We start from the raw sequence: 42,653 nt of genomic DNA, 5'->3' as shown, positions 1-42,653 counted from the left end.
TGATGTTGAAGCAAGGCACCATCGTCGATGCCACCCTGATCCACGCGCCCAGCTCCACCAAGAACGCCCAGGGCGAGCGCGATCCGGACATGCATCAAACCAGGAAGGGCAATCAGTGGTACTTCGGAATGAAGGTCCATATCGGCGTCGATGCCCAGTCCGGCCTGGTGCATCACGTGGCTGGCACCGCCGCCAATGTGGCGGATGTCACGATGGTCGATCAGTTGCTGCACGGCGAGGAAGTCGATGTGTTTGGCGACGCCGGCTTGACTAGCGTGCACAAGCAAGCCGAACACCAATCGCGGGCGGTGCGCTGGAGGATTGCCATGAGGCCCGGCCAGCACAAAGCGCTGACCGACTCAGCCGATGACCGGCAGATCCAGCTGGTCGAAACGGTCAAAGCCAAGATTCGGGCCAAAGTGGAGCATTCGTTTCGGGTCATCAAGCAGCAGTTTGGCTACTTGAAAACACGCTACCGTTGCTTGAAGAAGAACACCGCACAACTGATGACGCTGTTTGGGCTGACTAATATCTGGCTGGTGCGAAAGGTCTTGCTGGCGGGGGGGTGAAGGGATGGATGACCGGAAGCATCCAGTCATCCTGATGGCGGGCGATCTGAAATTGGTGGGTCTAATGCAACCGAAGCCCCCGCGAGAAATGGCATTTCTGTTTGTGCTGCAGGTTGTTCAGACCTTCCCTAGGACTTACCACTCTTCGAATTCTTCCAGGTTACCGTCTGACATGCAGATGTTCTGCATCCATTTTGTCATTTCCGTTTGCAGATTGCTGGTGCCTATCAATGTGGCCTGCAGGGGTTTGCTCAATGGGTCGTCTGTTTCCAGTTGCGCCATGGCGCGTTGCAAGATGTCGCTCTGCTGTTCTAGGGTAATGAATGCCGGCTCGTCCGTCTCCGGGTTTACAAATTCACGCATGAGTTGACTGACCGCGTTCGCGTAGGCGCGCAGATCGTCGGTTGGTGGCAGCGTGCGTAGGGCGTCAAGGAACGCACGGGCAAGAGGATCGCTATCGAAGTCCTGCCCGGGCTGGTTTGAAGTAGCCGGGAGAGGTTGGGCAGATGCTAGGCGCTGTGCCAGCGGTACGACATCGCCGTTGCCCGTTGATGCAAGGGAAAAGGGAGGGAGGGATGCAATGGTCGGGATCATTCCGAACTCCTGTCTATAGTATCGTTAGCCTGCGCTTCCCATTGCGAGATCAGTTCGCGCAACGCTTGCGCCGAGATCTGGCGGCAATCCTGCGGCATTGCATCCAGGCATTGTTGCAACTGGCGGCTGGCTGGTTCCACATACAGCTCAGGCGCGAATTCAGCCAACTGATCGCCGCAGCGCATGATGCAGCGAGGGTCGGCATGGTAGTCCAGCTGGATGGGGCCGCTCCAATGCTCGGCCAAGAGCTCCATCAGTCGATGCTGATGAGCTCGGCTAGCTTGCGGTAGCGTCAGGTGCAAGGTTGCATCCCCCTGTTCCAGATCGTGCAGCCATTCGTCTAACAGCAATAGGAGCGTGTCTGGGTGGTCGACGGCGCAGGACAACATCGCGCGTGCGTGTTGGTTCAGCCGTTCGCGCCAGCTCCAGGCCATCGTCTGATAGGCGGACAGATAAGTGGCGATTTGCTGCAGGGCTGATAGCAAACCTTGCTCATATCCTTCTTGATAAGCGTGCTGGCGCAGGATATCGGCGTGCCGCTCGGCGTCGCGCAGAATGCGCTGGGCATGTCTGCGTGCCTCTTGTTGCAGCCTTTGGTCTCGGGCTGAGCTTTGCAGCGCGCGTCGGCTAAACAGCACACCGTCAATGGGCGTCTGCTGGGATGGGATGGGTATGTCTCTGGGCATGTTGTAAGGCTAGAGTCAGGATCAAGGGATCGGCGCCCTGCTGTGACGCTACACTGTCCACGTGCGGGGGAAAAAGCAGCGGCAGCCGTTGCGCCAGCGGAACCGGCAGGCGCGCGCGCCAGGGCTGTAGCCGGCCATAGCCAGCGCGCAGAATGGCGTCGTGGCCGGGTATATTTTGACGTGACGCCGCCTCGGTCGGCAGGGCGATGGTCGTGAAAGTAAGTGCCCACTCCGGTAGGATCAACTGTCCCGCGCGCCATGCCAGGTCGGCGCGAAGGGCATGGCAACCGATCAGGTAGGCCGTTTGCGGTAGCCGGTGCCAGTGGCGAAGCCATTGCCGAGCCAGCGGATCCAGCTGCGCGTCGTCGCAGTCATGTCTCATCTGGAAGACGGAGATGAGCAGACTATTGACGGCGGAGCGCGCCGCCGCCTGTTCTGTCAGGTCGACAGGGAGCAATAGGCGGCGAGGGTGCAGATAGGCCAGTGGGTCGAACAGCACTCGTTGCAGGGCGGACGAGTGAATAGACTTAGCCATCCTCGCTCCTTGCCGGCTCGGCAGGCGCGGTTACTTCGCTAGTGCGACGTTGCCACAACCAGCCTGCGACGCCCAATATGCCTAGCAGGAGCACGCCAACGATCAGCCAGACCATTCCGTTGCCGCGCTCCGAGGCGGGGGCGCTGGGCGCCTGCTGCTGCGCCTCGCCACGGCGCGACAGCACAACGGAAATATTGTCGTACTCTACCTCTGCGAAGCTGTTCTTCAGGAAGCGCTTGATGTCGTTGACCTTCTGCTCTGGCTCTGTATCGCGGTCGTAAACGGCCAGCGCGGACAGGTGAACGGGGCGGGCGGCTCGGCCACCCTCCTCGGCGTCCAAGTCGTAGCTGATATGCACGCGCGCAGACAATATGCCATTCATGGTCTGCAGCGATTGCTCCAGTCGCTGTTCTATGGCGGAATACAATCGCGCTTTCTCCGCGCGCGGCGATGAAACCAGCGAGTCGGCTGGGAACATCTGCGCCACTTCCATGCGTGGGCGCGACGGCAGGTCGTAGGTCTTCAACCAGTCGACGGCGGCCGCAAAGTCCGCTGGCGCCACGTTGACGCTGTAACCTGTCTTGCCGCGATCGTTTTTTTCCGCCTCTATATTGTGGCGTTGCAGCACGGCGATGACTTCGTTGGCTTGTTGTTGGTCCAGCCCTTTGAGCAGATCCTGTTTCTGGCAGGCTGCCAGAAACAGCAATAGCGGCACGGCGTAAAGGCGACGGCGCATCATGACCGCAATAGGCTTTCTACGGCACCCACGGCTTTGCGGGTCAGCGTGCTGATCATGGACACTTCCAGGTTGTAGTTGGAAGTGCGCAGCTGCAGTTCGAACAACTCAGCCGGGTTGGTGACGGCCTCAGGCTGTTCCAGACGTTGCAGGATCGAATCTTTCTCGATGCCGCTGCTGACGGCGGAGCGGGAGAAGGCCTGGATCAGCCTGTCGTCCAGCGACACGATATCGTTTTCCTGGGCGGGGAGGTCGCGGATGCGGCTGACCAGCGCCTCCACCGGCTGGGCGGCGAATGTTGCCATGTCAAACTCCTATGCCGGCCACGACAAGGCGCGGCGCGGCGATGGTTAGCGGAAGTTCTGGATGATGGCCGCGTCGATGTCCTTGAACACCTTGACGGTGTTGGACTGCGCGTTGCGGTACAGATTGTATTCCGACAGCTTGCTTTGATAAGCCGCCAGCAGTTGCGGATCGGAGGGTTTTGCTGCCAATGCCGCCAATGCATCGTCGACCTGCTGTTGCAGGTTTTCGACACCGGTATCGAAGTCGCTGGAAATTTTGTCTAGGTAGCCGTTCCAAGCCATGGTGGATCCTTTTTCGTCTTACAGGGGTTTGGGGAAATACCAGTGACCGGGCGCCATCTTGACGTAGCCCTGGTCGCCGTAGCGGAAGGAGCGGCCCTTGAGCCAGTCGTCCTTCAATTCGATGGCGAACTGCACATAGCGTCCGCCCCATTGTCGGTAGTAGTCGTCGACGAAGCGGCGCGCGCGCAATAGCTCGCCGTCGTCCAGCGCGCCCTGGATCACGAAGGTAACGCTGTCGGCGCGATTGTCTCGCGTGTAGGGCAGCGCCTGGCGCAATAGTCCGGCTTCGGCCTGTTGCGCGGCGGTGACGTCATCCAGCGCCACCACGTCTACCTTATCCGCATAAGGCATGATGGTTGCTAGGCTTTGTCCCAGTTGTTGGCGCGCAGCGTCACTCAAGGGCGCGCGCTGGCGGCTGATCCACAGCTGTGGGCGGCGTGGGTTCTCCATCTGCAGCCGGTAGTAGGCGAGACTGGGGTAGTGGTCACTTAGCCAACGTCCGATGCGTTCGTTTTCTTGCGCTGGATAGACGACTTGTGTCGGGCGGGTATAGTCGCCGCGCATGATGACCTGACGCGCCCAAGCGCCGTCGCGCTCGTTGGCGGCAGCCACATAAAACACGCCATTGTGTCCGGGCAATACTTGGAAGCGCTGGCTATCCCGGCCGAGCAGGGTATTCAGCTCGGCAGCCTGCCGTTGCGGGCTATTCCATAACCAGTAGCCGCTGCCGACAAGCAGCACCAGAGCCAGCGTGGCCAGGGCGACCGCCGCGACAGGGTGTCGCCGCGCGGGTTTGCTGACCGCGGGCTGAGATACTTCGGGATAAGTCAGTACCTCTGTTGACCAGGACAGGTGTTCTGGGCGGAGGGCCAGCGTCAGCGCGCCAATGTGTACCGGCTGATTGAATGGGACGGGTCGTTCGCTGGGGCCTGCATCGGCGAGCTCGCGCAGGACAATGTGTTCCAGGTCGGCGGCATCGATCAGCAGCTCGAAGTTGATGCCGCCTTGTTCAAGGGGCACGTGCAGGGTGTCCTCAGGGAGTTCCGGCAATTGTCCCGGGTCGGCCAGAGTAGTACCAGGGCCGACCAAAAAAAGTGTACGGCCCGTTGGCAACAGGAATTCACAGCCGCGCAAGGGGCTGTTGAGCAGCCGGACGATAATCCGGCTGTCTAGGGAGTGGGTGGTGTCTTCGGCGACCATATTCTGTGTATCTAAGTACGCGTAGCGGTGACCGGTGTACTGTACGGTCTTGCTGCGGAAGCTTCCTGATGGAAAAACGATGAATTCTCGGTGGAGGTTAGGGGATGGTCATGGACCATGAATTTCAATGTGACGGAAAAGTGCATTGCAGCCGCTAATCCATTTTCAGGCTGTATCCGGGCTGAGTATCTACCACTTGGGGGAGGGCGATCTTTGGCGGATCAGCATGGCAGTGGCGTGGCAGGTCATCCCCTTCAAGCTGAAGATCACGGTCAGGAGCGGGTGACGCGGCCGGGTATGCCGCGCCAGGAGTTGTCGTTGTTGATGGTTATTCCAGACGTGGAGGCAAACGCTTTTGCAGTTCCTGTAGCAAGTCGGCGTGTAATGGCTGCGGAGTTTTGGGGGAGTTGCGTTTGGGAGTCTGCTGGGCGCGTTGGGCCTCGATTTCTTCCGCGCTGGCCGGGACAACTGTGGCGCGCGGCCTGACCACCAGGATAGGCGCCTGCGGCGCGAGCAGCGTGGGCGGAGGAGGTGGAGGTGGCGGCGGTACCATGCCTGGAACCGAAGGCGCTGACGGCATGGCCGTCAGCGCCGGTGATGTCGATGGCAGAGGAGAGGGAGGAGGCGTCTGGGGCTGGAGGGGTGCAGCCGCCGTACGTGGTTTGGCGGCGGGCGGACCGCTGGCAAGGCAGTTAGCGATATGCTGGAACGCCTCGAGCTTGAGCTTTTTTACATCTGGCCGCGCGGCGGCCGTGGCAAAACCGTCGACTTGGTTGACGCGCTGTAGTTTGCCTGGAGTGTTGTCGCCTGCTTGCCGGACGGCGGGTTGGGTAAAGGCGTTGATTGCAGCGATTTTAGCTGCAATGCCACTGCCGAGCCTCGTTGAGACAGGGGGAGGGCTTAGTTGCATCTGCCGAGGTGCGGCAAGCTGCAGTCGTTCTGCGAGAGGGGTGTGGCGTGGGGATGGGGAGTCCGGTGGTGTGCGAGATACGCTGCGTGTTGCGGCAATCTGCAGCGGTGCATAGATTCTCATCGTAGGCTTCCTGCGTCAGTTAGGTCCGAAGTCGATTTCGCTCGGATCGTACGAAGGCGAGTCTAGGCCGGAGTGAGGGTGCGGGACTTGCAAAATTGGTTCAGCCAGAGGCAGGCATGGCCTAGAAGGTCAACTATCGGCGGCACCGATCAACCTTTGGTAGCGTTTCCAGACAAGGCGAGCGTAGCGCATGCGCAGTTCGTAGCGGTTGGGAGCGGTGCCGGCGTTGTAGGCCCCTACCGCTTCCCAAGTATAGCCATAGCGCTTCATCATGTCGGAGAGGATGGAGGCACCAACTATGACGGACAGGCAGGTGTCCTGTAACAATTTGGGCTGACTGATGCCCAGCTTTTGCAGCCGCGGTAGATGGCGGCTATTGATCTGCATCAGTCCTAGGTCGTGAGAGCCATCGCGGTTACGACCGATGGCTGCAGGGTTCAGCGAGGATTCCTGTTCCGCGATGGCATATAGCAGTGCGGGATCGATATTGAACATGCTACCGGCACGATCCCAGCAGTCTGCACGTACCGTTCCCGTGTATAGAAGCAAGATTAGGGGGATGTACTTCATGCGGCCTCTGCTTGTAGGCGCATGAGCTTGGGGGCGAGCTGACTCAGCCGCGGGTCATGTCGCCAAGCGCGACTCCATACATACCCTTCCTCTTCCAGTTGGCGCCAGTACTCCAGCGTGGATTCCATTCCGTGCACGGCTAGCATCAGCGGTAGCAATCCGGCTCTGATCTGGCGACTATCCATATTGGTCAGGAAGGCTCGTACCGTGGGCAGAGCAGATTCACCGCGCCGGCAGTAGTCGACGTAGCAATTATTGATGGCGATCAGTCCGGCCTCTTCGCCGCTTGCTCGCACCGCCTGCACTAAGGCGTCAGCCTGGTTATGTTGTCCCTTCAGAGCCAGTAGCAGAGCCAGTACGCTTTGCAGGATGGGATGGTCTTGGCCGTACTGGCACAATTGGCGTTTGCCTAGATCAATGGCATCGTCCATGCGCCCTTCGAAATAGGTTAGCCATAGTTTGAGGATGCTAGCTGCGATGCGGGAGGGGTCGCGTTCCAGGCAGATGTCCAGAGCCTGCTGGGCCTGAGTTAATCTATCGGATAGGAACAGATGCCAAGCATGATAATAATGGAGGTCTACGGAGTCCGGCGTTAGCAGCCAGGCCTGCTTGAATAGTGCCTCCGCTACGGCATACTGGGCCCGCATGCTGCTGAGCAGAGCCAGAAGCCCCATGGCCTGTGGGTGGCCGGGATCAAGCTCTATAGCCTTGTCGACAGCGTGCTGCGCCTGTGTTAGTGCACGTTTTTGATCGAATAAGCCAAGATGGGCCAGAGTGAGGTAGCACTCTGCCAGGCTGCAGTAGGGAAGAGCGTGACAGGGACTGGCGCCGACGCACTGGCGCAGAAGTACCAGTGCTTGACGCAAGCTGGATGGCGTGTGCCGCTGAAGTTCGTGGCGGCCGTTCAGGTAGATGATGGCCGAATCAAGCGAGCCCAGCTCGCTCAGTTGGTCCTGATGCCAGCGCAGTCCGGGAATTCGCTGTGACAGCAGGCTGGCGAGCCGGTTTTGCAGCAGTGGGACAGGTTGTTCAGGGCTTAGTTCTATGCTTTCGTGATGCACCAGATGATGGCCATCAGCACGCACAAGTTCAACACGCAGCTTCCAGCCATCGCCGTGTGGAAGCGTCTGGCCGGCGAGATAGTAGTCAGGCCGAAGCTGGTCAATCATCGCTACGATATCGGCAACATCGCGGCAGTTCTGCGTGATGGTGGCAGGTAGCACGATCAGCCCGAATGGCGAGTACGAGGAGAGACACTGCACCAAGGCATGGTGCAGGTTGACCGCGTCCAGCTGTGAGTGCGTGCGAAAAGGCAAGATAGCAATTGAGCATTGTGCCGCTTGGGGGGTGGGACGCGAGACCGTCGCGACGGGACGGCAGAAGCGGTAGCCTTTGCCATAAACCGTGTCGATGTAGCGGTAGTTTTTGCTTTCCATTAGTAAGCGGCGCAGAGCGTATATACAGCGTGTTAGCGACTCTTCGTTGACGTCGCCATCGGGCCATGCCTTGTCAAGCAGAGTGTCCTTGCTGACGACCTCGCCTGCGGCCTCAAGCAGCAGCGTGAGTACTGCCAGTTCCTTTGGCGGGATGTGTACCTGTTGTTTGCGGTGTACCAGCGTTCCATCCTGATGAAGGACGAAGTCGCCGAAAACAAACTGCCGATTCGTTAAGCCAATTTGACTTGACGCCATTTTTTCTATTCCTTCGTATGAGCGTTGTGCAATTACAAATAGCCTGCTGCTTGGGTTTTTGGTTTTTTGTGCCAATTTTTTTAAGAATTTAAAGTTAAATTCTGTAAAAAAATAAAATCTAGCCATTTTTCATGCTTGGCATTGATGTGGCCATTCCCTTTGGTATGGCTCGATTGCTCCCTGTGCTTATCGTTAGTAATCAAACGCTAAACAATTAGAGTGAACGCACGGTAGTTTTGCTTGAAGTAAACGACTTGCAAAAAACGCCCATGCTTCGACTCTTATGCAGTTGAGATCGAGCTGGATATTTTTTTATTAATTTGTTTTAAGATTTGCACACCATTTTAGATCAATTGCTTTAATATTACTACTTGATTTTATTGGTTAAATTCATTTCGTGTGCAACTTGATAGCTTCGAGGTAGGCATTGTTGCGGAGGAGGGGCCAAGTTGGTTGTTGTGAGCGAAAGTAAATGCTTTGCACGGGGGGGTGAACAATTTATGCAAGTTTTGGTGGGTTGTCGGGGCTACGCTGATCCTGCTCACCACTGTTTATGACTGAGTTGCGTGGCTTACAATCGTTGCCTAGGAGTTTTTTGAGATGCCCATCAAGGTTTTGCCAAACCCGCTAAGTGCTATGGCCGCTCGGACCGAGCAGCTAGACAGGCAATCTGTCGTCGTGTCGAACCGAACGGCAGTTCCGTTGGGTGAGGTTCTCAAAAGCTGCAGTAACACGACATCGATGCTTAGCGCTGCCGCGCCGCGAGGAAGTGCGGCCGGAGAGTTGGCTAATTTTCTCGAACAGGGGTGGCTGCAATTTCTGAGTCATCTGGAGACGCTGGGTGAAGAGTGCTTGTCGGAGCAGGAGGCGGCGGCCCTGAAAGATATACGTCAAAGTGCGGTTATGAAGAGTCGCATGTCAGGGCCTAGTGGACTGGATGTCGCCGGGAATCTGATTGTCGCGAGACAGTCCGGTCGCATGCTTTCGTAAAAGACACTTCCGTGGTGGCAGCAAGGAGGAGCCTATGTTGCAGTCGTTGACAAGCAGAGACAACGAGGCAGTGCGCCTCCTTGGCTGTCGGCGCTTGGATGCGCCCCCGTACGAAGTGCGCGCTTCGTGGGTTGGAGCGGTGGAGGCTGTACATGGTCAAGCGGTTGTGTCGTCGCCGCCAAGTACCGAGGTTACGCTTGTTGACGCCAAGACCCAATTGCTGCGCGATGGCGTCAATCAGACTTTGCTGCGTATGCGCGACGAGGCATACCGCCAGGCCGAGCCGGAGCGTCCCAAGCTGCCGCGTTGGGTTCGCGCGCTGCGCTTGCTGCCGCAGCGCGCCGAGATAACGCCCAAGAGCGTGTCGGTGATCGAGCGCTTGCGTCTGATTTTGGCTGAAGGTGCGCCGCGGCCGGCACTGGATATTAAGGAGTGCGCCCGACTGTCATTGGAGATGGAGGCGCTGGCGCGGATGCTGCCGCAGGGCCCGTTTGCCGAGTTGAGCCAGCGTCTGGCCCTGCTGGGTCAGGCGGCGTGGGCGCAACTGGCCAGGGCCGAGGCTGAAGCTCAGCTATTACCGCAATTCAGGCGCTTCGACCAGCCGGGGAGCAGCCAGGAGCGCCGCGCCGGCGTGTCGTTGGGGGTGGGCCTAGGGTTGGGGGAGGCCGGCGCAGGTACCAAGGCCACGTTCGGGGTGAGTCTGGGCGTGACCTGGGGTATGGACAATGATGATGAAGGCTTCGTGTTCGTCAATCGCAGCAAAGCCGTATCGGCACAGGCCACAGGCAAAGGAGGCGTAGGCGTGGCTGCGCTGTCCGGCCTGGTGCAGGGACGCTGGCAGCATACCGAATCGGAAGAGTTCGCCAGCGCGACGGCATATGTGCAAATCAATGCGGATCAATTGGCGCGAGGCTCCCGCCGCGAAACGCTGGGCACGGCCGCTCGCGCGGCGGTGGGGGCATTGATCCGCTTATTCCGTCCCGGCTACGGAAACGAGCTGAGTAACTTTCAGCGACTGCAACAGCAAGCTGCCGATCAACAGCAGCGCTTGGGCGTGCTATTGGGTTGGTTGGGGCAGCGCAACCGCTCGGAGGCGCTGCCCGGTCCTGCCCGGCACTATGCGCCACCTTGCATAGTTGACAGTGTCCGTGGCGATGCCTGCGTGCGGGCTGAAGCAGCCGGTGTCGGTGTGGGGCTGGGCGTGGCGGTGGAGCGTATCGACATCAAGGCCCCGGTATTGACTCCTTTCTGGCAGGCGCTACGGCAGGAACATGGCGTTGCCCGGAAAAAGAAGATTGCAGAGCAACGCCTGGCCGGCCTGGGGCAGATGGCCGGCGTGTTGTTCGGGCCTGATGCCAAGACGAGGCCGCTGTCCCGGCTTAGCGGCGCTGCTGATGCGGAAGCCCTGAGGAGCGTCGACCTGAAGACGCTGGCGCGAGCAGTCGATTGTTTGGCGGCCGAGTTTGAACACCTGTGCGCGGTGGCGCAGCAGGTGGATGCCGGCATTGGCCGGAGAGCGTGCGGCGCGGCCGTGGAGCGCTCGCTGTTGGCCAGCTGGCGTGCACGCAGCCGCGAGGAGGCTCTCGCCCAGATGGCGTTGGCGCATGCGGTGCTGGTGCGTGAAGTCGCCGCGCGGGAACCCGCCGAAGCAGCTGTTGATATGCTGTTCGAGAAGCGGGTGCTGGATCAACGCTTGGATGAGCTGGCGCCAAGGTTGTACGCGCCACCGATCCGCTACGATGCGGGGAAGCTGGCGCAGGCGACCAGTTTTCGCGACCTTCTCAAGTTGCAGATCCGAGACCGCAGCCTCGCCTTGAGTCTTGGCGGAGCGCTGGGGGAGGTCGGTCTGCAGGTCAGTGCTTCTTTGACTGAGCGTGAACGTTTGCATCATAACCCTTTACGTGCCGGCGATTACAAGGATGTGCGCGTGAGCCTGACCGGTAGTGTAGGCGGAAGCTGGCCGCTGGACCGTGTACGCGATGCCCTCGCGGCTCAGTTGGCAGCACACGGGCTTGCCGCCGAAGTGCCGGCGGCGTTGGCGGGCTTGCAGGCCTCGTTGGGCGCGCAGGGGAGCGGCAGCCTGATGTTGTTGCTGCGTTTCTACCGGCCGCAATACCAGCGGCAGGCGGATTTTCCCGCCGATGCTGCCGGCTATCGGCTGCAGCTGATTCGCGTCAGCGCAGGCGGCGATGTGGGATTGAGCTTGGCGGGTGGGGTGCCGGTGCAGCCAGGGGTGTCTGTGGAGTTGGGCTTGGATATTGGCACATCGGCCACGTCGGTGCTGTATGAACGCTGGGGCGACAATAGTCTGAGCGCGCCGTTGATGCATTACTTGCATCTGAAGGCGGTCGGCGAAGAGGCGCGATGGCTGGATAAGCGTCAAGAGCAGCGTCAGGCACTGGAAGCCTTGTGCCGTCAGTTGGCCCGTCCAGACAGCGCGGTGCGGGGCGAGGCCAATTACTTTCTCAAGAGGCAGCAGTGGGACGGCACGAGGTTCTTCGCCGTTGTGGAGGCTTTCGCCGCGGGACACGGCAGTTTCGAGGCCGCCATTGAAGAGCTGGAAGCGCTCATGGAGCGTCAGTACCCACAATGGCAGATCGATAAGCAGGACTTCGCTGGCTGGGAGGAGCTGTCATTGACTCATGAAAGTGGGAGGGCTGTGAGCGAATGAACATTTCTCAGGCAGGGGGCGCGGAACGAAGCGTCGCGCCATATAAAAGCATCGCTGATGCGCAGGCGGTGAAGGCTGAGACCGGGAACGGCTTGTCGCATGGCGTCAAGCAGGTTGGCAATGCCCCGGCACGTTCAATATAGCGTTTTCGCGATGCGGCGCCATTCGTTGCCTCACTGATGCCGAGAGAGGGGAGAGCGGTGTAGGGGAGGATGATTGGTTGGAGGTTCGTGATCCAACTGGCCGCTAAGCAAGGCTTGTACTTCGAACGCCTTCAGGTTTACTGAAGGCGTTTTGTTTTGCCCCGGTTGCTCCTGTTGGTAACCCATCAGATTTGCATCAGGATTCTCCTCGCCGGCTGATAGACACTCTGCGAACCCGAGTATGGGTTAAGTAGGGCGTTGACTGATGATAGACCACGAAGTTTTGCATTTTCAGGAAATCCTGGGCGAGGGCGGCAAGCGTGTTGTAACTGCCCAAGAGGTATGGCTGGCGCGTGAAATCATCGGCAGGCCAGCTGTACTGACGCTGGTGTCTGATGGGATCCCAGCGTCGTGGGAGATGCCGGCCGGCTGGCAAGGCTTGCTGATGCTGGACCGTGTCGAAGTGCAGGTCTTGGCGGGGCAACTGACGCTACGCGCGCTCAAGCTGGAAGTGCTGAGCAAACTGCTCGCTTTTCTTGATGAGGCGCGGAGTCTGGAGGAGGTTGATACCGGAGGGGGGGCTTGGGCGGCACTGCCGCTGGGCGATCCATCGGTATGCGAAGATCGCAAACGTTGCGAATACTGGTTCTTGTCACAGGCATTGATGCCAACCCCTGCGTTCAGTGAGTTCCTTGCCGGACTGCGCCGCAGTGAAAGCTACTGGTTGGTGCGCTTTCTCCTGGCGCAATCGGCTGGCTGCGGCACTTTGCAGGATCTGGGAGAGCGCTATGGCGTCTCGTACTCGCATTTCCGTCGGCTATGCCGCCAGGCGTTAGGGAGCGCGGCCAAGACCGAGCTACGCGACTGGCGCATGGCGCGCTCGCTGTTGGACGTGGTTGAGGGGCGCGAGAGCTTGACCCAGGTAGCGCTCAAGCATGGTTACGCCTCGTCTTCTCATTTTTCCAACGAGATCCGGGAGCTGCTCGGCGTATCGCCGCGCGGCTTATCCAACATCATTCAATTGGCTATCAAATGAAGAGAAAAGTTCTGTGTGCATGGCTTCTTTCGTGTACTGCATTGCTAACGCCCCCAACCGGCTACACCGCGGAGCCAGTGCGGCCAGCCGGCTCTGGCTACATTGCTAAAAATGAGAGCCTGCGTGGTTTTTTCGACGCGTTGGCAGCGCAGCTCAAAAAACCAGTCATTGTCAGCAAGTTGGCGGCGCGCAAGCAAATCAGTGGAGAGTTCGATCTGGGTAATTCCCAGGTGTTGCTGGACAAACTGGCGCAACAGCTTGGACTGATTTGGTACCACGACGGGCAAGCCATCTATGTTTACGATGCGAGTGAAATGCGCAATGCGGTAGTGTCTTTGCGCAATGTTTCATTGAATACCTTCAATGATTTTCTGCGGCGCTCGGGATTGTACGACCGTCGCTACCTTTTGCGCGGGGATGGCCGCAGCGGTACTTTCTATGTGTCCGGTCCGCCGGTGTTCGTCGACTTGGTAGTCAATGCGGCCAGCTTCATGGATAAGCAGAGCGACGGCGTGGACTTGGGACGGCAGAAGATCGGCGTGATCCGACTGAATAACACTTTCGTCAGTGATCGCAATTACGAGCTGCGGGACCAGAAAATCATCATACCTGGCATGGCAACGGTGATCGAGCGTCTATTGCAAGGTGAAGACAAGCCTTTGCAAAGCGCGGCTAGCGGTGCACCCGCTCCCGCCCCGGCGCGGCGCGGCGATATTCCCCCGATGCCGGACTTTCCCGGCAGCGGCGCGGCGAAGCCGCCAGCGTATGCCGGAGGCCTGAGTCTGCCCGAGGCCTTGAGGCAGGAAGTCGCCGCGGGCGACATCAAGGTTATCGCTTATCCTGATACCAACAGTCTGCTGGTCAAAGGCACGACAGAGCAGGTGCGCTTCATCGAGAAGTTGGCTGCAGCGCTGGATGTGCCCAAGCGCCATGTTGAGCTGTCCTTGTGGATCATTGACCTGGACAAAGGGGATCTGGACCAGTTGGGCGTCAACTGGAGCGGCGCCATCACTGTCGGCGACAAGCTGGGCGTGTCGCTGAACAACAGCGGCTCCATCAGTACGCTGGACGGCAGCCGCTTCATCGCCTCGGTGATGGCGCTGGAGCAGAAAGATAGAGCGAATGTGGTATCGCGCCCAGTGGTATTGACGCAGGAGAATGTGCCGGCGCTGTTCGATAACAACCGTACTTTCTACGCCAAGCTGGTGGGTGAGCGCAACGCCAGCCTGCAGTCCGTCACCTATGGCACCTTGGTCAGCGTGTTGCCGCGCTTCTCCGCAGACGGGCAGATCGAGATGTCGCTCAATATCGAGGATGGCCGCGAGACAAAGACGCCGAACTATGAAAACGATCCCCCGGACTCGCTGCCGGAAGTCGGGCGTACCCGGATCAGCACCGTGGCGCGTGTGCCGCAGGGCAAGAGCCTGCTGATCGGCGGTTACACGCGCGACGCCAATGTCGAGCAGAACAACAAGATACCGCTATTGGGCAGCCTTCCCGTGGTGGGTGGACTGTTCCGCTACCGCAGCCAGAGTCTGAGCAATTACGTGCGAGTGTTCCTGATCCAGCCTCGCGAGATTGACGATCCGCTGACGCCGGATGCCAGCGACTTGGCCGCCAATTTGGCTAAGGAGGCGGGTATTGGCAATGATCCTCTGCAGCAATGGGTGCGCGACTACCTGAACCGAGAGGTAAAGCGTGGAAATTAGCAGCCGCCCACTGCCGACTATTGGTCTGCGCTCGGCCAAGCATCATGCCCGGGCCGACGCTCAGCGTGATGTGGTCAAGCAAAGCGACGCGTTCCAGGCTGAGGCGCAGCGCGCCGATGATGCCTCGCCTGCGGCCGAGATGCAGCGCTTCCTCCAGTCCACGGACGAGATGGCGGCTGCGCTGACGCAGTTCCGCAATCGGCGCGACTATGACAAGAAGCTCGGGCATTTGGCCGATAGTTTCGAGCGGGTGTTGGATGAAGAGGCAAACCCGAAGGCGCAGCAGATTGTACAGGTGGCCAAGGCATTGGGGATCCGCGTCGAGGAATTGCTGCGCCAGGCGCGCGCCTTGTTCCCGGACGATAGCGATCTGGCGCTAGTGTTGCGCGAACTCCTGCGTCGGCGCCAGCTGGACGAGGTGGTGCGCAAGCGCCTGCAGGCACTGCTGCAGCAGGTGGAGGAGCAGGCCGATCCCAAGTCTTTGAAGGCCGGCATCAACTGCGCGCTCAAGGCGAGACTGTTCGGCAAATCCTTGCAACTGAGTCCGGGCCTGCTGCGCGCTAGCTACCGGCAGTTCTTGCAGAGCGAGGCGGCGGAGGTTGAGGTCTACGCTGACTGGATTAGCAGCTTCGGTTACCAACGCCGGGTCTTGGTGCTTGACTTCATTGAGGGCGCGCTGCTGGCCGACATCGATTCGCAGGACGCCAGTTGCTCTAGGCTGGAGTTTGGCTACTTGTTGGGGCGCCTAGGGCAGCTCAAGTTGCTGCGTTCCGCGGATACATTGTTTGTCGGACGCTTGATGGGCAATGAGCATGTCTGCGCCTTCAACGGCAATGAGTCCGACTGGTTGCTGTTTCTGCTGTCTTTGCTGCTGCAGCCGCAGGATTTGGACGCGCTGCTGGCCGATACCGTGGGGCGCAGCGCGCTGCTCTCCCGCCATAGTGAACACTCGACGTTGTTGCAGGCGCTCTACCAGGCATGCAAGGCTCTGCCCCCGGCGCTCTTTGTTGATCCGCGCTGGCAGGAGGCTTTGCTTGAAGCCTTGCGCCATATGGCGGGCATAGCCTATCGCCACGAACAGGCTGAGCGACGTCGTGAGACGGGATGATCCATCCATCAAGGCAATCATGAACTAACCGCTTCGAGCGGGCCTGCCTGGTAGGGCGAAGTTCATCGGACTTATTGTATTTCCGAGCGGATATCGGGCTCCTGGTTTTGCCTATCGCTGCGCCATTGCCGGCTTTGTCGTGACGGCGCGAGACCATCGCCTCTTTTGGGCAGTCTGCCGTCATCTTGTTTCCCATGTTTTCCTGTGCTTGCGCGCGAGGCTCTCCTGCCTGGGCTGATGGGGCCGGGATAATCAGATTTACATCAGGATTCCAGCATTCGGCTGTTAGACACTCGCCTCTGGCGTTTGAGAGAAGTGATCGCTTGCCCCGAGCCGTGATGACTCTCGATGATGGATTGACCGAATAATTTGGGATGCCCCAGTGTTTAATTCCTTGCTCAACGGCGCTCGTACGCGTCCAGAACTGCTGATCCTGTTGTTGATGGTGATGATCATTGCGATGCTGATCATTCCGTTGCCCACCTATCTGGTGGACTTCCTGATCGGTCTCAACATCGTGCTGGCGGTACTGGTGTTCATGGGGTCCTTTTACATCGACCGCATTCTCAGCTTTTCCACCTTTCCCTCGGTACTGCTGATTACCACGCTATTTCGTCTGGCGCTGTCCATCAGTACCAGTCGGTTGATTCTGATAGAGGCTGATGCTGGCGAGATCATAGCCACCTTCGGTCAGTTCGTTATCGGCGACAGCTTGGCTGTAGGCTTCGTAGTGTTCTCCATCGTTACCGTGGTCCAGTTCATTGTCATTACCAAGGGCTCTGAGCGGGTCGCCGAGGTAGCGGCGCGCTTTTCGCTGGATGGTATGCCTGGCAAACAGATGAGTATCGACGCCGACCTCAAAGCCGGCATCATTGATGCCGATGGCGCGCGCGAACGCCGCAGTGTACTTGAGCGCGAGAGCCAGCTTTACGGCTCTTTCGATGGCGCGATGAAGTTTATCAAGGGCGATGCCATTGCCGGCATCATTATCATCTTCGTCAACTTCATCGGCGGTATCTCCGTGGGCATGACGCAGCATGGCATGGATCTGTCCACTGCCTTGTCCACTTACACCATGCTTACTATTGGTGATGGTTTAGTGGCGCAGATTCCGGCGTTGCTGATCGCTATTAGTGCTGGCTTCATCGTCACCCGAGTCAACGGCGATAGCGACAATATGGGCCGTAACATCATGGGCCAGTTGTTCGGCAATCCTTTTGTGCTGATTGTGACTGCGGTGTTGGCGCTGGCTGTGGGCATGTTGCCTGGGTTTCCGCTGTTCGTGTTCGCCATCCTGGCGGCGGCGCTGGCCGGCTTGTTCTATTACAAGCGCCGCGTGGCGAAGCAGGGGGCGAGTAGCGGCGGGAAGACCGGCGAGACGGGCGTGGCCAGCATGAGTGGGAGCGTCTCGCCGGCGAGTGGCAAGGAGAGCTCGCTGGGTTTGATCGGCAACCTGGACAAGGTGGCTGCCGAAACCGTGCCCTTGATCCTGCTGGTGCCCAAGGCGCGGCGTGCTGTGCTGGAGCAAGCGCAATTAGCCGAGCGGCTGCGTAGCCAGTTCTTCATCGACTACGGTGTGCGCTTACCAGACATGCTGCTGCGCGATGCTGACGGTACGGCCGATAACCGCGTGGTGTTGCTGATCAACGAGATCCGCGCCGACGAGTTCGAGCTGCATTTCGATTTTGTGCGCGTGATCAACTACACAGATGAGGCCACTGCTCTGGGTGTGCAGCCAGTGTTCAGCACCCAGGGAGGCAGTCAGTGCGCCTGGGTGCGCCCAGCCGACGGCGACAAGCTGGTCAAGCTAGGCTATCAGTTGCGCCCGGCGCTGGACGAGCTCTACCACTGTCTCGCCGCATTGTTGGCGCGGCACGTAAACGAATATTTTGGTGTCCAGGAAACCAAGCACATGTTGGATCAACTGGAGGCTAAGTACCCGGACTTGCTCAAGGAAGTGTTGCGCCACGCTACGGTACAACGCATCGCCGAGGTGCTGCAACGCCTGCTGGCCGAGCGCATCTCGGTACGCAATATGAAGCTGATCATGGAGGCGTTAGCGCTGTGGGCTCCGCGCGAGAAGGACGTAATCAACCTAGTGGAGCATGTACGCGGCGCGCTGGCGCGCTACATCTGCCACAAGTTCGCCCACGGCGGCGAGCTGCGTGCGGTGATGACCTCTGCTGAAGTGGAGGACATGGTGCGCAAGGGCATACGCCAGACATCGGGCGGCGCCTTCCTCAACCTGGAGCCTGCCGCCTCTGACGAACTGATGGACCTGTTCGCGGTAGGGCTGGATGGTTTGAGCATCGCCCACAAAGACATGGTGCTGCTCACATCGGTCGACGTACGCCGCTTCATCAAGAAACTGGTCGAAACCCGCTTCCGCGAGCTGGAGGTCGTGTCTTTCGGCGAGATCGCCGACAGCGTGTCGGTGAACGTGCTCAAAACCATTTAAGCCCTAGAGGATTCCGCACATGTATACCCCGGATATTGCCCAACTGGTTCGCGCAGCACTGGAGGAGAGTGGCTGCGACCCCTCTCTGGTCGGCGAGTTGGACAGCCATTCCACCATCGCACTCGACCTGCACGAGCTGCCGAGCATCTATATCAGCGTCCAGGACGACGAGCTGTGGCTATGGTCACTCATCGGAGACTACAGCGATGCCGTGATTAGCCAGCGTGGCAGTGAGTTGCTGGCGGCGCTGATGCAGGGCTGCGGCTTTGCACGGGGCGGCCAGCTGCAGCTGACAGTGCAGGACGGCTCGCTTGCACTCAAGGCCTTGGTGCATCCAGACTATTTGGTAGATGGCAGCCGCTTTTCCGAGGCGCTGAATGGCTTCTTTGATGGTCTGGAGCGCTTCAGCGGGTCTTTGCTGCGATGAAAGCGCCACGCCTGTTGCGCCGCCTGGCATACCCGCAGCGGCTCTCCGGCCCCATCTTGGAAGCCGCGTTACCTGGGGTGGCCATCGGCGAACTATGCGAGATCCGTCGCAATTGGCAGGAGAGCGAAGTCGTGGCGCGGGCCCAGGTGGTGGGGCTGACGCATGAACGCGCAGTACTCTGCTTGATCGGCAACCCGCGAGGTCTCACCCGCGAAGCAGTGCTGCAGCCAACCGGGCGTACGCTGTCGGCCTGGATCGGCCAGGCTGCGCTTGGCGCAGTTCTAGATCCAACCGGGCAGATCATCGAACGTTTCGGTCCCGAGTCCGGCGTTGGGGGCGAGGAACGCGGCGTGGACGCCGATCCACCACCGTATTCGAGCCGCGCGGGGGTGCGCGAGCCACTGATTACCGGTGTGCGAGCCATAGACGGACTACTCACCTGCGGTGTCGGCCAGCGGGTGGGCATTTTCGCTTCGGCGGGCTGCGGCAAGACCATGCTGATGCACATGCTGATAGACCAGACCGAGGCCGACGTCTTTGTCGTCGGTTTGATTGGAGAGCGTGGTCGAGAAGTGACTGAGTTCGTCGAAGCGCTGCGAGCCTCGCCCAAGCGCGAACGCTGTGTGCTGGTATTCGCCACCTCGGACTACGCCTCGGTCGACCGTTGCAACGCCGCGCTTCTGGCCACTACCGTGGCCGAATACTTCCGCGACCAGGGTAAGAAGGTGGTGCTGTTCGTCGATTCAATGACGCGTTACGCCCGCGCGTTGCGCGACGTGGCTTTGGCGGCCGGCGAGCCGCCGGCGCGGCGCGGTTACCCGGCCTCCGTGTTCGACAGTCTGCCGCGTCTGTTGGAGCGTCCCGGCGCTACGCATAACGGCAGCATCACTGCCTTCTACACCGTTCTGCTCGAAGGCGACGACGAGCCGGATCCCATGGCGGATGAGATCCGTTCCATTCTGGATGGCCACATTTATCTGAGCCGCAAGCTGGCGGGTCAAGGTCATTACCCGGCCATTGACGTGCTCAAGAGCGCCAGTCGCGTCGCGGGTCAGGTCACGGACCCGGGGCATCAGCAGTTGGCCAGCGGCGTGCGCACGCTGATGGGACGTTTGGATGAGCTGCAAGTCTTTGTCGACCTGGGCGAGTATCGCCAGGGAGACAACCCCGACAATGACCGGGTGATGCGCATGCGCGACCCGCTACGGCAATGGCTGCGCCAGCCGTTGCAAGAGCATTCTTCTTTCGACAACACCTTGCGGGGCATGCATGCGCTTAATGGCTAAGATCCACAGTTTGCAGCGGCGCAGCGCCGCATCCCAGCAGCGCTGCGAGGTGCAATTGGCGCAGTTGGCGCGCGAGGACGACGCGTTGCGCGTCGATGCAGATGCATTGGTCGCGCAGGCTCAAGGTCTACGCCATTTGCTGGAAACGCAGCGGCCGACAGGCGCCGTGCTGGACCGTGGCCAGTTGTCCGCACTGCTACGCAAGCAGGCGGTGCTGCGCCGTCAGTTGCAGAACTTAAATCTGCAATTGGCGCAGCTGGGCGAGCAGCGCCAGGCGCTGGCCATGCGTCGCGATGAACGCCAGTTCGAGCGTCATAGCTGGCTGCGCAAGAAAGACAAGTATCAACGTTGGGCTAGCCAGGTGCGCAAGCAGGAGCGTTTGCTCCAGCTGCGGCAGGAAGAGGCCGAACAGGAAGAGAGGACACAATGGAGGCCATGATCTCTATCGCTCAGCCCAGTGGGGCGCCAGCGCCGCTGTCGGATGGGCCGGGGAGCTCTCTGGACGAGCTGGCTCTGGAGAAGGCCCGGGATCAGCACCGGCCGCGTGACGAAGACGAGCGTAGCCGCGAGCCGGCCCTGGAGCCTGAGCTGGCCAAATACCAACTCGCTTGGCAAGCTCAGCAGCCGCAGGCGCTGGCCTTACGACGCCGTAATGAATCCGTCCCGACAGAGGTCGAGATAAAAGTAGGCACGACGGATCGCCAGGACAGACTGGAGCTCGCGAACGAACCGGACAAGAAGGATAAGTCGCCGTTGCTGGATGCTCGGCCAGGCAAGTTGGCGCTCGCGGCCATCGGGCTGAGGGCGCAAAAGCACGGCGACGTCGCGCTGGCGATGAATGACGCCAGACAGGGCAAACCGGTGCTCGCGGAGGGGGAACAGCAACGCGGCGAGCCGCTAGGCGATGTCCTGCTGACGAAGAGGGATGCTCGGGTGGGGATGCTGATGCCCTTTGTCGCCGGACAGGGGCCGATCCAGGAGGGCGAGCAGGACCTAAACCTCCAGGTGGCGAGGCAGTCGGCCGTGGAGCTGGGCGAGCCAGCCTTGGCGCGCAGCAAGGACGCGCTGTCCCGCATGAAAAAGAACGCGTCCCCCCATACCGTTCCGCTTGCCTCTCCTCAACCCATGCCCGACCTCATCCCTTTGACTCAGGCATCGTCTCACGCAGAGCGCCTGCGCGCGGCGAAGCAGGCGCCGGCGGCGGCTCAGAGGAGGATGTCGGGCGAAGCTACGGCCTCAACGGTAGGCACTGCCGCGCCAGCGACGCAAAACGGTTTGACGTATCAATTCCGGCGCTGGGGGAACGAGCACTCGGTAACCGTGCAGGGGGGGCTCAGCGGCAGCTTGCTGCTGCAGCCGTCGGATGCGCTGGTCGCGCAACGCTTGGGCGAGCAGTGGCAGTCGGGAAATCCTCAGCAATGGCAGTTGGCGCGGGATGGCGGCGAAGGGCGTGGACAGCAGCAGCCGCGGCAGGATGAAGAGGATGAAAGCGGATGCTGAAGTTAAAACGGATGGATAAGGCTCAGCACGCGCTCGAACTTGTCGCGGCGGTCTGGCGTCGCCAGGGCTGGGATGTGGCGCTGGAGACGCCGCCACGGCACGGCGTCTGGTTGCCCTTGGCGGACGCCGACCACCGCTGGCGAGGCTGGATGCAGCCAAGTGGCTGGCTGGCGCATGTGGCGCCGGAATTGGCCGGGCTGGCCTCCGCCGCAGGTATCGAGGCGCAGGTGCTGCCATGGCTGGCTGCCGTTGAGCAGCCGCTAGAACTGCCCATTCCTGAACTGGCCTACCAGCGTCTCTGGCTGGGCGAGCCTGTGGCCGGCACTGCGCTGCCGCAGCGGCCGCTGTTGCGGGTCATGAGCGCCAGCGGCCCCCTTTGGCTGGAGAGTGCTCCCGAACCAGAGTTGGCCGATACCCCGGTGTTGGACAACCTTGGCTGGCCGCTACGCTTTGTCGTTGGTGACAGTTCTGTGAGCCTGGAGCTGCTCAAGCGCGTGGCGTGTGGCGATGTGCTTTTGGTGCGCGAGCCGGCATCAGCGGTGCGCTGTTACGAAAAGACCCTGGGCTTTTATCAAATCCTTGAGGAGGGAATCACCATGGAATGGCAGGAACAACAGGAAATTCAGGATGAGGTTGAACCCATGTCGGGCATGGGGCAGCTGCCGGTGAGGCTGGAGTTCGTATTGCATCGCAGCCATCTGACGCTGGCGGAGCTGCAGTCCCTTTGTCAGGGGCAGCTGTTGCCACTGCCGGTAGAGGCCGAACGGCAGATGGAGGTGCGCGCCAACGGCGCGTTGATCGGTCGCGGTGAGCTGGTGCAGCTGGATGGCCAGTTGGGGGTGGAGGTAAACGAGTGGATGGGTGGAACGGGCGATGTCGAATGATATCTCGATGATAGCGCTGCTGGCGTTCGCCACGCTGCTGCCATTCCTGATTGCCTCGGGGACCTGTTTTATCAAGTTTTCCATCGTGTTCGTCATGGTGCGCAACGCACTGGGCTTGCAGCAAGTTCCGTCCAACATGACGCTCAACGGCATTGCCTTGATGTTGTCCATGTTCGTGATGCTGCCCATCGCGCAGCAGGGGTACAGCTATTACCAAGAGGAGCAGGTCAGCTTTACCAGCGTGTCTGCTGTCAGCGGTTTCGTTGACAACGGACTGGATGGCTACCGCGACTATCTGCGCAAATACTCTGATCCTGAACTGGTGCGCTTCTTCGAAAAGGCGCAGGCCGAGCGCGCTGAGCGCGAAAACGTTGCCCTGCCGGCCGCTGCCGATGAGCGGCCATCCATCTTTGCGTTGCTGCCCGCATACGCGCTTAGCGAGATCAAGAGCGCTTTCAAGATCGGCTTTTATCTCTACCTGCCCTTTGTAGTGGTGGATCTGGTGATTTCCAGCATTCTGCTGGCGCTGGGTATGATGATGATGAGTCCGGTGACCATCTCTGTACCCATCAAACTCGTGTTGTTTGTAGCACTGGACGGCTGGACCATGCTGTCCAAGGGGCTGGTGTTGCAATACCTGGACCTGGCGAAGTGATGCCGACGAGGGAGTTGTCATGAATGATCTGGTATTCGCCGGCAACAAGGCGCTGTACTTGGTTTTGCTGATGTCGGCTTGGCCCGTCATCGTCGCCACTGTCATCGGTCTCTTGATTGGTCTGTTTCAGACGGTGACGCAGCTGCAGGAACAGACTCTGCCATTCGGCATCAAGCTATTCGGCGTCAGTCTTTGCCTGTTCTTGCTATCCGGCTGGTACGGCGAAACCTTGCTTGGTTTTGGCCGTGAGGTGATGCGGCTTGCGCTGAGCCGAGGTTAGCGCACCATGCAGTTTGGGTTGTTTTTCGAAATTCACGGCTGGGTGGCGTCCGCGGCGCTCGGGTTTGCCAGAGTGGCGCCGGTTTTCTTTGTGCTGCCTTTTTTGAACAGCAACGTGCTCAACGGCGTGGTGCGCACCGCAGTGACCATGCTGGTCGCGCTGGGGCTGTGGCCGTACGCCGCGGGCGAGCTGCCGCCGTTCCAGACGCTGCCTTATCTGTTGCTGATCGCACGGGAGGCCGGGATAGGTGTGATCCTGGCTTGTCTTCTGGCTTGGCCTTTCTGGGTATTTCACGCGTTGGGCAGCGTTATCGATAACCAGCGTGGCGCCACGCTGAGCAGCAGCATAGACCCGGCCAACGGGGTGGATACCTCGGAGATGGCAAATCTATTCAATATGTTCGCCGCCGTGGTTTATCTGCAGGGCGGCGGGGTGGGGTTGATGCTGGACGTATTCCAGCAAAGCTATCAGCTGTGCGATCCGCTCGGACTGTGTACCCCGCAGCTGACGCCATTGCTGGGCCTGCTCAACAAAGTGGTGAGCCAGGCAGTAGTGTTGGCCAGCCCGGTGGTGGCGGCCTTGCTGCTGTCCGAGGTGGTGCTTGGCCTGCTGTCGCGCTTTGCGCCGCAGATGAATGCATTCTCTGTGTCGCTGACGGTGAAAAGCCTCATCGCTTTGCTGATGCTGCTGTTCTACTTTGGGCCGGTGCTGCCGGACAAGGTGGCGCAACTGGCCTTCCCCGCATCAGCCTTGCCTGCCTGGCTCACAGGGGGGGGGCGCTGAGATGGCGAACAAGACGGAACAACCCACCCGCAAGCGGCTGCGGGACGCGGCCAAGAAAGGCCAATCCTTCAAGAGCCGCGATCTGATCGTCGCCTGCCTCACGCTGTGTGGCGTGGCCTATCTGGTGTCTTTCGGCTCACTGGTTGAGTTGATGGGGGCATTCCGCCAGGTGCTGACTAGTAGTTTTCAGCAGGATATGCAGGGCTATGCGCAGGCTGTGTTCTGGCTGGGACTCAAGCTGCTGCTGCCCATCCTGCTGCTGTGCATCGTGGCCTCGTCATTGCCTGCCTTGCTGCAGAGCGGTTTCGTGTTGGCCAGCGAGGCCTTGAAGTTCGATCTGTCCGTACTCAACCCGGTCAACGGTTTCAAGAAGCTGTTCAGCCTGCGCACGATCAAGGAGGCGGCGAAGGCGCTGCTCTATCTGACTAGCTTTGCGGTAGCGGTGACCGTGGTCTGGTACCAGCACAAGGGCTTGTTGTTTTCACAACTCAATGGTAGCCCGATGGGCATGGCGGCGGTGTGGCGGGAGCTGCTGTTGTCGCTTGTGCTGGTTTGCCTGGGATGCATCGTGGTGGTGCTGATTCTGGATGCGGTCGCCGAGTACCTGTTGTTCATGAAAGACATGAAGATGGACAGGGAAGAGGTCAAGCGCGAGATGAAGGAGCAGGAAGGCAACCCTGAGATCAAGTCGCGCCGCCGCGAAGCGCATCTGGAGATCCTGTCCGAGCAGGTGAAGTCTGACGTGGAGAACTCCCGCCTCATCATCGCCAACCCGACGCACCTTGCTATAGGCATCTATTTCAAGCCAGAGCTGCTGCCCATTCCGCTGATTTCGGTACGCGAGGCCAATCAGCGTGCGCTGGCCGTTCGTGCTCACGCCGAGAAAATGGGCGTCCCGGTTATCACCGATGTGAAGCTGGCTCGACGCATCTACGCCACCCATAAACGCTACGACTACGTCAGCCTGGAAGAAGTGGATGACGTCCTCCGTCTTCTGGTGTGGCTGGAGCAGGTGGAAAACGCAGGCGTGCAGGAAGCGGTGCCTCTCGCGCCGCCGCAGGCCGAGGAGGCCGCGCCATCTGCCGCAACGCATAAATGAGCGATTACTGAATGTTTTACCCCGCCATCCGGAGTTCAATGGCTGCAAGGGTGGTTTTCGCCCTACAGCCAGCTCTGCCGGGTTGGTGACTGCGACGAAGGAGATGTTCCATGAAACCCGAAGACAGTGTCAGCGACGAGCGTTTGGCAGAGATGGTCTGGGATGCCGTGAGCTCAGGGGCCACCCTGAAGGACGTGCATGGTATTCCGCAGGACATGATGGAAGGCCTGTACGCCCACGCTTACGATTTTTACAACAAGGGAAGACTCGACGAGGCGGAAACCTTTTTCCGTTTCCTCTGCATTTACGACTTCTACAACTCTGACTACATCATGGGGCTGGCTGCCGTGTGCCAGCTTAAGAAGCAGTTCCAGAAAGCCAGCGACCTGTACGCGGTGGCTTTTGCCCTGAGCAAGAATGACTACCGACCGGTGTTCTTCACCGGTCAGTGCCAGCTGTTCATGCGCAAGGCGGCCAAGGCAAGGCAGTGTTTCGAACTGGTGTGCGAACAGAGCGTCGACGAGGCGCTTCGCGCCAAGGCCCAGGTGTATCTGGAGAGCTTGAAGGAAGTGGAAGCCGGGTCATCCCATCAGCAGGAAGAGGAACAGGCATGAATGACGCAAGTGCAATCGGCCGTAGTAGCTATCTGCAAAACCCTCAGCTTGCCGAAGCGGCTTTCGAAAGCGTCCGCAAGGATGGCAATTTTCTCGATGCCGCCGACAAGGCGCTGAAAGCGGTGCTGGCTACCAAGGCCGGCGAAGCCGATGGCAAGCCGCAAGTGAGTGAGCGAGACCTGGCCGCGCCGGCTTTGACGCCACCCACCGTCAAGGGACAGGAAGAACTGAACGGCTCGGGCAAGCTGGCCTTGTTGCTGGGGCAATTGATTGCTCTATTGGGCGACGTGTCGCTGTCGCAGTTGGAAGGTCGCCTAGCCACTTGGCGTGCGATGATGGACGCGCAGAAGGCTATGGGCGAGCAGTTGTCGCAGGAAATGCAGGCTGCGCTGGAAGAGGCGGAGCAGGCGACTGACGCCTATCGGTCAGCGCTGGGCAACCTGAACAACGCCAAGGCAGCGCTGGACGCGGCCAAGCAGAAACTGGCACAGGCGCAAGCCCGGCTAGATGGCTTGTCGCCGAGCGATCCTGGCTATGCCCAGGCGCTGTCTGCGCGCGACCAGGCGCAGATGGAGGCGAATCAGGCGCAGCAGAATGTAGACCAGGCAGACGCGGAGGCCATGGCTGCGCATCAACTGGCCACGAACAAGGCTAAGGTCGCCAACGATCTGCTGACGCAGGCACAGGGATTGGGCACCCGCAATGCGGCGGTCAGCAAGGGTGAAGAGGATAACCTGTCCAATACCGCCAAACTGACCATGCTGATGGCCATGTTCATGGAACTGGTGAATAAGAATAGTGAGGAGAGTCTCAAGAGCGATCTCGCGCTGTTCCAGGCCATGCAGGAAGGCCGCCAGAAGGAAATGGAAAAGAAATCTGCCGAGTACCAAGAAGAAGTACGCAAGGCGGAAGAGCTCAATCGCATCATGGGATGCATTGGCAAGATTCTTGGCGCGCTGCTGACCATTGTCAGCGTCGTGGCCGCTGCGTTCACCGGCGGCGCCAGCCTAGCGCTGGCCGCGGTGGGCGTGGCATTGATGGTGGCCGACGAGATCGTAAAGGCCACCACCGGGGTGTCCTTCATCCAGGAGGCGTTGAAGCCGCTGATGGAGCACGTGCTCAAACCCTTGATGGAGCTGATCGGCAAGGCCATTTCCAAGGCGCTGGAAGCCATGGGGGTAGACAAGAAAACCGCGGACATGGTGGGTTCCATCGTCGGTGCGGTGCTTGCCGCCGTCGCCATGGTGGCGGTGATGGTGGTGGTCGCCGTTGTCGGCAAGGGGGCGGCTGCCAAGCTGGGCAACGCCATGAGTAAGCTTCTGGGCGATGCCATCAAGAAGATCGTGCCCAATGTGCTAAAGGAGTTCGCCAAGAACGGCGGCAAACTGCTGAGCCAAGGCACGCAGCGTCTGACTAACGCGCTGGGCGACGCCGGCAGCAAGATTGGCTTGCGTACCGACGCGCTGAGCAAGGAGATGGTAGCCAATGCGCTCAACCGCGTGGTTGTCGGGGGGCAGTTCGCCCAGACTACCACCCAGGCTGGCGGCCAGGTGGCGGAGGGCGTGTTCCTGAAGAATGCGATCGAGCTCATGGCGGACTTCACGCTGGCCCGCTCCTCTATCGAGCAGATCCAGCAATGGCTGAAGCAGGCGGTGGAAGCCTTCTCCGAAAGTCAGAAGATGACGCAGGAACTGCACAAGAGCATGGCTATCGCCTTGCAGAACAATGCTGAGGCTGGCCGTTTCGTGCTGCGCCAGACCCATGCCTAAATTCAGGAGAATTTCTCATGTTACTGACCAATAGCCATATTTCTGCTCGCGTCAACACACACATTCAGGCCCAGGAGGGGGAGGCCAAGGCGCCGATCCGTGGCGACCAGGTTGACATCGGCGATGTCGACACCGTGGTGGAACAAGCCAGCGTTTGGACGGCAGCGCCCGAAGCGAAGATGGCGGTGCCCGAGCTGCTGCCACCTTCCGCCGACGCAGTGGAAAAGCAGGCCTCTAAGGACTGGTTGCAGAAGACTTTGAAGGACGAATCGTTCAACAAAGTTTCCGCGATGGGACTGAAGAGCATCAAGGGCCTGGCGCACCAGGCGAGCGAACTGTATGACAAGATCTTCGCACTGCTGCTGAGCCTGGAGCTCGCGGCTAACAAGACCAGTCAGCGCAACACTATCCTGGGCAGCGAGCTGGCCAATCTGAACAAAGACTCCATGTACCGCGAGGCGGGCAATGTGTTGGGCGGCAGTACCGCCGGCGCCATCGTGTCTACTTCGCTGGCCGCCGGCAGCCTGGGCATGTCTCTCAAGGGCAGCAAGATTCAGGGCGATGCGCTCAAGCAGAACAAGGTCAAGGTGGACACGCTGACAACCGAGCTGAAGGCCGCCAAGAGCAGCCTGGCCACCCAGGGTAGCATCAAGCTGGGCTCGGACAAGGTGGACGGCGTGACCCAGATCACGACGAAACCTGCGCCAGGCCCGGCGCAGCAAGGCGCCGGCCTGCCTGGCAACGCCGCGCGCGGCGTGACCGATACGGTGGATGGCGTGGCCGACAACGCGGTGAAACTGCAGCCCAGCAACAAGCGTCTGGACCAGCAGCAGATGGGGGCGCTGTACCGGCCAGTCGAGGAAATCGAATCGGACCTGGCGACTCAGCAAAATGCTTTCGACACCAATAACCTGCGCGGCAGGCGCTGGGAAGCCAAGGGCGGCGCGATGGGACAGACTGCTCAGGCGGCCAACACCATCACCCGCGGCGGCGGCGATTACGCCGCCACAGTGGAGCGCGCTGATCAGCAGATCCTGCAGGCCGACAACCGGGTGGCGAATACGGCGGCTGACGAGTCGCGCGATGATGAGCGCAAGCTGGACAGTCTGCGCCAGGAAATGCAGCGTGCACTGGCCGGCATGATGCAGGACACTGCTGCCGCTTCGGGCGCGGTTGCTAGCGCCCGGGCCAGCTGATCCAGTTCTGCTTAGGCGTCTCTTCGCCTGCTTCCCCCGCCGTTTCTGGCGGGGGCCTCCTCCACATTGCTTCCGCCATCGCGCCAGCTTGGCCGGTGCGGCCTTCTGCCGCATGGCTCCGGGCGCAGGTGGCCAGGGGAACCACATGACCAGCATTCAAACTACTTTCACGCCGCCGCTGATGACGGCGTATCCCTCGGCGCAACAGAAAGCGCCATCCGTAGACAGCGATGTCGCCATAGCGCGGGCGCCGATCCCGCCCAGCGCCAAGCAGAGCGCGCTGGAAAACGCCCAGGCCAAGGCCGACGCCTTGCGCCAGGCTTTGGAATCCGGCGACGCCGATGAGCGCGCGCTGACGACGCTGCAGTTTGCCTCCGGGCTTAACGGCCTGGCGGCCAGCGATGTGCCGCTGACGCCGAAGCAGCGCCAGGATGTTCAGACCGCGCTCGCGCCCTTGTCTGGTCAGCAGACGTCGTCGGTGAGCCAGACGGTATTCGAAAGCGATGCGAAGCTGTGGGAAATGATCGCCAAGTATATCGGCGACATCAACAAGGACTATCTTGGCGTCTACGAGAATGTTGTCGGCCAGTACACCGCGTTCTACCAAGCTTTCAGCGAGATCCTGGCCAAGATGGGCGGCTGGATCACTCCAGGCGGCAGTAGCAATACGGTCAAGCTCGACGTTAACGCGCTGAAGAGCGCGCTGCAGCAGCTGAAGGACAAGTTCTCCTTGCCCAACAAGGAGGCCATCCTGTTTCCGGCAGCGGACAGCAACGGCAATGTGACTGGTGCCACACAGGAAAAAGCCGAGGAATGGGCAGACGAGCTGGGTCTGCCGCGCTCCTGCGTCAAGCGGCTGGCAGACGGCAGCTACGTCGTTGTCATCGATATGGCACCGGTCAACACCATGATAGACGAGCTGGGCAAGCTGGGCACGCCGGGTGGCGACGGCAAACTGGAGCTTGATAACGCCAAGTTCCAGGCTTGGCAGTCCGGTTTCAAGTCGCAGGAAGAAAACCTGAAGAATACGCTGCAGACCCTGACGCAGAAGTACAGCAATGCCAACTCCTTGTTCGACAACCTGGTCAAGGTGCTCAGCAGCACCATCAGTTCTTGCCTGGAAACTTGCAAAGCCTTTCTGCAAGGCTGATAGGAGACAGTAATCATGACTATCGCATCCTCCGTATTGCAGCGTGCTCATTCTTGTCCGGATTTGTCCGCGTGGCGCGCCAACGACCGCCCGGCCAGTGCGTTGGGACAGGGGCTGGCCCGGGCGCAAAATTGCCCGGCCTCCTCCTTGCCGCCCAGCGCCGCGCCGGCCGCGGCGGACTCCGCACAGAGCAGCGCCAAGCTGGACCCCAATCAGTTTTCCACGCTAGTCAAGCAACAGGCCCGCGAGGCGCTGTTCGCCGCGGCGGCGTCGCCGGGAAAACAGGCGTTGCTTCGGCAGACACTCGACGCCTCGCACAATACCTATGCGCAGCGCGAAATCGATGCCTTCGCCAAGGTGTATAGCCAGCTGCAGGCCAAGCCTGATCTGAGTGAGGACGCACAGGAGCAGCTCAAGGCGCTGGCGAAGCAGTACACCGAGCTAATCATCAAGGATGGGCTGGGCGGCGATAGGTCCGCCTTTGGCGCGTGGGACTCCAAGGCCAACCAACAGATATACACGCAGCGCAGCGAGCTTGAGCACAAGTTGGCGACATTTGCCAAAGAGCATACCAGCGGCGACTTCCTGAAGCTGGGCAATCAGTTCATGGCTCAGCAGGTGATGCCTTTCATCCAGGCCTATGTGGAAGAACAGCTGGGCGGGCAACAACTGGAGGCGGAGACGCTCAAGAATCTCCACGGCCTGGTGGACCAGGCGGCGAAGCAGGCTTTCGACGCGCTGCGGGAGACGCGGGCCGGGCTGATCGACTTGCAGGGCTACGGCGTCGGCAAGCTGGCGCGCGACCTGGACACGGTAGCCGCGCTGCCGCTATTGCTGCGCAACATCCTGGCCGGACTGCCCAAGGACACGGAGCCGCCGGCGGCCAAACCTCCCGCCGCCGAACCGACGGGCCCCGGCGGCCCTGAGCCCGCCGGGCCGCAGCAGCAGGCGCCGGGCGGAATCACCATCAATGTTGGCGGCATCAGCATCGACAACAGCCAGCACGACAACAGCCGCCATATCGACAACAGCCGCCATATCGACAACAGCCGCCGTTCCACGCGGCGGGGCGGCGGCGGGGGGGCTCCGATAATTCAGAAACTCATATCGTGCTCCAACCTCAGCCAGAGCGGTGTTCACAGCGCGCAGGCTGGCACGGGATTGGCGGGGCCCGCTACAGAGCGTGCCGAGCTTCGCAGGCAGGGGCCTGGGAACGGGCCGCACACGCTGCAACGTACGTCGCAACAGCCCCCCCCGGCTGCGGTGCAGACCCAGGATCAGGCCGACGGCGAAGACAAGTCGACCACCGACGCCAGCATCCAGGCCAGCGCTAGCGTTGGGCACGCGTCCACCGAGGATGATGGCGTGGCCGCTATCGGCAGCAGCGTGTTGCAGCAGACGAATGCAACGGGCGATACAAGGCCCAGTCAAGACTTCTCCAAGCTGAAGTTCCGCGACGGCCCGCTGCGCAATCTGCCGAGTCCGGACTACTTGCGCAGCTGGCAGTTCCACTCTCAGCATGAGCGCCTTCCGGCCGAACGTCTGTTGGTAAGCATGTTGCGCGACGCCTTTGAGCCGCACCCGGCGCAGCCGTTGCAGCTGCGCCGGGACTTTGACCTGATGCGCAACGCGGTGCTGCCCAATGATCTCTCCGGCTGGGGGAAGGAGCAGGACAATGTATTGCAGCAGTTTGCCCAAGGCGAGGCCAGCGACACGCTCAAGGCTTACACCGCGCAATTGAGCCAGCTAGTTTCCCAGCAGCTGCAGGCCAAGAATCCTCTGTTTATACAACTGCGCAGCGAGGCGCAGCGCCTGGCGCGCAGCACCAATCTGCTGAATGGCGGCGGCAACCCGATGCTCACCCCCTTCCTGTCGGCCTTGGCCGTGGTCAAGGCCAGCGCCACAACCACCTCGTCTAGCGCTTCATCGCTGCGGCAGATGGTGCATGGCGTGGGCACGGATCCGATAGCGCGGGCAGACGCCGCGGCGATGACAGATGGCGCGGAAGACGCTGTGACGATGGCGCAGCAGTTCCGTTCGGTGGCGTCTCTTGATTTGCGCCGCGCTGGCGGGGCCAAGTTGGTGAAGGCGCCGCGTTTGATTCCGGGTACGTCGCCGGGTGCTGCCATGCCGAATGACGCCGCAAAGACGGGGCTCAGGGCGCAGGATAATGCTGAGCAGACCGCCACTGTCGATACTGCCGTTGAAACCACGATGAAGACTGGCGCCGCCTTGTCGCCGGTGCAGGAACGGCGGGAATGGACTACCGAGCATTCGGCTGCTGATCGCGACACCCTGTCGCAGAATCAAGGCGCGCGGGAAACATCATCGCCACGGAGCGAGGCCGGACCCATTCGCTCCCAGAAGCCGACCGTTAGCGCCACCGTTGCGGCAGACGCCAGCAAAGACGCAGATTCGTTTGCCGGACTGAAGCTGCAAACACCGCGGGCGCTGTATACCTTGTCGACGGCGGCATCGCGCCAGCGTCAGCAGCAGGCTGGTCTGTTCAACGCGGAGAAGGAACTGTTGCGAGCCTGCATGGATGGCGTGGAGTTGCAGCCCAACCAGCCGCAAGCGGCACGGGCTGAGTTAGCAGAGCTGCGCTTCAAAATGGTCAATGGCCAACACGGCGCGGTGAGTCAGGACGATGCCCAAAAGCTGCGCAGCATGCTGGACTCCAATGCTGAACAGCTGAAAGCGCGCAAGGAGGCGCTGAAGCGCCTGGTGGGCGACATGGTGTGCCAGAACGGCATGTTCTCCAACGACGACAAGGTGAAATCCGCCCCTCCGGTGGTGGCGACCGTCATGGAGTGGTTGAAGCCGGAGAGCAACGAGTCGTGGCAGGACTGGGCAGCCCAGATGCGCCCGGCCAGGCAGGGCGATCCGCTTAAGCCGCAGCCGGTTACTTTGAGCACCGATGGCCTGCATTTCGATGCGAGGAACTTGCGCAATGTACCCAAGGATTGAACAAAGCGTGCTGGAGTTGATGATCGAGCATCTGTCGGTGGACCCCGCCCAGCTGGATCCTGAAGCCCAATTGGTGGACCAGCTCTACCTCGACTCGCTGGACCTGATGGACCTGCTGCTGACCTTGAATGACGCCTTCGATATCGAGCTGGGCGTCGAAGACTTGGTCAGCATCAAGACGGTGGCCGATGTGTGTCGGGCGGTTGAGCGCCGCTTGGCGGGCGCGGGCCAGCATGAAGGAGGGCAACCTTGAGATAAGGAGGATTTGTTGCCGTTAAAGATAGGGCCGACAAGGCCCATGCAATGGAAGGCGGGGCTGCCAGTAATGGCAGATGAGGCAGGCAGCCCGCTGCAACAGCGCTTGCGCGCGGTGGAGGGGGGAGCTGACTTGACGCTGGAGGACAGCGGCGAAGAGCCGCTGCGTCCGCCGCGTCTGGAGAAGCGTTTGAGCCGCGTCGGTATGCGCCCGCTCTCCGCGCTATCGCAGGCGAGTGTATTGCAGGCGAGTGAGCTGAAGAGGCTGTGCCTGCAGCTGGCCGAGCAGGATTTCGATAACGACGATTGTGATGACGTCGATATCGACGATGCCATCGTGCGCCACCCGCAGCCGACAACTCCGCGCCCGCCACAGCGCGGTGAGTGGCTGTTGATGTGCTTGCACTGGCTGCATGGAGTCTGGTATCGCTATCGGCCGCCTCGTCGTCGCCGTGCTCGCCGCCTTCCGCGAGTCATCGCCACACAGCAGGGACGTGGGGCGAAGTCCTGATTCATCAGCTTTACATCAGGATCTCTTTGAGTACTTTGCCTACGCTCAATGCATCCCGGCTGGACCTCAACAATAACAAGCGGCGTACAACGCCATAGAGATGAATACGATGGATATGCACAAAGAATACTTGGCTCGCCTGGGTGAACGCCTGGGCCTGCCCTTGAGTTTTGACGATAACCGCCAATGTCTGCTGATGCTGGATGAACAGCTGCTGCTCGCGCTGCAAGCCGACGATCAAGGCTGGACCTTGCGTGGCCTGCTGGGCAAGGTGAGCCCGGATAGGGGCGCCGCTTTCTGGCGCGAGCTGTTGATGATGAACCTGGAGCTGCACGCCCAGCGCGCGGGCGCGCTGGCTTACGAGCCCGAAGCGCAGGCGTTGCTCTACTTGGAGCGTATCGAAGAACCGGGCGACACCGCCGCAGTCTTTGAGCGACTGGAGATCTTTACCAACCGCCAGGAAAAGCTCAGCGCAATGGTCCGCGACACTGAACAATTGCGGGGGAAATGATGGCTCTGACACTGAACACTAACTATGTAAGCGCTGTCGGGCCGGATCAACGCCTGCGTACTGATCAAGTGCAAGACCAAGTCGACGTGCACGTCGCGCGCGAAGGATTGGGCGGCCGCGTGCTCAGCTGGCTGGGACAGTTGCCGCTGTTACGCAATCTCGATGCGGTGCGGGCGCACGTGCAAACCATCAAGATGGAAAACCAGGCCGCGCTGGAGACTTTCATCCAGACCTTGTCCCCGCAATATCGCGATGGCGCTTTGCGCGATGCTGGGCTGGATCTGAATAATCCCAAGCCTTTGACCATGCGCTTGATCCGACAAGTTGAGCAGTCCGTGGAGAGGCAGCAACAGGCGGAGCCTGTGCACGTCAGTTTTGCCGAGTTGAAAGCGCAAGGAAGGATCCCGGACGCCACGCCGCCGTGCCAGACCGTGCCAAGCCGTGCTGTGTCCACTCCGATGGCTCCGGCCGTCCCGGTCGATCCCCAGGCTCTGCTGAGTGAATTGGACAAAGCGCTGGGCAGCGTAAACCGGCCGGAGTATGCGGCCCCCAACTCGATCACCCATGCTCGCTTCTCACCGTCTTCAGTTCCCACCGCTGGCGCTACCCAGGTGGGCCAACTGGCGGTGAATCGGATCGCCATCGAAGGCCGTCCGGCCGCCTTGGCTGGCCAGTACCCTGGCGATAGCCAGCGGGCGATGGGAGCGTACCTGCGCATGGTGGTCGAGCAGGGCTGCTCGTCGCTGATGGTGCTGGCCGAAGATAAGAAGATCGGCACAGGCAATTCCCCGATGCTGGCTTACTTCAAGGATGGTAAACGTACCTACGATGACGTCACCATCACCAGCACAACGCCAAAGGGCGGGGAGATCGACCTGGACGGTCTGCATGTCCATCGCTATGAACTGACGATTGCCGTGCCTGGGCGCGAGCCTTTCACCCTGCCGGCCTTGCACGTCATGGACTGGGAGGACCACAAAACGGTCAAGGACGCCGCGCAGCTGGAAAAGCTGGCCCAGCTGGCGCGCGAAGTGGACGACGAGGGTAAGGCGCTGCGTGAGCCCATCTACGCCAACGTCGCCGCTCCAGAGGCATTGCCCATGATCCACTGCCGCGGTGGTGTCGGCCGCACCGGCACGCTGATCGCAGCCATGGAACTGGTCAAACCAGACTCCAAGGCCAGTCTGGAGCGAATCATCGCTGACGAGCGCGCCACGCGTAACCACCGCATGGCGGAGGATAAAGGCCAGCGCGAGCAACTGGTCGAGTTGGCGCAGCGTCAAGGCAAGGCCGTATTGACCCCGAGCGAGCCTGTCTACGTCAACTTCTGATCTGTCCGCATCCCCCGGCCAAGTGGTTGGGGGATTTTTTCATTCCTGATTTGGAGTTCCCATGCCCAACCTCTCGATACGTGGCGGCGGCACGTCCATCGTCCCGCGCGCGGATAGCAGTGCTGTGACGCGCAGTAGCGTTGGTACCAGGCCCTTGGCCCGGGCCGTTACTTCTGTGCGTCAGGGCGGGGCTACCCCCGCGTTGGCTACACCGCTGGCCCGTTTGCCCGCAGGGCTCGCATCGCAGGCTCGTCTGGCAACGGCCTCTCAGCGGAATACGATGCATGCAACTGCCGTGCCTGCTACCGTTTCGCCCGCCGGCAGCGCAACGCAGCCTACAGATGCTCGGCCGGTGGCGGTGCTCAGCGGACCCATGCTGGGGTTGGAGATCGAACTGCACGGAGTCCGCGTCAGTGGCGTGGGGGTTGACAATAAGGTCACGCTGGCGCAAACGGCTGCTCGTGATGCCAACGGCAACCCTTTGCTCAAGCTGGTAGTGGATGGCGCGCACCGGGACAAATCTTGTGTCGAGATCGTGACTGCTCCACAGGCGTTTCAGTCCGGACCATTGCGTGATGCTCTTGACTTGCTGCAGCAGCAGAGCAAACAGCTGGCTCAACAGAGCCGCAACGCGAAGACCAAGCCGCAGATGGAGGATCTGATCAAGGCCTTCAATACCTCGCTGAAAGGGGACGCCACACGCTTCCTGCTGTCTGCGGGTGAGATCAAGGCGCGCATCGCTGCGCCTGGCGTTAATGACAAGCGCGGCAACGATTACCAGCAGACCAATGTCATGGTGCCATATGCTGCACTGGCTCAAAAGGATAGTGGCATTGGCGAGTTGTTCTTCAGTTCTGCTCTACAGCGCGCGCGCTTTAGTAAATCAGTGGATCAGGCGAATGGGCTGACAGATACCATGCTGCGCCGTATTGGTCATCAAGGGGATGCTCCCATGGTGCGTGCTTTTCTGTGCCAGATGATTTATCAGGATTCGATCTTGAATGAGAAAGCGGAGGACTCAGAGTTTTATAAGGACGCTTTTCCCTTCTTTATCAAGACTACATTACATGATGTGCTATTTTCTTTATTGAGCAAAGAAGATGTAGCTGTTTTGTCTCGCTTTGTTAGTCAGCCCGATTTTCAGCAACAAATGAAGGCCGCCATCCTGGCAACTTTTTCTGAGCAAAGCCCGCGAGTAAACTTTTTATCGTCTGCTCTTGTTCTGCACCCCGAGACCTTGGATTTTCGCGCCGCCTGTGAGCCACAGGAGTTGCAATGGTCGAATCTCGATATGGGTAGCGGGCACGAAATCCATCACGCAACCGTGTCCGCCATTGCAAAAAATGGGCGTCGCAAGGATTTCTTTGCCAATGCTGATTTTGAATATGGTGAGTGGACGCGTGCGCATATCGTATCTCCCTACATAGGCTCGCGTTTGCCTGCCTTTATGGATGGTGCCGGCCGTTCCTATGTTGTTGCCGAAGCTAGAAAGGCGACATGCCCATTGAACAAAGACTTTGATCAATCGCTGGCGTCTCCGGCGTTTCAGCGGCTTTTCTCTCATTTCGATTGAGTATTGGGCAAGTGGTAGGGTGATGGCTATTCATATCAGACAAGGCGGAAAGGTGGTGAGTCTGCAGCTGTTGTGGCAAATGGAGCGCTTGTTGCACAACAGCATGCAGGGGCAGGCCTGCAATGCCGCCCAGCAAGCACGGCAACGCGCTATTTTGCTGTGTGAACGGCTGGGCAAGGAGTTTCTGTCTCGTGGGGCTGAGGATGGGGTCTCAATCTATTTGACGGACCAGGAGGTTGAGACGCTAGGCAGCGCAATGAAACTGTTAGGGTGGCGGGCGCAGTAATGAGCGATTCCTGATAGTGGATTGTTTTTAATGGATTATTATTTTATTAAGTAAAGAAAATTCAATACGTTGATCATTAAAGCAATCACTGGATAGGTATTTATATGACACTTGCTCAAGTATCTGGCATCAGCTGGAATGCGCAAACCCGCCAGTTGGCGATTGACAATACCCAGGTCGCCGAATTACGTCGCAATATCGCCCAAAGCCAGGCCTTTTTCTCTCTGACCGTGAACGACAAGGAATATCGCGCTAGCGTGGACAATAACGGCAAGATTCAGGTTCGGCGCAACTGGGAGGGGCGCAGCCTGCTATCTCGACTATTCAAGCCGCTATACGGTCATTGCTCGCGTGAGCTGACGATGGCGCTGAATAAGATGGATAAAACGGAGAGCAATATTTTCGAGAAGAATCGACTAGAGTGCAATTCCATTTATGCCGAAAATTTTGCCCGCTTTTGCGGCGAGTTGCGGAGACGCGTCGAGAACAACCCTGGTAGTAGTGATCTGCGTGGATTATTCCGTGAAGAGTGCCCTAAACCGAAGGCGGAGAAAATAATGCGTGAAATGGGGCGGAATAGCATGATTGCCTTTGATGATCTACAAGGTACCGACTTGGCCTCGATCGTCAAACGTGGCAAGGTGAGCGTTAATATTGAGGAGATGGGTGATTTAATCGCTAAGCTAGATTCGATTGACAAGAAAGAATCTCTCACCGAGCAAGATGTAATCGACAAGCAACAGTTACATAAAGATATTGCTATTCGATACAGGAAATTGGTGCGTGCGGAGTATGTGAATCCGCTACAGCGTCAGTGTAAGGAAAATGCAGTCTCTACTTTTGCACTTTGTTATAAGCATGCGGAAGAAAAAGGGGAGTTTTCCAAGGAAGTTATTTCTATCTGTGCAGCTTTGTTCATGTCCGAAACAAACGATGGTGCCAGGTTGGTGCACTCGAGAGGCAATCAACTGACCCGCGCGGTGCTTTCCAACTGGCCCGATAGCGCCAACCGGCCTCCAGTTGCGCCTAAACCCAAGCTGTCTACTGCCGAAAACGGTGCATTTCCTCCTGTGAAAGGAGCAGAATTTGGTAATGTCATCGCCCAATTGGAAAGTGTTTTTGCTAACCGTGGCTCTGTGTAAATGAGCCTGTATACAAGCCCTGAAATATTGCAGGGCTTTTTTAATTTTTCATGCAATGGCTAGTTTTTGCAAGTGAGCATCCTCAGCGCAACCTATGATTTTTTGTATAACCGGCACGTAAACCATGGAGGAGTCGGAATGCATGTATCTAGCACACCTATAGTACACACCCGTCACGAGGCATCCACTGAGGCTGCCCAGATCAAGGGGCTGGGTATGCCACGCCGTTTGGCGGCTGCCGTCACGCATTGTGCCAACACCGCCGCGCAACCGCCCCAGGCGGAGCGGCGGGGCAAAGAAGGAAAGTTGCCAGGCGCGCAGCAAGCGCTGCGAGCCAAGCAGGAGAAATATTTTAGCCGCAACATACCGGCACGCCAGCCGCTGATGAATCGCTCGGGTGTTTCCCGGCCAGAGCATCACATGATGAAGGCCGTCGCGGAACTCAACGTTAGCGAGACGGCGCGCCGAGACCCGATATATGCGCAGCAAGTCATCGATGCTGTGTACGCCTCGACGTACAGCGCAGCCAAGGATGCCTTCGGACGCTTATGTGTCGAGCGCGGAGCGAGAGTGCCCGACGGGTATTTGCAGGAGATTGGCGCGGCGGCCCATGCGCTCCGCATTGCCTGCGAGGAGAAGGACGGCATTTATACGCCAAAGGCAGCAGGAGCCAATCCCTTCGTCACGCCAGTGCTTTCTTCCATGCAAAAACAATTCACCGCCTACATGAACCAGCCCGGCCAGGGGGCGCGCCTTCGTGCACATGTAGAGGCGGCTATCGCGAAGGAAATCGCGCCGCAGGCCCCCGAGCGTGGCATGTTGTCCCCGGATGAGTTTGTCGCCCAGCTGGCCGAGATTGGAAAGCGTTGGGAACAGCAGTTGCCGCATCTGATCTAGGAAGATGAACACCATGCCCACCGCTACCATTAGCCCGGGAATCCGCTTGCCAAATATTCCTGCCTGCGCGGAGCGCCATGCGGCGCATGGGGTGGGCGCCGTTTTGCGCGGCGGGTTCGGCGCGCCTTTGCGCCGGCCGGCTGCCGCGCCGGCCTCGCTGGGCCTTGCCCCTGCTCGCAGCGCTGCCCCTTTGCAGGACGTTCTTGCCTCGTATCACCAGGGTCATCCCGGCCGATTGCTGCGCGACCTGGCGCAGAGGCCGGCGCTGGGGGCGTATCTGCAGAAACACGGCGGTGGCTTGGCGTTCAAGGCGGAGAGCCTGACGCCGCTACAGTTCAAGACGCTGCTGGCGGAGCTGAAAAAGGCCGGCCATGGCCTGGGCAGCCGCCTGCCCGGACAGTTGCGTCAGGCTTGGCAGTCGGCCGCGCCCCTGATTCTGGAGGAACCGGCCGGCTCCGCAGCGCAGGCGTCTGATACGCAGCCTGCGGCTCAGGATGGAAACCCATTTGGCATTCAGGATGCCGCGCCGGTGAGCGCATCGCATCTCCACCGCGGTGATGATATCGCCCAAAACGCAATGCCAGCCTATCCTGAATGGCTTAATCCCTTTGCTATCGAGGTAGGAAAAGTCTCCGCTGCGTCCTGTTTCGCGGAGGCAGCGGAGACGGGCCTGTCCGCCGTGCTGCTGCAACTGCTCAACCGCTATTTGTATACTCGAGATGGCTATTCCTTCGGAAAGGCCAATGGCCGACATGTCGATAAGTTGCGTCAAGACATCGAGTCCAGCCCCGCGATTGCTCGCCACCTTGTATTAAGCGGCGATAAGGGGCAAGAGGCAGTGACGTGGCGGACTGAGCCAAGCACACGCGACGAGTTGCAGCAATTGCTGCAGGCCTTGCAGGCCCGTCACGCCGCTGGCGGCAGCCTGTCGCGTTTGCTCGCCCAGGGGGTCTTCGTGGATGCAGGTTACCGCCTGTTAGATGATGCCAAGCATGACGCTATCGTCCACCATGCGGCCCGCCCGGCTGCGCACAGGCCAGGCAAGGCGGAGGTGGTGGAGATGAAGCGCCAGGTCATGCAGGATGTGCTGCAACACTTCAGCGACCCGCGGCGTCATGCTCTGCCGCTGCCCGGCGCGGAACTGGCGCCGCTGATTGCCCACTACGGCCGGGTGGAGCAGGACCAGGCTCGGGCGCTGCAGGTAGTACGGCAGTTGGAGAACAAGCATGCGCCCAGTCTGGACGACCATGGGCTGTTCGACGCGCTGCAGCGATTCTTCCACCGAATCAAGACAGAGGAACGCGTGGAGCGGTTTGAAGACAGCGTGGGTATGGCTGCCGGCAATTTCCACAAGAAAATGGTTGAAGAACTGGCTCGGGTGCGGGAGCGCCACGCGCCGGAGCAGGTGGCAGAGCGGGCCAAGATTGCGCTGGATCAGCATCTGGAAGCGGCGCATGCAAGATACGCCGGCCACGCGGCAGGCAAGAATATCTACCCGCAGCGGTTGGACCGGACGTCGCCGGTAGCGGGGCAGATCGATGCGGAGGCCCATCGCAACTACCGGCAGGTGACTCAGGGCATCGTGAGCCAATATGAAAATGGGTTCATGCGTATCCTGCATCGCGCTGTTGCTTCATTCTCTGCCGCAGAATTTTTGAAGGGAAAGAGCAGGGAGCGGGTGGTGCGCAATGCGATCAAGCTCAACGATGGCCTGTGCGAACTATATCTGGTGGCGGAACGACAGCATCTTGCCAATCGGAAAGTGTTGCAGGAACTTTCGCTTGGATACATGGAGAGTGGGGAGTTGGATGCGGTGTTTCAAGAACAGCTCAAGCAACTGGTTACCGTCCTGCGAAGCAAGTTTCTCTTGAACTATCAGGATGCATTGCACCGTTACGTCGCAGATATCGACAAGATCAAACCAGCCCGTCCCGGCAAATTCAGCGCTGAATTTAAACTTGTCCGGGAACTAGCCAACATCTCCGGCGAGTTGACCGCTGATGTGGATCGAATCCGTAGCGAGCGTCTTCCCAAGTGGCTGTCGCTGGATGGCGACGCTTTGCCGCAGGAGGTCAAGAAGGCGACGGCACCGATATTGGCAGCGCTGCGCGAGCGTCTGCCTAAAGCGAAGACTGTGGGCCAGACTCTGAGATCGGCATTCGCTCGAGCATTTAAGCCGACGCCGGCGCGCATTTTGGGCGGCCTACCCTTGATCGGAGGCTTGGCGTTTTCCCTTGCCGCCTTGCCGACCGCTGTGGCGGTCCCTCTGGGCATTGCTGCAGCCGTCACTCTGCCAGTCGCCTTGCTGGGTTGGGTGGGGTGGAATATTTACAAGCGCTTCGATGAGCGCAGCGAGCTGAACCAATTGCGGAAGCAAATGGAGCAGCAATGGAAGAGGATCGAGTCACCCGCGCTGTAGGTTTGTTGACCATCAAAAGCAGGAATATCAAAGCTATACCGGCCATTTTTCATCATTGTGTTAGTGAATTGCTGTGTTATATCAGCTTTGAGCCTTCGGCACTGGTTGCCGATCAGGACGTTGTCACCTCTCTAAGTGGAGCAGCGTATGCCATGCATCTTGGCTGTATCGACCGGAATAGCTGGTTTATGTAGCTTGATCCGGCATCACGCTTGATGTAGAGGTGCAGGCGCGTTTGCTGCCGCATGACCAACTGACCGCCCAACCGTGGCCGCCAATGGGCAGACTGGATTCAAACGGTCGGCCGTGCTGCTGGTTTGAGTTTGCCTTGTTACGGTTGTGACCAGCTGACGCTGGTCGGCAGGTTTTACTTAACTCCCCTTATATAGGCTATCTTAAAATATTTTATATGACTAGTTCTGTATTGGGGTTTATCTCGTTGCATTTGGTGTAAAAATTAACACCTATATTATTTTTGATGTGCTTTTTCATTAATTTCTTGATGCATGGAAAATGCTTCTGGTATTTCAATGTGAGGATGATTATAAATTCAGATGGAGATTTTAATGGTAGGTCAAGAAACCGTAGCGATATGTGCTGTTTATATTCAGGAAGGCTTGATGACCAACCCTGAGGTTGATTATATGCTTCTCCTTGAGTATTTTGAATTTGAGAATAGACATATTGCAAAAGAGGTAAGTTGTTATGCCTGTCTCTTATACACATCTCCGAGCCCACGAGACTCAAAAAGGGGGGGGGGGGGGGGGGGGGGGGGGGGGGGGGGGGGGGGGGGGGGGGGGGG

At 59.6% G+C, this 42,653-nt stretch carries 39 protein-coding genes; 30 read left to right on the top strand and 9 right to left on the bottom strand.

Features of this window, described 5'->3' with window-relative positions; all coding sequences use genetic code 11:
- Positions 1-569, top strand: a 569-nt coding sequence (locus JHD59_RS14670) for an IS5 family transposase (RefSeq protein WP_199154776.1), incomplete at its 5' end; no start/stop codon positions are given.
- Positions 570-704: 135 nt separating this feature from the next.
- On the opposite strand, the gene JHD59_RS14665 is transcribed toward JHD59_RS14670, so the two are convergent.
- The 9 genes from JHD59_RS14665 to JHD59_RS14625 form a co-directional block, all read right to left on the bottom strand.
- Positions 705-1,163 carry a hypothetical protein gene (locus JHD59_RS14665; protein ID WP_199154775.1) on the bottom strand — a complete coding sequence of 153 codons (459 nt, stop codon included), beginning with the start codon at positions 1,161-1,163 and terminating at the stop codon, positions 705-707.
- Positions 1,160-1,801 carry a hypothetical protein gene (locus JHD59_RS14660; protein ID WP_233164192.1) on the bottom strand — a complete coding sequence of 214 codons (642 nt, stop codon included), beginning with the start codon at positions 1,799-1,801 and terminating at the stop codon, positions 1,160-1,162. Before JHD59_RS14660 ends, JHD59_RS14665 begins: the two co-directional genes overlap by 4 nt.
- Before the next feature lie 4 nt (positions 1,802-1,805).
- Complete coding sequence (locus tag JHD59_RS14655) at positions 1,806-2,384, bottom strand: type III secretion apparatus protein OrgA/MxiK (RefSeq protein WP_199154773.1); 579 nt, start codon at positions 2,382-2,384, stop codon at positions 1,806-1,808.
- Positions 2,377-3,123, bottom strand: coding sequence for an EscJ/YscJ/HrcJ family type III secretion inner membrane ring protein (locus JHD59_RS14650; RefSeq protein WP_103316703.1), 747 nt, complete (start codon positions 3,121-3,123; stop codon positions 2,377-2,379). Before JHD59_RS14650 ends, JHD59_RS14655 begins: the two co-directional genes overlap by 8 nt.
- On the bottom strand, positions 3,120-3,425 hold the full coding sequence (gene sctI / locus JHD59_RS14645; RefSeq protein WP_103316701.1) for a type III secretion system inner rod subunit SctI: 306 nt from the start codon (positions 3,423-3,425) through the stop codon (positions 3,120-3,122). The genes JHD59_RS14650 and sctI overlap by 4 nt, the downstream gene beginning before the upstream one ends.
- Before the next feature lie 45 nt (positions 3,426-3,470).
- A complete protein-coding gene (locus JHD59_RS14640) occupies positions 3,471-3,707 on the bottom strand; it encodes a type III secretion system needle complex protein (protein WP_103316700.1) in 237 nt (78 codons plus the stop codon).
- 18 nt (positions 3,708-3,725) lie between these two features.
- Positions 3,726-4,907, bottom strand: a complete 1,182-nt coding sequence (locus tag JHD59_RS14635) for a PrgH/EprH family type III secretion inner membrane ring protein (RefSeq protein ID WP_103316698.1) — start codon at positions 4,905-4,907, stop codon at positions 3,726-3,728.
- A gap of 1,162 nt (positions 4,908-6,069) precedes the next feature.
- Positions 6,070-6,510: a type III secretion system invasion protein IagB gene (gene iagB / locus JHD59_RS14630; protein ID WP_103316697.1), complete on the bottom strand. Its 441-nt coding sequence runs from the start codon at positions 6,508-6,510 to the stop codon at positions 6,070-6,072.
- Positions 6,507-8,327 (bottom strand): HilA/EilA family virulence transcriptional regulator, encoded by a 1,821-nt coding sequence (locus JHD59_RS14625; RefSeq protein ID WP_233164191.1) that lies wholly within the window; start codon positions 8,325-8,327, stop codon positions 6,507-6,509. Before JHD59_RS14625 ends, iagB begins: the two co-directional genes overlap by 4 nt.
- Before the next feature lie 898 nt (positions 8,328-9,225).
- Between JHD59_RS14625 and JHD59_RS14620 the strand changes: the two genes are divergently transcribed.
- From JHD59_RS14620 to JHD59_RS14480, 29 genes are all read left to right on the top strand, one after another.
- The gene (locus JHD59_RS14620; RefSeq protein ID WP_199154772.1) at positions 9,226-11,862 is read left to right on the top strand and encodes a hypothetical protein; all 2,637 of its coding nucleotides are present in this window, start codon (positions 9,226-9,228) and stop codon (positions 11,860-11,862) included.
- Between the two features lie 408 nt (positions 11,863-12,270).
- The gene (gene invF, locus JHD59_RS14615) at positions 12,271-13,041 is read left to right on the top strand and encodes an AraC family transcriptional regulator InvF (RefSeq protein ID WP_233164183.1); all 771 of its coding nucleotides are present in this window, start codon (positions 12,271-12,273) and stop codon (positions 13,039-13,041) included.
- Entirely contained in the window at positions 13,038-14,750 is a 1,713-nt protein-coding gene (gene sctC / locus JHD59_RS14610; RefSeq protein ID WP_199154771.1) for a type III secretion system outer membrane ring subunit SctC, read from the top strand. The genes invF and sctC overlap by 4 nt, the downstream gene beginning before the upstream one ends.
- Positions 14,740-15,858, top strand: coding sequence for a YopN/LcrE/InvE/MxiC type III secretion system gatekeeper (locus JHD59_RS14605; RefSeq protein WP_304529162.1), 1,119 nt, complete (start codon positions 14,740-14,742; stop codon positions 15,856-15,858). Before sctC ends, JHD59_RS14605 begins: the two co-directional genes overlap by 11 nt.
- Positions 15,859-16,240: 382 nt before the next feature.
- Positions 16,241-18,316, top strand: coding sequence for an EscV/YscV/HrcV family type III secretion system export apparatus protein (locus JHD59_RS14600; protein WP_199154770.1), 2,076 nt, complete (start codon positions 16,241-16,243; stop codon positions 18,314-18,316).
- Positions 18,317-18,335: 19 nt separating this feature from the next.
- Positions 18,336-18,743 carry an SPI-1 type III secretion system chaperone SpaK gene (gene spaK / locus JHD59_RS14595; RefSeq protein ID WP_103316684.1) on the top strand — a complete coding sequence of 136 codons (408 nt, stop codon included), beginning with the start codon at positions 18,336-18,338 and terminating at the stop codon, positions 18,741-18,743.
- A complete protein-coding gene (gene sctN / locus JHD59_RS14590; RefSeq protein WP_103316683.1) occupies positions 18,740-20,029 on the top strand; it encodes a type III secretion system ATPase SctN in 1,290 nt (429 codons plus the stop codon). Before spaK ends, sctN begins: the two co-directional genes overlap by 4 nt.
- A complete protein-coding gene (locus JHD59_RS14585) occupies positions 20,022-20,468 on the top strand; it encodes a hypothetical protein (RefSeq protein ID WP_158248655.1) in 447 nt (148 codons plus the stop codon). The genes sctN and JHD59_RS14585 overlap by 8 nt, the downstream gene beginning before the upstream one ends.
- Positions 20,456-21,529, top strand: a complete 1,074-nt coding sequence (locus JHD59_RS14580) for a type III secretion system needle length determinant, SpaN/EivJ family (protein WP_199154769.1) — start codon at positions 20,456-20,458, stop codon at positions 21,527-21,529. The genes JHD59_RS14585 and JHD59_RS14580 overlap by 13 nt, the downstream gene beginning before the upstream one ends.
- Positions 21,523-22,413: a YscQ/HrcQ family type III secretion apparatus protein gene (locus tag JHD59_RS14575; RefSeq protein ID WP_199154768.1), complete on the top strand. Its 891-nt coding sequence runs from the start codon at positions 21,523-21,525 to the stop codon at positions 22,411-22,413. The genes JHD59_RS14580 and JHD59_RS14575 overlap by 7 nt, the downstream gene beginning before the upstream one ends.
- A 7-nt stretch (positions 22,414-22,420) precedes the next feature.
- The gene (locus tag JHD59_RS14570; RefSeq protein ID WP_304491794.1) at positions 22,421-23,068 is read left to right on the top strand and encodes an EscR/YscR/HrcR family type III secretion system export apparatus protein; all 648 of its coding nucleotides are present in this window, start codon (positions 22,421-22,423) and stop codon (positions 23,066-23,068) included.
- Between the two features lie 19 nt (positions 23,069-23,087).
- On the top strand, positions 23,088-23,348 hold the full coding sequence (locus JHD59_RS14565; RefSeq protein WP_103316674.1) for an EscS/YscS/HrcS family type III secretion system export apparatus protein: 261 nt from the start codon (positions 23,088-23,090) through the stop codon (positions 23,346-23,348).
- A 6-nt stretch (positions 23,349-23,354) separates the two neighbouring features.
- Entirely contained in the window at positions 23,355-24,131 is a 777-nt protein-coding gene (sctT, locus tag JHD59_RS14560) for a type III secretion system export apparatus subunit SctT (protein ID WP_103316672.1), read from the top strand.
- A 1-nt stretch (position 24,132) separates the two neighbouring features.
- A complete protein-coding gene (locus tag JHD59_RS14555; protein WP_199154767.1) occupies positions 24,133-25,230 on the top strand; it encodes an EscU/YscU/HrcU family type III secretion system export apparatus switch protein in 1,098 nt (365 codons plus the stop codon).
- A 110-nt stretch (positions 25,231-25,340) separates the two neighbouring features.
- Positions 25,341-25,844 (top strand): type III secretion system translocator chaperone SicA, encoded by a 504-nt coding sequence (sicA, locus tag JHD59_RS14550; protein ID WP_103316668.1) that lies wholly within the window; start codon positions 25,341-25,343, stop codon positions 25,842-25,844.
- Entirely contained in the window at positions 25,841-27,613 is a 1,773-nt protein-coding gene (locus tag JHD59_RS14545; RefSeq protein ID WP_103316667.1) for a type III secretion system needle tip complex protein, read from the top strand. Before sicA ends, JHD59_RS14545 begins: the two co-directional genes overlap by 4 nt.
- Before the next feature lie 17 nt (positions 27,614-27,630).
- Positions 27,631-28,809: an IpaC/SipC family type III secretion system effector gene (locus JHD59_RS14540; protein WP_199154766.1), complete on the top strand. Its 1,179-nt coding sequence runs from the start codon at positions 27,631-27,633 to the stop codon at positions 28,807-28,809.
- Between the two features lie 145 nt (positions 28,810-28,954).
- Entirely contained in the window at positions 28,955-29,959 is a 1,005-nt protein-coding gene (gene sctA / locus JHD59_RS14535) for a type III secretion system needle tip protein SctA (protein ID WP_199154765.1), read from the top strand.
- Between the two features lie 15 nt (positions 29,960-29,974).
- On the top strand, positions 29,975-32,926 hold the full coding sequence (locus tag JHD59_RS14530) for a hypothetical protein (RefSeq protein WP_199154764.1): 2,952 nt from the start codon (positions 29,975-29,977) through the stop codon (positions 32,924-32,926).
- The gene (locus tag JHD59_RS14525) at positions 32,910-33,179 is read left to right on the top strand and encodes an acyl carrier protein (RefSeq protein ID WP_199154763.1); all 270 of its coding nucleotides are present in this window, start codon (positions 32,910-32,912) and stop codon (positions 33,177-33,179) included. The genes JHD59_RS14530 and JHD59_RS14525 overlap by 17 nt, the downstream gene beginning before the upstream one ends.
- 72 nt (positions 33,180-33,251) lie before the next feature.
- Positions 33,252-33,692 carry a hypothetical protein gene (locus JHD59_RS14520; protein ID WP_199154762.1) on the top strand — a complete coding sequence of 147 codons (441 nt, stop codon included), beginning with the start codon at positions 33,252-33,254 and terminating at the stop codon, positions 33,690-33,692.
- 100 nt (positions 33,693-33,792) lie between these two features.
- Positions 33,793-34,203 carry a chaperone SicP gene (sicP, locus tag JHD59_RS14515; RefSeq protein ID WP_199154761.1) on the top strand — a complete coding sequence of 137 codons (411 nt, stop codon included), beginning with the start codon at positions 33,793-33,795 and terminating at the stop codon, positions 34,201-34,203.
- A complete protein-coding gene (locus tag JHD59_RS14510) occupies positions 34,203-35,534 on the top strand; it encodes a type III secretion system effector BopA family protein (protein ID WP_199154760.1) in 1,332 nt (443 codons plus the stop codon). Before sicP ends, JHD59_RS14510 begins: the two co-directional genes overlap by 1 nt.
- Before the next feature lie 61 nt (positions 35,535-35,595).
- The gene (locus tag JHD59_RS14505) at positions 35,596-37,107 is read left to right on the top strand and encodes a hypothetical protein (protein WP_199154759.1); all 1,512 of its coding nucleotides are present in this window, start codon (positions 35,596-35,598) and stop codon (positions 37,105-37,107) included.
- A 55-nt stretch (positions 37,108-37,162) separates the two neighbouring features.
- Positions 37,163-37,393: a hypothetical protein gene (locus tag JHD59_RS14500; RefSeq protein ID WP_199154758.1), complete on the top strand. Its 231-nt coding sequence runs from the start codon at positions 37,163-37,165 to the stop codon at positions 37,391-37,393.
- Between the two features lie 104 nt (positions 37,394-37,497).
- Positions 37,498-38,535, top strand: a complete 1,038-nt coding sequence (locus tag JHD59_RS14495) for a hypothetical protein (protein ID WP_199154757.1) — start codon at positions 37,498-37,500, stop codon at positions 38,533-38,535.
- 216 nt (positions 38,536-38,751) lie between these two features.
- Positions 38,752-39,432, top strand: coding sequence for a hypothetical protein (locus JHD59_RS14490; protein WP_199154756.1), 681 nt, complete (start codon positions 38,752-38,754; stop codon positions 39,430-39,432).
- A gap of 13 nt (positions 39,433-39,445) precedes the next feature.
- Positions 39,446-41,851 (top strand): hypothetical protein, encoded by a 2,406-nt coding sequence (locus tag JHD59_RS14485; RefSeq protein ID WP_199154755.1) that lies wholly within the window; start codon positions 39,446-39,448, stop codon positions 41,849-41,851.
- Entirely contained in the window at positions 41,821-42,045 is a 225-nt protein-coding gene (locus JHD59_RS14480; protein WP_199154754.1) for a hypothetical protein, read from the top strand. The genes JHD59_RS14485 and JHD59_RS14480 overlap by 31 nt, the downstream gene beginning before the upstream one ends.
- The last annotated feature ends 608 nt before the right edge of the window (positions 42,046-42,653 follow it).

Origin of the sequence: Chromobacterium sp. ASV23, assembly GCF_016428945.1 — a bacterium.
In the GTDB taxonomy this organism is placed as follows: Bacteria; Pseudomonadota; Gammaproteobacteria; order Burkholderiales; family Chromobacteriaceae; genus Chromobacterium; species Chromobacterium sinusclupearum.
The sequence above is the reverse complement of the archived record's forward strand: the minus strand, read 5'-3'. Positions and strand labels throughout refer to the sequence as shown.

Coding starts and splice junctions, on each gene's coding strand:
- JHD59_RS14625 (WP_233164191.1), bottom strand. CDS start 8,327: ATGGCTAGATTTTATTTTTTTACAGAATTTAACTTTAAATTCTTAAAA.
- JHD59_RS14555 (WP_199154767.1), top strand. CDS start 24,133: ATGGCGAACAAGACGGAACAACCCACCCGCAAGCGGCTGCGGGACGCG.
- JHD59_RS14485 (WP_199154755.1), top strand. CDS start 39,446: ATGCCCACCGCTACCATTAGCCCGGGAATCCGCTTGCCAAATATTCCT.
- JHD59_RS14495 (WP_199154757.1), top strand. CDS start 37,498: ATGACACTTGCTCAAGTATCTGGCATCAGCTGGAATGCGCAAACCCGC.
- JHD59_RS14650 (WP_103316703.1), bottom strand. CDS start 3,123: ATGATGCGCCGTCGCCTTTACGCCGTGCCGCTATTGCTGTTTCTGGCA.
- sicP (WP_199154761.1), top strand. CDS start 33,793: ATGAATACGATGGATATGCACAAAGAATACTTGGCTCGCCTGGGTGAA.
- sctN (WP_103316683.1), top strand. CDS start 18,740: ATGAAAGCGCCACGCCTGTTGCGCCGCCTGGCATACCCGCAGCGGCTC.
- JHD59_RS14575 (WP_199154768.1), top strand. CDS start 21,523: ATGCTGAAGTTAAAACGGATGGATAAGGCTCAGCACGCGCTCGAACTT.
- JHD59_RS14510 (WP_199154760.1), top strand. CDS start 34,203: ATGGCTCTGACACTGAACACTAACTATGTAAGCGCTGTCGGGCCGGAT.
- JHD59_RS14530 (WP_199154764.1), top strand. CDS start 29,975: ATGACTATCGCATCCTCCGTATTGCAGCGTGCTCATTCTTGTCCGGAT.
- JHD59_RS14665 (WP_199154775.1), bottom strand. CDS start 1,163: ATGATCCCGACCATTGCATCCCTCCCTCCCTTTTCCCTTGCATCAACG.
- sctI (WP_103316701.1), bottom strand. CDS start 3,425: ATGGCAACATTCGCCGCCCAGCCGGTGGAGGCGCTGGTCAGCCGCATC.
- sctA (WP_199154765.1), top strand. CDS start 28,955: ATGACCAGCATTCAAACTACTTTCACGCCGCCGCTGATGACGGCGTAT.
- JHD59_RS14635 (WP_103316698.1), bottom strand. CDS start 4,907: ATGGTCGCCGAAGACACCACCCACTCCCTAGACAGCCGGATTATCGTC.
- JHD59_RS14525 (WP_199154763.1), top strand. CDS start 32,910: ATGTACCCAAGGATTGAACAAAGCGTGCTGGAGTTGATGATCGAGCAT.
- JHD59_RS14490 (WP_199154756.1), top strand. CDS start 38,752: ATGCCACGCCGTTTGGCGGCTGCCGTCACGCATTGTGCCAACACCGCC.
- JHD59_RS14565 (WP_103316674.1), top strand. CDS start 23,088: ATGAATGATCTGGTATTCGCCGGCAACAAGGCGCTGTACTTGGTTTTG.
- JHD59_RS14580 (WP_199154769.1), top strand. CDS start 20,456: ATGGAGGCCATGATCTCTATCGCTCAGCCCAGTGGGGCGCCAGCGCCG.
- JHD59_RS14655 (WP_199154773.1), bottom strand. CDS start 2,384: ATGGCTAAGTCTATTCACTCGTCCGCCCTGCAACGAGTGCTGTTCGAC.
- JHD59_RS14520 (WP_199154762.1), top strand. CDS start 33,252: ATGGCAGATGAGGCAGGCAGCCCGCTGCAACAGCGCTTGCGCGCGGTG.
- JHD59_RS14640 (WP_103316700.1), bottom strand. CDS start 3,707: ATGGCTTGGAACGGCTACCTAGACAAAATTTCCAGCGACTTCGATACC.
- JHD59_RS14545 (WP_103316667.1), top strand. CDS start 25,841: ATGAATGACGCAAGTGCAATCGGCCGTAGTAGCTATCTGCAAAACCCT.
- iagB (WP_103316697.1), bottom strand. CDS start 6,510: ATGAAGTACATCCCCCTAATCTTGCTTCTATACACGGGAACGGTACGT.
- JHD59_RS14480 (WP_199154754.1), top strand. CDS start 41,821: ATGGAAGAGGATCGAGTCACCCGCGCTGTAGGTTTGTTGACCATCAAA.
- JHD59_RS14505 (WP_199154759.1), top strand. CDS start 35,596: ATGCCCAACCTCTCGATACGTGGCGGCGGCACGTCCATCGTCCCGCGC.
- sicA (WP_103316668.1), top strand. CDS start 25,341: ATGAAACCCGAAGACAGTGTCAGCGACGAGCGTTTGGCAGAGATGGTC.
- invF (WP_233164183.1), top strand. CDS start 12,271: ATGATAGACCACGAAGTTTTGCATTTTCAGGAAATCCTGGGCGAGGGC.
- sctC (WP_199154771.1), top strand. CDS start 13,038: ATGAAGAGAAAAGTTCTGTGTGCATGGCTTCTTTCGTGTACTGCATTG.
- JHD59_RS14620 (WP_199154772.1), top strand. CDS start 9,226: ATGTTGCAGTCGTTGACAAGCAGAGACAACGAGGCAGTGCGCCTCCTT.
- sctT (WP_103316672.1), top strand. CDS start 23,355: ATGCAGTTTGGGTTGTTTTTCGAAATTCACGGCTGGGTGGCGTCCGCG.
- JHD59_RS14540 (WP_199154766.1), top strand. CDS start 27,631: ATGTTACTGACCAATAGCCATATTTCTGCTCGCGTCAACACACACATT.
- spaK (WP_103316684.1), top strand. CDS start 18,336: ATGTATACCCCGGATATTGCCCAACTGGTTCGCGCAGCACTGGAGGAG.
- JHD59_RS14570 (WP_304491794.1), top strand. CDS start 22,421: ATGATAGCGCTGCTGGCGTTCGCCACGCTGCTGCCATTCCTGATTGCC.
- JHD59_RS14585 (WP_158248655.1), top strand. CDS start 20,022: ATGGCTAAGATCCACAGTTTGCAGCGGCGCAGCGCCGCATCCCAGCAG.